The organism is Meiothermus sp. (assembly GCF_025056915.1).
Taxonomy (GTDB): domain Bacteria; phylum Deinococcota; class Deinococci; order Deinococcales; family Thermaceae; genus Meiothermus.
In genome coordinates this window covers 1-47258 of sequence record NZ_JANWVH010000013.1, presented here as the reverse complement: position 1 = coordinate 47258, position 47258 = coordinate 1, and the positions used below count along the sequence as shown (strand labels likewise).

Annotated in this window: 43 protein-coding genes and 2 tRNA genes; 26 read left to right on the top strand and 19 right to left on the bottom strand. The window is 62.7% G+C overall.

Annotated elements, in window-relative coordinates:
• The 8 genes from NZN28_RS03845 to NZN28_RS03810 form a co-directional block, all read left to right on the top strand.
• Positions 1 to 1107: PQQ-dependent sugar dehydrogenase (locus NZN28_RS03845; protein WP_295395451.1), on the top strand; the 1107-nt coding region annotated here is incomplete at its 5' end.
• Positions 1108 to 1495: 388 nt separating this feature from the next.
• A complete protein-coding gene (locus tag NZN28_RS03840) occupies positions 1496 to 2305 on the top strand; it encodes a carbohydrate ABC transporter permease (protein ID WP_295395450.1) in 810 nt (269 codons plus the stop codon).
• A 9-nt stretch (positions 2306 to 2314) separates the two neighbouring features.
• A complete protein-coding gene (locus NZN28_RS03835; protein ID WP_295395449.1) occupies positions 2315 to 3223 on the top strand; it encodes a carbohydrate ABC transporter permease in 909 nt (302 codons plus the stop codon).
• Positions 3224 to 3299: 76 nt separating this feature from the next.
• Positions 3300 to 4613, top strand: coding sequence for a sugar ABC transporter substrate-binding protein (locus NZN28_RS03830; RefSeq protein ID WP_295395448.1), 1314 nt, complete (start codon positions 3300 to 3302; stop codon positions 4611 to 4613).
• Positions 4614 to 4787: 174 nt separating this feature from the next.
• A complete protein-coding gene (locus NZN28_RS03825) occupies positions 4788 to 6308 on the top strand; it encodes a CRTAC1 family protein (protein WP_295395447.1) in 1521 nt (506 codons plus the stop codon).
• Complete coding sequence (locus NZN28_RS03820) at positions 6305 to 7039, top strand: hypothetical protein (RefSeq protein ID WP_295395446.1); 735 nt, start codon at positions 6305 to 6307, stop codon at positions 7037 to 7039. Before NZN28_RS03825 ends, NZN28_RS03820 begins: the two co-directional genes overlap by 4 nt.
• 10 nt (positions 7040 to 7049) lie before the next feature.
• Positions 7050 to 8393: an alpha-glucosidase/alpha-galactosidase gene (locus tag NZN28_RS03815; protein WP_295395445.1), complete on the top strand. Its 1344-nt coding sequence runs from the start codon at positions 7050 to 7052 to the stop codon at positions 8391 to 8393.
• A gap of 26 nt (positions 8394 to 8419) precedes the next feature.
• Complete coding sequence (locus NZN28_RS03810) at positions 8420 to 9457, top strand: LacI family DNA-binding transcriptional regulator (RefSeq protein ID WP_295395444.1); 1038 nt, start codon at positions 8420 to 8422, stop codon at positions 9455 to 9457.
• Between the two features lies 1 nt (position 9458).
• On the opposite strand, the gene NZN28_RS03805 is transcribed toward NZN28_RS03810, so the two are convergent.
• Positions 9459 to 11837: a glutamine--tRNA ligase/YqeY domain fusion protein gene (locus NZN28_RS03805; RefSeq protein ID WP_295395443.1), complete on the bottom strand. Its 2379-nt coding sequence runs from the start codon at positions 11835 to 11837 to the stop codon at positions 9459 to 9461.
• Positions 11838 to 12065: 228 nt separating this feature from the next.
• Here NZN28_RS03805 and NZN28_RS03800 point away from each other — a divergent pair, with 228 nt between their 5' ends.
• From NZN28_RS03800 to NZN28_RS03790, 3 genes are read left to right on the top strand one after another with little or no spacing between them, the layout of a single operon-like run.
• Positions 12066 to 13106 (top strand): oxidoreductase, encoded by a 1041-nt coding sequence (locus NZN28_RS03800; protein ID WP_295395442.1) that lies wholly within the window; start codon positions 12066 to 12068, stop codon positions 13104 to 13106.
• Entirely contained in the window at positions 13103 to 13594 is a 492-nt protein-coding gene (locus NZN28_RS03795; protein WP_295395441.1) for a heme-degrading domain-containing protein, read from the top strand. Before NZN28_RS03800 ends, NZN28_RS03795 begins: the two co-directional genes overlap by 4 nt.
• Positions 13595 to 13626: 32 nt before the next feature.
• The gene (locus tag NZN28_RS03790) at positions 13627 to 14793 is read left to right on the top strand and encodes an aminotransferase class V-fold PLP-dependent enzyme (protein WP_295395440.1); all 1167 of its coding nucleotides are present in this window, start codon (positions 13627 to 13629) and stop codon (positions 14791 to 14793) included.
• A gap of 399 nt (positions 14794 to 15192) precedes the next feature.
• Here the strand turns inward: NZN28_RS03790 and NZN28_RS03785 are convergent.
• Positions 15193 to 15283, bottom strand: a tRNA-Ser gene (locus NZN28_RS03785).
• A gap of 88 nt (positions 15284 to 15371) precedes the next feature.
• On the opposite strand from NZN28_RS03785, the gene NZN28_RS03780 reads away from it, so the two are divergent.
• Complete coding sequence (locus tag NZN28_RS03780) at positions 15372 to 16037, top strand: PIG-L deacetylase family protein (protein ID WP_295395439.1); 666 nt, start codon at positions 15372 to 15374, stop codon at positions 16035 to 16037.
• Here NZN28_RS03780 and NZN28_RS03775 read toward each other — a convergent pair.
• The 6 genes from NZN28_RS03775 to gatC form a co-directional block, all read right to left on the bottom strand.
• Positions 15940 to 17271: a chloride channel protein gene (locus tag NZN28_RS03775; protein ID WP_295395438.1), complete on the bottom strand. Its 1332-nt coding sequence runs from the start codon at positions 17269 to 17271 to the stop codon at positions 15940 to 15942. The two genes, NZN28_RS03780 and NZN28_RS03775, sit on opposite strands and share 98 nt — an antisense overlap.
• A 23-nt stretch (positions 17272 to 17294) precedes the next feature.
• The gene (locus NZN28_RS03770) at positions 17295 to 18344 is read right to left on the bottom strand and encodes an amidohydrolase family protein (RefSeq protein WP_295395453.1); all 1050 of its coding nucleotides are present in this window, start codon (positions 18342 to 18344) and stop codon (positions 17295 to 17297) included.
• Between the two features lie 162 nt (positions 18345 to 18506).
• Positions 18507 to 19340: a GNAT family N-acetyltransferase gene (locus NZN28_RS03765; protein WP_295395437.1), complete on the bottom strand. Its 834-nt coding sequence runs from the start codon at positions 19338 to 19340 to the stop codon at positions 18507 to 18509.
• A 12-nt stretch (positions 19341 to 19352) separates the two neighbouring features.
• Positions 19353 to 20471, bottom strand: a complete 1119-nt coding sequence (gene menC / locus NZN28_RS03760; protein WP_295395436.1) for an o-succinylbenzoate synthase — start codon at positions 20469 to 20471, stop codon at positions 19353 to 19355.
• A 274-nt stretch (positions 20472 to 20745) separates the two neighbouring features.
• Positions 20746 to 22023 carry a serine--tRNA ligase gene (serS, locus tag NZN28_RS03755; RefSeq protein WP_295395435.1) on the bottom strand — a complete coding sequence of 426 codons (1278 nt, stop codon included), beginning with the start codon at positions 22021 to 22023 and terminating at the stop codon, positions 20746 to 20748.
• 28 nt (positions 22024 to 22051) lie between these two features.
• Positions 22052 to 22339 (bottom strand): Asp-tRNA(Asn)/Glu-tRNA(Gln) amidotransferase subunit GatC, encoded by a 288-nt coding sequence (gene gatC, locus NZN28_RS03750; RefSeq protein ID WP_295395434.1) that lies wholly within the window; start codon positions 22337 to 22339, stop codon positions 22052 to 22054.
• A gap of 156 nt (positions 22340 to 22495) precedes the next feature.
• On the opposite strand from gatC, the gene NZN28_RS03745 reads away from it, so the two are divergent.
• Together NZN28_RS03745 and mnmD are read left to right on the top strand one after the other, a co-directional pair.
• Positions 22496 to 23920 (top strand): pyridoxal-dependent decarboxylase, encoded by a 1425-nt coding sequence (locus tag NZN28_RS03745; RefSeq protein WP_295395433.1) that lies wholly within the window; start codon positions 22496 to 22498, stop codon positions 23918 to 23920.
• A 22-nt stretch (positions 23921 to 23942) separates the two neighbouring features.
• Positions 23943 to 24590, top strand: a complete 648-nt coding sequence (gene mnmD, locus NZN28_RS03740) for a tRNA (5-methylaminomethyl-2-thiouridine)(34)-methyltransferase MnmD (RefSeq protein WP_295395432.1) — start codon at positions 23943 to 23945, stop codon at positions 24588 to 24590.
• Here the strand turns inward: mnmD and NZN28_RS03735 are convergent.
• The 6 genes from NZN28_RS03735 to NZN28_RS03710 all read right to left on the bottom strand — a co-directional run bounded on the left by NZN28_RS03735 (position 24587) and on the right by NZN28_RS03710 (position 32868).
• On the bottom strand, positions 24587 to 26155 hold the full coding sequence (locus NZN28_RS03735) for a cation:proton antiporter family protein (RefSeq protein WP_295395431.1): 1569 nt from the start codon (positions 26153 to 26155) through the stop codon (positions 24587 to 24589). The two genes, mnmD and NZN28_RS03735, sit on opposite strands and share 4 nt — an antisense overlap.
• Positions 26156 to 26170: 15 nt before the next feature.
• Positions 26171 to 26707, bottom strand: coding sequence for an amino acid ABC transporter permease (locus tag NZN28_RS03730; protein ID WP_295395430.1), 537 nt, complete (start codon positions 26705 to 26707; stop codon positions 26171 to 26173).
• Between the two features lie 325 nt (positions 26708 to 27032).
• Positions 27033 to 28346, bottom strand: a complete 1314-nt coding sequence (gene mnmE / locus NZN28_RS03725; RefSeq protein WP_295395429.1) for a tRNA uridine-5-carboxymethylaminomethyl(34) synthesis GTPase MnmE — start codon at positions 28344 to 28346, stop codon at positions 27033 to 27035.
• 6 nt (positions 28347 to 28352) lie between these two features.
• Positions 28353 to 29012 carry a nucleotidyltransferase domain-containing protein gene (locus tag NZN28_RS03720; RefSeq protein WP_295395428.1) on the bottom strand — a complete coding sequence of 220 codons (660 nt, stop codon included), beginning with the start codon at positions 29010 to 29012 and terminating at the stop codon, positions 28353 to 28355.
• A complete protein-coding gene (locus NZN28_RS03715) occupies positions 29012 to 31321 on the bottom strand; it encodes a DEAD/DEAH box helicase (RefSeq protein WP_295395427.1) in 2310 nt (769 codons plus the stop codon). Before NZN28_RS03715 ends, NZN28_RS03720 begins: the two co-directional genes overlap by 1 nt.
• A gap of 275 nt (positions 31322 to 31596) precedes the next feature.
• Complete coding sequence (locus tag NZN28_RS03710; RefSeq protein ID WP_295395426.1) at positions 31597 to 32868, bottom strand: MFS transporter; 1272 nt, start codon at positions 32866 to 32868, stop codon at positions 31597 to 31599.
• A gap of 355 nt (positions 32869 to 33223) precedes the next feature.
• Between NZN28_RS03710 and NZN28_RS03705 the strand changes: the two genes are divergently transcribed.
• The 5 genes from NZN28_RS03705 (at position 33224) to NZN28_RS03685 (ending at position 37096) form a co-directional block, all read left to right on the top strand.
• Positions 33224 to 33730, top strand: a complete 507-nt coding sequence (locus NZN28_RS03705) for a TlpA disulfide reductase family protein (RefSeq protein ID WP_295395425.1) — start codon at positions 33224 to 33226, stop codon at positions 33728 to 33730.
• A 253-nt stretch (positions 33731 to 33983) separates the two neighbouring features.
• Positions 33984 to 34658, top strand: a complete 675-nt coding sequence (locus tag NZN28_RS03700; RefSeq protein WP_295395424.1) for a DUF2461 domain-containing protein — start codon at positions 33984 to 33986, stop codon at positions 34656 to 34658.
• 2 nt (positions 34659 to 34660) lie between these two features.
• Positions 34661 to 35065 (top strand): M67 family metallopeptidase, encoded by a 405-nt coding sequence (locus NZN28_RS03695; RefSeq protein ID WP_295395423.1) that lies wholly within the window; start codon positions 34661 to 34663, stop codon positions 35063 to 35065.
• Positions 35066 to 35092: 27 nt separating this feature from the next.
• Positions 35093 to 35893, top strand: a complete 801-nt coding sequence (locus tag NZN28_RS03690; protein WP_295395422.1) for a molybdopterin-synthase adenylyltransferase MoeB — start codon at positions 35093 to 35095, stop codon at positions 35891 to 35893.
• A gap of 60 nt (positions 35894 to 35953) precedes the next feature.
• Positions 35954 to 37096: a citrate synthase/methylcitrate synthase gene (locus tag NZN28_RS03685; RefSeq protein ID WP_295395421.1), complete on the top strand. Its 1143-nt coding sequence runs from the start codon at positions 35954 to 35956 to the stop codon at positions 37094 to 37096.
• A 380-nt stretch (positions 37097 to 37476) separates the two neighbouring features.
• On the opposite strand, the gene NZN28_RS03680 is transcribed toward NZN28_RS03685, so the two are convergent.
• On the bottom strand, positions 37477 to 38295 hold the full coding sequence (locus tag NZN28_RS03680) for a serine/threonine-protein kinase (protein ID WP_295395452.1): 819 nt from the start codon (positions 38293 to 38295) through the stop codon (positions 37477 to 37479).
• A gap of 157 nt (positions 38296 to 38452) precedes the next feature.
• On the opposite strand from NZN28_RS03680, the gene NZN28_RS03675 reads away from it, so the two are divergent.
• The 4 genes from NZN28_RS03675 (at position 38453) to NZN28_RS03660 (ending at position 42138) form a co-directional block, all read left to right on the top strand.
• Positions 38453 to 39196, top strand: coding sequence for a patatin-like phospholipase family protein (locus NZN28_RS03675; RefSeq protein ID WP_295395420.1), 744 nt, complete (start codon positions 38453 to 38455; stop codon positions 39194 to 39196).
• 125 nt (positions 39197 to 39321) lie between these two features.
• Entirely contained in the window at positions 39322 to 40104 is a 783-nt protein-coding gene (lepB, locus tag NZN28_RS03670) for a signal peptidase I (RefSeq protein WP_295395419.1), read from the top strand.
• A 207-nt stretch (positions 40105 to 40311) separates the two neighbouring features.
• The gene (locus tag NZN28_RS03665) at positions 40312 to 40500 is read left to right on the top strand and encodes a hypothetical protein (RefSeq protein WP_295395418.1); all 189 of its coding nucleotides are present in this window, start codon (positions 40312 to 40314) and stop codon (positions 40498 to 40500) included.
• A 36-nt stretch (positions 40501 to 40536) separates the two neighbouring features.
• A complete protein-coding gene (locus NZN28_RS03660; RefSeq protein ID WP_295395417.1) occupies positions 40537 to 42138 on the top strand; it encodes a succinic semialdehyde dehydrogenase in 1602 nt (533 codons plus the stop codon).
• A gap of 124 nt (positions 42139 to 42262) precedes the next feature.
• Here NZN28_RS03660 and NZN28_RS03655 read toward each other — a convergent pair whose 3' ends face one another.
• The 3 genes from NZN28_RS03655 to NZN28_RS03645 form a co-directional block, all read right to left on the bottom strand.
• Entirely contained in the window at positions 42263 to 42904 is a 642-nt protein-coding gene (locus tag NZN28_RS03655; RefSeq protein WP_295395416.1) for an anti-sigma factor, read from the bottom strand.
• Complete coding sequence (locus NZN28_RS03650; RefSeq protein WP_295395415.1) at positions 42901 to 43455, bottom strand: sigma-70 family RNA polymerase sigma factor; 555 nt, start codon at positions 43453 to 43455, stop codon at positions 42901 to 42903. Before NZN28_RS03650 ends, NZN28_RS03655 begins: the two co-directional genes overlap by 4 nt.
• A 198-nt stretch (positions 43456 to 43653) precedes the next feature.
• Complete coding sequence (locus NZN28_RS03645; protein ID WP_295395414.1) at positions 43654 to 44073, bottom strand: OsmC family protein; 420 nt, start codon at positions 44071 to 44073, stop codon at positions 43654 to 43656.
• 342 nt (positions 44074 to 44415) lie between these two features.
• Here NZN28_RS03645 and NZN28_RS03640 point away from each other — a divergent pair, with 342 nt between their 5' ends.
• Positions 44416 to 45240 carry a metalloenzyme gene (locus NZN28_RS03640; protein WP_295395413.1) on the top strand — a complete coding sequence of 275 codons (825 nt, stop codon included), beginning with the start codon at positions 44416 to 44418 and terminating at the stop codon, positions 45238 to 45240.
• Positions 45241 to 45274: 34 nt separating this feature from the next.
• On the opposite strand, the gene NZN28_RS03635 is transcribed toward NZN28_RS03640, so the two are convergent.
• Positions 45275 to 45349 (bottom strand) — tRNA-Thr (locus NZN28_RS03635).
• Positions 45350 to 45651: 302 nt separating this feature from the next.
• Here NZN28_RS03635 and rph point away from each other — a divergent pair.
• Complete coding sequence (gene rph, locus NZN28_RS03630) at positions 45652 to 46371, top strand: ribonuclease PH (RefSeq protein WP_295395412.1); 720 nt, start codon at positions 45652 to 45654, stop codon at positions 46369 to 46371.
• 187 nt (positions 46372 to 46558) lie between these two features.
• The gene (gene rdgB, locus NZN28_RS03625; RefSeq protein WP_295395411.1) at positions 46559 to 47170 is read left to right on the top strand and encodes an RdgB/HAM1 family non-canonical purine NTP pyrophosphatase; all 612 of its coding nucleotides are present in this window, start codon (positions 46559 to 46561) and stop codon (positions 47168 to 47170) included.
• Positions 47171 to 47258 lie beyond the last annotated feature (88 nt).

The window sequence follows — 47258 nt, the reverse complement described above, 5'->3', positions numbered from 1 at the left end:
CGCATCCGGCTACCCCCCGGGTTTGCCATTCAGGTGTTTGCTGGAGGCTTTGAGGGGGCCCCCCGCATGATGACGGTGGGGCCGGATGGACACCTCTACCTGACCCTGATGTACGGGGGCCAGGTGGTGCGCCTGCCCGACCGCAACCGCGATGGCCGGGCCGATAGGGTCGAGGTGCTGGTGGGGGGCCTCGAGCTTCCGCACGGCCTGGAATGGCACCGGGGCTGGCTTTACGTGGCGGTCAGCAACGCAGTCATTCGCTTGCAGCCGAGGGGCAACGTCTGGCTGCGTGAAACGGTCATCGCCGAGATTCCGGGGCCTTCCGGGCACTTCACCCGCACCCTGCATTTCGGGCCGGATGGCAAGCTGTATGTGTCGGTGGGCTCCGAGACCAACTTTGGCCCCGAGCGCGACCCCCGCCGGGCGGCCATTTTGCGCTATAACCCCGACGGCAGCGTTCCGCACGACAACCCCTTTGTGCGCGACCCTGACCCCCGCCGCCGGACGGTCTGGGCCGAAGGGCTCAAGAACAGCGTGGACTTTACCTGGACTCCTCGAGGCTCGCTCTGGGCCACCCACAACGGCACCGACCACCTGGGCGACGACCTGCCCCCCGAAGAGGTGATTGTGGCGGTAGAGCCGGGGGGTTTTCACGGCTGGCCCTACTGCTACACGCCGGGCCTGGGCCTGAACCTGAAGGCCGAGCGTAGCGAGGTGCCCGACCCCCGCACCGAGGGCTTCGACTGCCGCAAGGCGGTTCCCGCGCTGTTTACGGCCCCGGCCCACTCGGCCCCGCTGGGCATGACCTGGGGTACGAAGAGCCACTTTCCGCTCGAGTACCGCAACAGTCTCTACATCGCCTACCACGGTTCGCTGGGGGTGCAGAACCCGGCCAAGTACCGCGACTGCAAAATTGAACGCTTCGTGATCCAGAACGATTTGCCGGTTCGCTCGGAAGTGTTTGCCACCGGTTGGCGGGAGACAGGCCAGATGTGCCGCGATGCCTGGGGCCGCCCGGTGGGGCTGGTGATTGGCTTGGATGGGGCGATGTATGTATCGGATGCTAAGGGAGGGCGAGTTTATCGCATCTGGTACAGGGATGGGTAAAACAGCGTGGAGCTTAATCGCGGCCTCCCACAAACACTGCCCTCGCAGCGGCCAGTGTTTTACCCCCAACAGCGGTGTGTGCTGTAGGGACTATTCGTGGTAACCGCTCAAAGATAGGTGAGGAGCGCTCTATGCTTTTCTTGAAGCCTGCGTGATGCGGTGTAGATGCATTTTTGGATCTGCTATTGACAAAAACAGTGAAACTGTATTAGTGTAACTAACACGAGTTAGTAACACGAGTTATCCCATGAGGTTATAGGGGGTAGGCATGACGTCAGATGACCCGAAAGAGGCAGTTCATACTTTGCCAAGGGGGTGGCGGGGTCGCACCCTGAGTCGAGAGGCCCTAACGGGTTTCTTGTTCATACTACCCGCTCTGATTGGATTCGTGCTGTTCTACCTTATTCCCGTGTTCCGTGCTGTGGAGATTAGCTTTACCGACTGGAACTTGTTGCGTCCGCCCAAAGGAGTAGGGCTGGAAAACTACGGCAGATTGATTGCCGATGAAAACTTCTGGCACTCTTTGCGGGTTACCGGACTCTACGTGCTGTACAACATTCCTATCCAAACGGCGTTGGGACTCTTTCTAGCGGTACTGATGGATCGGGTGGTGCGGGCACTGTGGCTACGGGCAGTGATTATTCTGCCGTACCTGCTCTCGAGCATTGTGGCAGGCATGATTTTTGTTTGGCTGACAAACCCCCAGTTGGGATATATCAACGCCTTCATACAGGGGCTGGGCGTTGAGAGGCAACCCTTTTTTGGCTCGCCCGATCAGGCCCTGGCTTCGGTGGCTGCTGTAAACATCTGGAAACACATGGGTCTTACGGCCTTGCTTTTTTATGCAGGCTTGCAGTCCATTCCCCGCTCACTCTATGAAGCCGCTTCAATTGATGGCTCGAGCGAATGGCATACCTTCTGGCACATCACCCTGCCGCTACTGCGACCGGTAATGGCTTTTGTGTTGGTTACCAGCGTTATTGGCTCATTTCAAGTCTACGACATGATTGCAGTAACCACAGGTGGGGGCCCGGTGGATGCCACTCGAGTCATTGTCTGGTATATCTCCGAAAATGCCTTTAATTTCCTGCGAATGGGCTATGCGTCGGCCATGTCGGTGGTGTTGTTCTTGATCCTGATTGCGTTCACCCTAGTGCAGATGCGCCTGTTGCGGGCCAATCAGTCCGACCTGGGATAGAGGTGCGCTATGGAACCTACTTTTTCCTCTACCAGAGAAGTGCGCAGATTTTCTTGGGGGCTCGCGCTGTCGTGGTTGCTGTTGGTGATAATGATCTTTGTCACCCTGTTTCCATTGTGGGTAGTACTCAAGACGGCCATTACCCCCGCCAAGGATCTTTTTGCTGAGTCCACCAGGCTTTTTCCCAGCACGCCGACCCTGATTAATTTTGAGCGCGTGCTTGGTTTCTTGAGCCTCGAGCAAAACCAGGCGGCAGGAGGCTCTGGAGCGGTAATCAACTTCGCGCACGCACTGCGCAACTCTCTGCTCTTTACGGCTTGTGTGGTGATATTCCAGACCTTCTTCAGCGCCCTGGCGGCCTATGCCTTTGCACGTCTGAAGTTTCCTGGCCGAGACCTGATCTTCTTCCTTTTTCTGTCGGCCACCATGATCCCGGGCGTGGTGTTGTTCATACCCAATTTCATCCTTATGCGCGATCTGGGCTGGCTCAACACATTCCAGGGAATGGTAGCGCCTTATGTCCTGATGGCGCCATTTGCGGTGTTCTTCCTGCGGCAGTTTTTCCTTTCGATGCCCAAAGAGCTCGAGGAGGCCGCCTACCTGGATGGGGCTTCGCCTTTTTACATCTTCTGGCGGCTGGTGCTGCCTATTAGCAAAACCCCTATTGCCACCCTGAGCATCCTCACCGCTATTGCTACCTGGAACGAGTTCTTCTGGCCCTACATCGTGGCCAGGGGAGATGAATGGCAGGTAATTACGGTGGCCCTCAAGGCCTTTCAATCGCAGTCACCCCAGGGTGGTGCGGACTGGACCGGAATTATGGCAGCAACGTCCCTTGCAATCATTCCAGTGATCATCCTGCTCTTGGTGCTGGGGCGTCAGGTGGTGGAGTCGCTGCAATTCAGTGGCGTGAAATGACGTAAAGGAGGTAGGAGAACAAGTCTAAAGAGAGATTGGCAAACCCGTCTTAGGCTTCTTTTTTTGGAGGAGAAACATGCAACAACTGGCTCAAAAAGTAGGGATGCTGGCCATTTCAGGTTTACTGGGTACCGCCCTAGCCCAGACCGAGGTCTCTTACTGGTTGTGGGATGCCAACCAGAAGCCCGCGTATGAAGCTTGTGCAGCCGAGTTCAACAAACAAAACCCCAACATCCGTGTAAAGATTGAGCAAAAAGGCTGGGATGACTACTGGACCAGCATCACCACGGGCTTCGTTGCGGGTACTGCTCCCGATGTCTTTACCAGCCATCTGGCCAAGTACCCTGAGTTTGCGCTCAACAACCAGATTGTTGACCTAACTCCTTACATCAAGCGGGATAATCTGGACACCAAAATCTACTATCCTGGCCTCTATGATTTATGGGGAAAAGACGGTAAGCAGTATGGTTTGCCCAAGGATTGGGACACCGTTGCCATTGTCTACAACAAGAAAATGTTGAGAGAGGCGGGGGTTACAGAAGCGCAAATCAAGAACTGGACTTGGAATCCCAAGGACGGTGGCACCTTCGGTCAGATTCTGGCCCGTCTAACCAAAGATAAGAACGGCAACAATGCCTTGAGCCCTCGCTTCGACCCGAAAAACGTGGTGCAGTACGGCTGGGTTAGCCCCAATGGGGGAGGGTACGGTCAGACCGAGTGGAGCTGGCTGGCAGTTGCCAATGGTTTCAAGTTCAACGATGGTCCCTGGTCGCGCAAGTACTACTACGATAGCCCCAAGCTGGCCGAGACCATCCAGTGGCTAGCCGACCTCGGGCTGAAGCGAGGTATTGCTGTGCCCTTCAAGGATCTGCCCACCAGCGGTGGTGTCGAACCGCTTTTTACCTCGGGGAAAGCAGCCATGATGCCCCAGGGCTCTTGGATGATCACCTACTTCCGCGACAACACCAAGTTTGAATACGGTTGGGCCCCTTTGCCCATAGGGCCGCTGGGACGCAAGAGCATGTTCAACGGTCTGGCAGACAACATCTGGGTGGGCAGTAAAAAGAAAGAAGAGGCCTGGCGGTGGGTCAGGTTCATGGGTTCTCCGGCCTGCCAGAACATTGTGGGGAGCTTTGGGGTGGTCTTCCCAGCCATCAAGTCCGGGGTGGATGCTGCCCTGAAGGCGCATGCCTCCAAAGGCATTGACGTGAGTGCCTTTACAACTGTGGCCAACACCCCTGGAGCCACTTTCTTGTTCCCCATCGCCGACAAGGCTTCCGAGGTCAGTAGCATCATGCAAGCTGCGATGGACTCTATCTTCTTGGGCAAGGTCACCGCAGTGGATGCCCTGCGCGAAGCCAATGCCAAGGTGAATGCCCTCTTTCGCTAGATTGCCTGGAGGGTGGGGAGGCATTTCTCCCCCCTAGCCTTATCCGCATGGGGTGTGGTGATGCGCGCAGCACTATCCAAGGTAGCCCTAGCCCTCCTTCTAGGGTCTTTGGATGCTGGCGCATCCCCACCGCATGCCCCTTCCGATGGCACGGTAGCGATAACGGTAGATTTTGTGAAACTTGAACAGGGTTTGTGCGGTACTGCTTTTGAAGCCCACGATTTGCCACACACTGCCCAGGGCCGCACATGGCCGGTGCGGGGTTTCGACGGCAATGGCGCAGGGGTGGGGCTAGGCGACCTCAATAACGATGGCCTCATCGAGATCGTGCTGGCTTCCCAGGTCGGCGAGGCCAGTGTTTTTTGGAACCAGGGTCAACTCCGCTTTGAACGGGAGGCTTTACCCACAGAAGGTACTAAGGCGGTAGCCTTGGTAGATGTGGATGCGGATGGCTGGCTGGACATCACTTTTACCCATAACAACTCTTATCCCAGTTACTGGCGCAATCAAAATGGGCGTTTTGTACAGCAACGTTTGGAAGGGGTGCGCCATCCGGCTTTCGTGTTTTTGTGGGATGACCTATTGGGGCGGGGTCGGTTGGATTTGGTCACCGCCTCGTATGATCCGATCCTCGAGGCCGAGAACCGCGACGGATTCTTGTTTGGCCGAGGGGCTGGGGTGTTTTTATATGAAGCAGGCCCACAGGGCTATACAGAACAACGTCTATACCCCAAGGCATTTGCCCTGGGGCTGGTGGCCTTCGATGCAGACCTGGACGGGCAGCGCGACTTGATTGTGGGCAACGACTTCGACCTGCCCGATATGGCCTGGCGCTGGGATGATGGAACCTGGCAGCAGTTTCAACCCTTCCGGCAGTTTAGCAAGCACCCCATGGGTTTTGCCCTGGGCGATATCCAAAACGACGGTGTGCCCGAGCTTTTTTCTACCGACATGAAACCGGATTTCCGCGACCTCAAGACCCTGGCTACCTGGATGCCCTTGCTGGAGCGGGGCTACAAAAAATTCCGTACGCAGGGCCCCCAGAAAACCGAGAACATGTTGCAGGTTCGGCAGGCCCAGGGCTTTCGCAATATGGCCTATGCGCTTGGTCTGGATGCTACCGGTTGGAGTTGGTCGGCCAAGTTTGGCGACCTGGACAGCGACGGCTGGCAAGACCTCTATGTGGTGAACGGCATGATGGATATCGAGCAGTTTCCTTATTTGCCGGGTGGCGAGCTGATCGAAGAAAACCGGGTCTTTCGCAACCAAAGAGGCCGGTTCGAGCATCAGCCGGACTGGAAACTGGGTTCGAAGCGCAGTGCTCGAGGCATGAGCATGGCAGACCTGGACAACGATGGCGACCTGGACATTGTGGTCAACAACCTGAGCAGCCCGGCCCAGCTCTTTGAAAACCGGCTCTGTGGCCACCCCACCCTGGAAGTCGAGCTTCGCTGGCCACAGAGCCAGAACACCCGCGCCATAGGGGCCGCGGTGATTTTGCACAGCAATGGCTGGCGGCAGTGGCGGCAAGTCACGGCGACTAGTGGCTATCTCTCGGGCGACGCACCCCGGCTGCATTTTGCCCTACCCCAGGAGGAGGGGTGGCTCGAGGTGGTCTGGCCCGATGGAAAACGCTCCTGGCAAGCGGCAAGGGCCGGCCAACTGCTGACCCTGATCCGAAGGGAGACCCCGTGAGTCCTACCCCCCCTAGAAGTCTTGCTGGACTGCTTAGCTTCCGGGTCTACCGCGAGCTATTGCTGCTTTTGGGGGCTTTGGGACTGGTGCTGGCCGGGGTAGGGGTATATGGAGCCGGCCTGCCCGTCTGGGGCGGGACGCTGGTTTTTTTGGGTGTGGTGGCCGTGCCGGTGGGGCTCAAGTGGTGGGACGACTTTAGGTGCTTGGGAGCTGCTGCCTTTGTGCTAAGCGCTTTGCTGATGCTCCAGGGTTTTCACTTTTTAGAGCACACCGTACAGATGGTGCAGTATTACCTGCTCAATCGTCCTCCCATCCTGTCCCAAGGGCTCATCTCCTCGCTCAATGTTGAATGGGTGCACTTCCTTTGGAATGTTTTTGTGCTGTCTATGGTGATTTTTTTGCTGCGGCGAGGGTTGCGCGGTTTCTGGGGTTGGGCGCTTTTAGGCTGGACTACGGCGCACACCCTCGAGCACGCCTACCTGCTACTACGCTACTTGCAACTCCAAGCTGAACTCGGTGCGCTGGGCCTCTCGGGCTTCCAAGTTGCCCAGGCCCTCCCGGGCATCCTGGGCCGCGACGGCTGGTTGGCAGAGAACAACCTCTGCACCGGCGTTCCGGGCCTTACGACGTTACCCCGAGTGGCCATCCACTTCCTTTGGAATTTGGGCGAGACCGGGTTGCTGGTGTTAGCGGCCCACACCCAACTGGCTCGCCTTATTCAACCCCGCTAAGGAGAATCCTATGCCCAAAATCACCTTCATAGGCGCAGGAAGCACGGTTTTTGCCAAGAACTTGATCGGCGATATCCTCTCTTTTCCCGAGCTTGCCGAGTCGGAACTGGTGCTGTATGACATTGATGCCGAAAGACTGGCCACTTCCGAGATCGTAGCCCGCAAAGTGGCCCAAGCGCTCTCAGCAAAACCCCGAATAGTGGTCACCACCGACCGAGAACGTGCTCTGGACGGCGCCCACTATGCCATTAACATGATTCAGGTTGGGGGATATAAGCCCGCCACAGTAATTGACTTCGAGATTCCCAAGAAATACGGCTTGCGCCAGACCATTGCTGACACTTTGGGCATTGGTGGCATTATGCGGGCGGTACGAACCATTCCTGTCCTTCTGGAGATGAGCCGGGACATGGAACGACTCTGTCCCGAGGTACTGCACCTCAACTATGTCAACCCCATGGCCATGATCATGTGGGCCTTGCAGAAAGCCAGCCCCATCCGCTCCATCGGGCTGTGTCATAGTGTGCAGCACACAGCCGGTGAAATTTGCCGCGACATTGGGGTGCCGGTGGAGGAAGTCAACTACCTGGTTGCGGGCATCAACCATATGGCCTATTTCTTGAGGCTCGAGCACCAGGGTCAAGACCTCTACCCCCGCTTGCGCACCTTTGCCGAGAGTGGCCAGACCCCATACCGCGACCATGGCGAGGTTCAACTCCCTGATCGGGTGCGCTATGAGATGTTCAAAAGGCTGGGCTATTTTGTCACCGAGAGCAGCGAGCACCACGCCGAGTACCTGCCCTACTTCATCAAGCGCGATCGCCCCGACCTGATCGAGCGATACGGGATTCCCCTGGACGAGTATGTTCGCAGGTGCGAGGCCCAGATTGCTGGCTGGGAGACCCAGCGTCAGGAGCTTCTGAGCGAGCGCGCACCACTCGAGGTTCGGCGCAGCGTGGAATATGGCTCGGGTATCATCCACTCCCTCGAGACCGGCCAGCCCAGGGTGGTCTATGGTAATGTGCTGAACCACGGCCTAATTGATAACCTGCCCCAGGGCTGCTGTGTGGAAGTGCCCTGCTTGGTAGACAAGAATGGCATTCAGCCCACCAAAATAGGGGTGCTTCCGCCTCAGCTAGCGGCCTTGATGCGAACCAATATCAACGTGCAAGAGCTCACCGTAGAGGCCATCCTGACCGGTAAGCGCGAACACCTCTATCATGCCGCCATGCTGGATCCGCACACGGCAGCCGAGCTCGACCTCGAGCAAATCTGGAAGCTGGTAGATGAACTGCTGGAGGCACACGGCGAGTTTATTCCCGTCAACCTGCGCAGTTACGCAGCTGCCTTCTAGAAAGGCCTTCTATAATCGAAAAAGGTATGGCTGACCATCGTCCCGTCACCAGTCAACAGGTTGCCAAACGGGCCGGGGTTTCCCGCACTACCGTCTCCTTTGTCCTTAACGACGTTCCGGGGGCCAACATTAGTGAGGAGACCCGGCAGAGAGTGCTACGAGCGGCTGCAGAGCTGGGCTACGTTCCCAACGCGGCGGCCCGCAGCCTGGTGAGTGGACGCACCCTGACGATTGGGCTGGTGGTGGCCTATGCCGAACATCTAAAAGTGGATGCCTTCATCCCGCAGCTTCTGTTCAGTATGAGCCAGCATAGCCACCTGCATGGATACCGGGTATTGCTGGAAACAGTTGAGGATGTCTCGCGTCCCGATGCTTATACCGACCTGGTAAGGGGCAAGCACATAGATGGGTTTATTGCGGTTAATGTTCGCTCAGATGACCGCCAGCTACCCGAGCTGATTCGCCGAAATTATCCCGTGGTTTTGCTGGGGTTTCCCGGCTGGGAGGGGTACTCGGTTGTTACCGATGGGATTGGCGCGGGTCGGCGGGCCACCGAGCACCTGATCTCCTTAGGGCATACCCGCATTGCCCACATTACCTTTTCGCCCGAGGCGTATGTGGCCACCCGGGATCGCCACTTGGGCTACCGGCAAGCCCTGGAGCAGGCTGGGATAGGCTACCGCTCGAGCCTGGTGCGATATGGCAACTACAGCGCAGCCAGTGGCTACCAGGCCATGAAAGAGCTGCTACGGCGCAAACCTTACCCTACGGCGCTGTTTGCCGGCAACGATACCATTGCCATGGGCGCAATGGCTGCCATCCACGAGCAAGGACTGCGTATTCCAGAGGATATCGCGGTGGTAGGTTACGACGACATTCCAACTGCACCCTACATGAACCCGCCCCTAACCACCATTCGGGTCTCGCCGGTTGAACAAGGCCGCATTGCCGTCGAGATGCTCTCGGCTCTTATCCGCGGCAACCCGCCGCCCGAGCGCCAGGTATTGCTTGAAACACCTTTGGTGATTCGCGAGTCGTGTGGGGCGAGCAAACACAAGAAGTAGCTCAGCCTAGCTTCCGACTTACCAGTTCCTGCACCAGTTGCGGCTTGGCCTGCCCCTGGGTCTCCCGCATCACCTGCCCCACAAAGAAGCCCAGCAGGCCGGTCTTGCCGCCACGGTAGGCCGCCACTTTGTCGGGGTTTTCGGCCAGGATTCGGTCCACGATGGCCTCCAGGGCCCCCTCGTCGCTGACCTGCCGCAAGCCCTTGCGCCGCACGATCTCCACCGGGTCTTCACCGCTGGCCTGGGCCTCGGCCAGCACATCCTTGGCGATGCGGGTGTTGATTTCGCCGGACTCCAACAGCTTCACCAGCCCGGCCAGCCCCTCCGGCCTGACCCCGGACGCACCGGCGCGAAGGGCAGGGGCCAGGTCGTTGACCACCCAGTGGGCCAGCGCCGCCGCCGGAGCAGACCGGGCGGCTTGCAGCAGGAACTCGGCCAGCCGGGGCTCGCGGGCCAGCACCCGCGCCTCGGCCTCGGGGACGCCCTGGGCCAAGAGGCTTTGCAGCCTGGACTCCTGCTCGGGGCTGAGGTTAGGGGAGGCGGTCGGCGAGGCCGGGCTTTCCGGCTTTTTCGCTCTGGATGCTTTGGGGCTGCCTGCTGCACGAGGTTCTTCGGTCTGCCGGGTGGATTGGCCCCAGGTGTCCTTCAGGGTGACGATGCGGTTGTAGACCAGCGCACCGGGTTTGGAGTCTATGGGGTCTTGCCAGAAGTAGCCGTTGCGCTCGAGCTGGTAGCGGGTGTCTGTGGGGTCGCCCAGCACGCTCTTCTCGATATAGCCGTGAACAACCTCCAGGCTTTTGGGGTTCACAAAACGCAAGAAGTCCTGGTCTTCCGGGGTTTCGTGCTCGTCCTCCTGCTCCTTGGCCTCGGCCTCGGGGTGGGGCACGGTAAAGAGCCGGTCGTACAGGCGGAACTCGGCGGGCACCGCGTCCTCTTCGCTCACCCAGTGAATCACCCCGGCGGCCTTGGCCTCCTCGGGCAGGAGGGTGCAGGCGAGCTCGGTCACGCGACCTTCCGGGTCGGTCTGGTAGGCGTCGCAGCGGATCACCCCGGCCATCTTGAGCCGCACGGTTCCGCCCGGGGTCAGGCGTTTGAAGCCTTTGGGGGGGGTGAGGGCAAAGTCGTCCTGCTCGATGTAGAGCGTTGGGGTCAGGCTCAGCAGACGGGTGGCTTCTTCGGGGCGAACCCGCTGGCCGCTGGGCAGGGGCACCAGGCCGTCGGGCGACTCCCGAATGACATCGTGGGGCCAGTAGGGGAGGGCGATGGGGCGGGGCTCGCTCAGGTTGGTGAGCACCACCCGGAGGGGGCGCAGCACGGCCATCACGCGGGGGGCGGTGGTGTTCAGGTCGTCGCGGATGGCGCCCTCCAAGAGCGCGATGTCCACCGTGCGGTTGGTGCGCGAGATGCCGACCTGAGCGGCAAACCGGCGGATGGCCTCGGGCCGCACCCCGCGCCGGCGCTGTCCGGCCAGGGTGGGCAGGCGGGGGTCGTCCCAGCCGCGCACAAAGCCCCCGTCGATCAGCTTCCTCAGCTTGCGCTTGGAGACCACGGTGTACTCCAGGCTCAGCCGGGCGAACTCGTACTGGTAGGGGCGGGGGGCGGCCGGCAGGCCGCACTTGCCGCGCAGGTTCTCCAGCAGCCAGTCGTAGATGGCCCGGTTGTCCACGAACTCGAGGCTGCACAGGCTGTGCGTGACCCCATCCAGGGCGTCGGTGGTGGCCTGGGCGAAGTCGTAGGAGGGGTAGATGCACCACTGTTTGCCGGTGCGGTAGTGCTCGGCGTGCACAATCCGGTAGAGCACCGGGTCGCGCAGCTTCATGTTGGGGCTGGAGAGGTCAATCTTGGCCCGGAGCACGTGTTCGCCGTTCCTGAACTCGCCCGCCCGCATCCGCCGGAAAAGCGCCAGGTTCTCCTCCACGCTCCGCTCGCGGTAGGGGCTGGGGGTGCCGGGTTTGTCCACCGTGCCGCGCAGCCGGGCCATCTCCTCGGGCGAGACGCTGTCCACGTAGGCCAGCCCCTTCAGGATGAGCTTCTCGGCCATCTGGTAAAGCGCTTCAAAGTAGTTTGAGGCGTAGCTTACCTCGGGCCCCCAGTCCCAGCCCAGCCAGCGCATGTCGGCAATCAGGGCCTGGGCGTACTCGGCTTTTTCGGCTTCGGGGTTGGTGTCGTCCATGCGCAGGCGGCACTCGCCGCCGTAGTCGTGGGCAATGCCGAAGTCTATGTAGCTCGCAATGGCATGGCCGAGGTGGGCATAGCCGTTGGGTTCGGGCGGAAAGCGGGTGACGATTTTCTGGTAGCGGCCTGCCTTCAGGTCTTCATCAATAATCTCGGTGATGAAGTTGGGGCTCACAAGACGGGGTTTGGTGGTTAGAGCGCTCATGCCAACAGGGAAAGGATACAATGTGCAAGGCCCAGATACACCTTTATCATATGCCATCCGCCTCAGGTTACGGCCCCATTGCCACCATTTTTGTCCCATCCGCGGGGTGGTTGCTACCCTCTTTTTTGGGAAGTGGGGAGGCAAAGTAAGATGATAAAAGCCCGACGTTGGGGTGGCGGCAAGTACCAGCAACCATAAGCTGAATGTTTGAAGCCCTCGAGCCAGAATATGACCCTACCTATTCACACCGCCCTGATTGGCTATGGAATGGCTGGAAGGGTTTTCCACGCACCGGTCATCCAGGCCGTACCGGGCTTGCGCCTGGTCACCATTCAAAGCAGCCAGCCGGAGCAGGTGCGCTCGGACTGGCCCGAAGTTTGGGTCAGCCAGACCTTTCGGGAGGTGGTTGAGAATCCACAAATCGACCTGGTGGTTATCGCTACGCCCAACCATACCCATTTTGAGCTGGCCCAAAGCGCTTTGCAGGCGGGAAAACACGTGGTGGTTGACAAGCCCTTTACCCTGACCGCGGCTGAGGCCCGCATTTTGCAGGAGGAGGCCAGGAGCCGCGGAAGGTTCCTGTCGGTTTTTCAAAACCGGCGATGGGATGGCGATTATCTGACCCTGAGAAAGCTGCTGTATCAGGGAACCCTGGGCGAGGCGATCTATTTCGAGTCCCGCTTTGACCGCTACCGGCCCGAGGTGCAGAATCGCTGGCGCGAACAGGCCGGGCCGGGGAGCGGCCTGTGGTACGATCTGGGCCCGCACCTGCTGGACCAGGCGCTCGAGCTCTTTGGTCGGCCCCTGGCGGTGTACGCCGACCTTGCCCGTCAACGTGAGCAGGCCCAAACCCCCGATTACGTGCACGTGCTGCTGCGCTACCCAAGGCTGCGGGTGGTCTTGCACGCCAGTGCGCTGGTGCCGGGGGGCAGTCCGCGTTTTATGGTTCACGGTACACTGGCCAGTTTTGTGTCCAGCGGACTCGACGGCCAGGAAGCCCTGCTGAAGCAGGGCCTGCGTCCGGGGGCGGCTGGCTGGGCGCCGGAACCCTGCGAGGGCTGGCTCTACCATCCCCATCGAGCCGCAGAGCGCGTGCCCATGGAGCCGGGCGATTATCGGCGTTACTACGAGGGGGTCCGCGATGCCATCCGGCAGGAGGGGCCCAACCCCGTGCCCCCGGAGCAGGCAGTGCGGCTGATGGAGGTGCTCGAGGCCGCCCTCAAGAGCGCTCAGGAAGGTCGGGAGATTCCCCTGGAGGTGAACGGATGAACCTTGAGCAAGACCTGGCCGGTATTGCGGAACAGGAAGCCCGCCTGCGCTTCGAGCATTTCGACGCCGAGGTGGCCTGGGAACTGGGGCAAAAACTCAGGCAGGCGGCAGATGCCCTGCACAGCGCGATTGCGATGGACATCGGTTTGTTTGGTCAGCCGCTGTTCTTCTACGCCATGCGCGGCACCAGCCCCGACAACGCCGACTGGGTCAGGCGTAAGCGCAACGTGGTCCAGCGCTTTCATCGAAGCTCTTATGCGGTGGGCCTGATGCTCAAGCAGAAGCAGAGCAGCCTCGAGGAGCGCGGCCTGGATGCCCGCGATTATGCAGCCCACGGCGGAGGTTTTCCCATCTTTGTGAAGGGGGTGGGGTGCATTGGCGCGGTCACGGTCTCGGGCCTGCCGCAGCGCGAGGATCACGAGCTGGTGGTCGAGGTGCTGGCCGACTACCTGGGGGTGCCCTACGAGGAGCTGGCCCTCGACCCATGAGCGGTGTGGGCTTCGTCCGCTTTGGTAGGGCAATGCTTCGGCACTGGCTGCTCGACCCGGCCATCACCTACCTCAACCACGGCACCGTGGGGGCAACGCCCACAAGCGTCCTGGCGGTGCAGCAGGCCCTGCGGGAGGAGATGGAGCGGCAGCCGGCCCGCTTTTTGTTGCGGGAGCTTTCGGCCCTGTCGGGGCAGTCTCCCCGGGCGGTGCCCCGGCTGCGCGAGGCCGCAGATGCGGTGGCCCGATTCGTGGGGGCTCGAGGCTCCGATCTGGTTTTTGTGGACAACGCCACCACCGGGGTGAACGCGGTGCTGTGCTCGCTGGATTTACGGCCAGGGGACGAAATTCTCATAACCAGCCTGGCCTACGGCGCGGTGGTGAACGCGGCCCGGTATTGGGCTGAGCGGGCCCGGGCGCGCTTGCTGACCGTAGAGCTCCCATTTCCGCTCAGGCATCCGGCGCAGATTGTCTCGGCGGTGGCCGAAGCCCTGACTCCCCGCACGCGCCTGGCCATCCTCGACCACATCACCTCGGAGACGGCGCTGGTGTTGCCCCTGGCCGAGATGGCGGCGGTTTGCCGGTCGGCGGGGGTGCCGGTGCTGGCCGATGGGGCGCACGCGCCCGGGGCCATCCCGCTGGACATCCCCAGCCTGGGCGTGGACTACTACACCGGCAACCTGCACAAGTGGGCGCTGGCCCCCAAAGGCTGCGGCATCCTGTGGGTGGCCCCCGAACGGCAGCCAGACCTGCACCCTCCGGTGATTTCCTGGGGCCTGGGGCAGGGCTTCACCCAGGAGTTCGACTGGGTGGGAACCAAAGACCCCACCCCCTATCTGGCAGCGCCGGCAGCCCTGGATTTAATGCGCGAATGGGGTCTGGAAGCCATGCAAACCTACAATCACCGCCTGGCCTGGGAAGCGGCCCAGGTGCTCTCGAGCCGTTGGGGAACCGACCTCCCGGCCCCGGAGGTCATGCTGGGGTGTATGGCAACCCTGCCGCTGCCCCTTTCGCGGGGGAAAACCCGCGAGGAGGCCGCCCGGTTGCAGTATGCCCTCCTCTACGAGCACCGCCTCGAGGCCCCCATTCTGTGCCGGGATGAGCGCTTGTGGGTGCGGGTCTCGGCCCAGGTGTACAACGAAATCGAAGACATCGAGCGGCTCGCCGAAGCGCTCGAGAGCGCTCTTCACATGTTATAAGCCGTTCGAGGTCGAGAAAGCCTGGTTCTGAACAGAACAGTGGCCGCGTGGAAACTCGAAAAGATGGGTCTCGGCCAGACGCAACGCAGACACTTGTCCCTTCTCGTTTTCGAGGGCCGGCACGTCTGTGAAGAGCGCGAGAGGCGCTGTGGTAGTGCCGGGTTCAGCCGCACGAGCAACGTTCAACAATGCACAGGGCAGGAGGGGGCGGCGGTCTTGACTCCGTGCTCCTTATCCCCATATCCCTGGGCCCTGCCTGGCCGCTTATACCGTTAGTAAGGTGTTTGTGGAAAGATGGTTCTGGGGCTTCTCCCCAGGGCCGCCCTTGCCAGGAGCCCTTTGCTCGAGGCGCACGGGCGCAGGCGCAAAAAAAAGCCATCCGCAAGGCGAATGGCTTTTTGGCGGAGTGGGAGGGATTCGAACCCTCGATACAGGAAACCCGTATACACGCTCTCCAGGCGTGCCCCTTCAACCACTCGGGCACCACTCCAGCACAAACTGAACCTGCCTGGGCAGGCAACGTTGAGTGTACAGGGCGCTCCTGGGAGCGTCAAGCGTCCGAGGGGTATACTTCGGGCGTGCGTCTACTTGCCATCTTTCCTCATCCGGACGACGAAATAGGCGTTTGTGGCACCCTGGCCAAGCACGTCGCGCGCGGCGACGCGGCAAAAATCCTCTGGCTCACGCGGGGCGAACTGGCCAGCCAGTTTGGCGACATGCCCCCCCAGGAGGTGGCCCGCATCCGCGAGGGGCACGGACACGCGGTGGCCGAGATGGTGGGCGCAGAGCCCCAGTTTCTCGATTTTCCGGACTCGAGCCTGACCGGGGGCCGCGAGGAAGCCCTGGCCATTGCCTGGGTGGTGGCGAGCTTCAAACCCGATGTGGTGCTGACCTGGAACCCCCACGACGTCCACCCCGACCACCGGGCCGCCTACTGGGCCACCCTCTCGGCGCTCAAGTTCTGCCGCATTCCCAAGCTGGTCGGCGAACCCCACCGCCAGCCGGTGCGCCTGCTGCACTACTACCGCAGCGATATTCCGAGGCCGGCGGTCTATGTGGACGTGGGCGAGGAGGGCCAGGCGGTGGCCGAGCGGGTGTTTGGCTTTTACCGCGACTTTTACCAGTGGGAGCTGAGCCTGGAGGCGTTCAGGGCGAATCGCTCGAGGCTGGGGGCCGAGGCTGGCGTAAAGTTTGCGGAGCGTTTTCAGGCAGAGGCTCCGCTGGCCCATCCTTTTCTTGGCTGAGCTCCCCCACCTCGAAGCTGCCCCGTGGGCTGGTGAAGGTGTAGGCGGCAAAAGCGGCAATCAGGGTCAGGGGCAGCAGGCTGTAGCCCCCAATCTCGCCTGCCAAGACCACCGCAGCAAAGGGTGCGCGGGCAATACCGGCCAGAAGCGAAGCCACCCCCACCAGGGCGGCGGTCTCGGGTGGGGGCGCAATGGAAGGGAAAACCTGGCCCAGCAGCTGGGCCAGAATGAGCCCACTCAGGCCGCCCAGGGTCAGGGCCGGGGTGAGCTGCCCCCCATAAGCCCGCACCCCCCCGCCCAAAATCAGCAGGGCCAGCTGCACCAGAAAGAGCGTGCCCAAAAAGGGCAGGGTCAGGATCGGCGAGGTGCCGAGCTGAACCCAGGGCAGCCCGCTGCCGATGGCCTCCGGCATGAGGAGCAAGACCCCCGCCAGCACCAGCCCAAAAAGGGCATGGCGCACCCCGAAGGTGAGGCGCCGTAAGAAGCGTTGCAAAAACCGCTCGGCCTCGAGCCAGAGGGTGCCCACCCCGGCACACACCAGACCGATGGCCAGCCCAAACAGGAGCTGGGGCCACTCCAGAGGCCCCGGTGAGAGCTCGAGCAGCGGCCCGTAGCCGTGAAAAAGCCCGTAAACCGTGAAGCCGGCCAGCGCGCCAATCAGGGCGGGGGCCAGGGCGCCGACCTCCAAAGCCAGCCCCCGGTAGACAATCTCGCTGGCCAGAAGCGCCCCGGCCATGGGCGCATGGAAGGCCGAGGCAAACCCGGCGGCCATCCCGGCAAAGGGCAGAAACCGGCTCGACTCCCCCAGTGGAATCCGCCGCCCCATCACGCTGCCCACCCACAAGCCCAGGGCAGCCATGGGCCCCTCGCGGCCCAGGGGAGAGCCGGCGCCCAGCTGCACCAGCGAACCGACAATGCCCCGAAAATACTCGCTGGCCCGTACCGGACGCCCCGCCCGGTAGGCCGCCAGCAGCCAGCCCAGCCCCCGGCCCGAGCCCAGGTAGCTCGAGGCCGCAAACACCAGCGGTAACAGCAGTGCCAGCCACCCGAAGGCCGGCCCGCGAAAAACCTGCGAAAGCCCCCCCTCGCCCGGCAGGCCCGGCGGCAGGTAGCCCAAGGTCTCGCCCAGCAGATAGCGCTCCACTACCCTCAGTAAGAACACAAACCCGGCGGCAAAAACCCCGGTCAGGGCCCCCACGAAAGCGCTGTAGAGGATGAGCGCACCAATCTGCATAAAAATCCCGGCACTGAGGCCGACTACCAGGATTGTACTTGGGAAACCGGCGTTCCGCGGGTGATGCGGGGCGTTTCCAGCCCCAGCACCCGGTAGCCGCTACGGGTCGCGGCCCGTACCAGCACCCGGGGGTCTACCCGCCCCCACAAAAAGAGCGCCTCGTTGCGCACGTCGAGGTCGGGGCTGCTGCTTTGGGAGTCGGTGCCTAAGGCGGGCTCGAGGCGGTGCTTGAGATACCAGTCCCAGGGCATCTGGCCGCAGGCTAAGGCCTCGTTGCTGCGCGGACAGGCCACCACCAGGGTGCCCGACTGGGCCAGCATCTCTACCTCTTCCTCGTCCACCTGCACCCCGTGCACCACCGTCAGGTGCGGCCCCAGCACCCCGAGTTCGGCCAGGTAGCGCACCGGGGTCAGGCCGGGCAGCGCCTGGTAGGGCGGAAAGCCATACCGCTCAGGGAGGGCCTGCAAGGGGCCGCGGCCCTGGGTCATCAGTTCGGTTTCTTCGGGGCTTTCGGCCACGTGCATCTGCAGGGGGAAGCCCTCGAGCCGGGCGATCTCCACCAGCTTTTTCAGCAGGGCCGGGCTCACGTTGTAGGGTGTGTGGGGTGAAATTCCCACCCTGAGCTGGCTGTTTCGCCCCCGCCACTCGGACAACCGGCGGGCCACCCAGCTGGCTATCCCTTCGGCCTCGGTGGGGTTGCGGTTGATAACCTCCAGGTAGACCACCCCGGGCAGGGCGCAGTGTTCCAGCAGCCACTCCACCACCTCGGGCTGGTAGGCGATGTCCCCAAAACCCCCCACCCCCAGCGCCCGAAGCGCCTCGAGGCCCTGCTGGGTAGCCTCCGGGGTGCGCTTCATGCGGTGGTCAATCACGTGCTGGATGAACTCGGTGTACGGGCCGCGAAAGTAGGGCACGGTGGAGAGGTCGAGGTGGGTGTGGGCGTTCACCACCGGCGGCGTGAGGGCCTTGCCCTTGTGCACGATGGGGGCCTCGGGGTAGCGCTGCCGCAACTCGTCGAGGGGGCCGCTCGCGGCGATGTGCTGGCCCACCACCACCAGGCCGCCCTTGAGCATGGGCGTTCCGAAGCCTAGGTAGACCACCTCGGCGGTCCAGATTTCAGGGGCGAGTATCAGGGCTTCCTCCCATGTGCCCAGCGCCAAAGGCTCGAACAAGCCGATGGCTCACAGTCCGGGGTTTGAGGTATTTTCAACATCTCCTAAAGGCCAGGCCGATTTTTATCTTCGCTCCAGAACGTACCGGTTGGGGCTCCGCACGAAGTCGGTGGCCTGATAGCCCCGCGCGAAGTAGTGCTCAAAAACCTCGCGGCTGTGCGCCCGCCAGCGCAGGGCTAAAGCCGGGTTGGTTTGCAGGATCTGGCCCCAGTCTTCGGGAATCTCTACCAGGATGCGGGGTTCGCTCAGGTCGGGCTGGAACCCCAGGGGCTCTTGCCCTTCGACCAGGTTGGCCTGCGGCAGGCCCTCGGTGCGGGGGGCTGGGGGTGGGGCGTAGATGCGGTTGTAGACCCGGGCCGAGCGCAGCTCCCAGACAGCATAGGCCCGGTCCGAGGGAGCGCCCGCATTGATGCCCCCCATATTCCCGTAGCAGTTGGGAATGTAACGATGGAAGGTGGCGCCCAGCTTACGCAGGTTGAAGTGGGCGTTGAGGCTTCGCAGAGGGTCGAAGGTCCAGACCACCCGCTCGTAGCCACGGCTCAAGGCCCAGTCGCGCTGGAAGCGCTTGAGCAGAAGGCCCACCTGGCTGCCCTGGTAGGCGGGCAGCACCCCGGTCATGTGCGAGTGGTGGTCGGTGGGGCGGTTGGTGGGGAAGCCAAAGATAAACCCAACCAGCTCCGGGGCAAAGCCCCCCGCCCCCTGAGCCTTTTCCCCCAGGGAGAAAGGGGCTGTGGCTTCGACCCGGTACGCGCCCGCCAGCAAGGCCCCCTCGTGGACCAGGGCCATCAGGGTTCCGGTGCGGATGGTGTCGCTGGGGTCGTTCCAGATGGCCTGCTCGAGCCGGGGGATTTCGGCAATCTCCTCGGGCTCGTGGAGTTCGCGGATGAGCACCTGCATACGCAGCGGTTTTTATCCCTGCACCGCGTGGGTTACGTAGGCCGATTTCTCCGTCAGTTTCTGGACGAGGTCGCGCTTCAGGTTCACGCCCAGACCAGGCCCCTGGGGTACGGGCATCAGACCGTTCTGGGCCTCGAGGGCCTCCTCGATGATGTCCTCCTGCCAGTAGCGGCTGGCGCTGCTGGTATCCCCCGGCTTGATGAACATGGGCAGGGTGGCCACGTGGATGTTGGCGGCCCGGCCAATGCCCGCCTCCAGCATCCCCCCCATCCAGACCGGCAGCCCGTAGCTCTGGGTGATGTCGTGCACCTTGCGGCTGGCCAGAATGCCCCCGACCCGGCCCGGCTTGAGGTTAATAACCCGTCCGGCCCCTATCTCCAAGGCCTTGCGGGCGTCCTCGGGCGAGGTGATGGACTCGTCTAGGCAAATGGCGGTGGAGATGGCGGCTTGCAGCTTGGCGTGGTCCAGGATGTCGTCGAAGGCCAGGGGCTGCTCGATGTAGTCGAGGCTGGCGGCGTCGAGGGCTTTGAAGGTGGCGATGTGGTTGAGGCTATAGGCGGAATTGGCGTCCACGGTGAGGTTGGCCTCGGGGTAGGCTTCCCGCACGGCTAAGGCCAGTTTGACGTCCCAGCCGGGCTTGATTTTGAGCTTGATGCGCCGGTAGCCATTGGAAAGCCCCTGGCCCACCTTTTCCAGGGTGGCCTCTATGCTCGGCTCGATGCCCAGGCTGATGCCTACCGGAATTTCGGTGCGAACCCCCCCCAGCACCTTCCAGAGGGGCTGGCCCAGGCTTTTGCACCACAAATCCCAGAAGGCCATCTCGAGCGCAGCCTTGGTCATCTTGTTGCCCCGGAAACCGGCAATCTCGCCCCAGAGCTGCTCGGGGTTGGCCAGGTCTTTGCCCAGCACCTGCGGAATGAGCAGCTCCTCCAAAAGCGCCCAGGCCCCCGGAATGGTCTCCTCGCGGTAGTGCGGGGTGTACTCCATGACGGTTTCGGCATAGCCCTCGAGGCCCTCGCCGTACAGGGTCAGGAGAATCAGGTGGCGCATGGTCTGCACCCCGAAGGAGGTCTCGAAGCGAAACTTGAGGGGCAGCGAGATCAGGCGGAGTTCGGCGGCTTCGATTTTCATGCTTCACATGCTACCGTGCAGGGCGTTGAAACCCCAAATGGGCCCTGAGCTTGCCGCAACGGGCGAGCTTCAAGGCGCTAGCGTGGGCAGTAATCGCCGTCCTTGCCCAAACACTCCACAAACCGTAGCGGGGGGAAGCAGGAAGTAGAGGGCTGGCGCTGGAGACCCACCCCCGGCTCATGAGCTTCAAACTTTCACCCACCAAACCAGAGCGCGAGCGGCGGCACGCATCTCTGGGCCATCCTGAGGCGCCCGGTTTGCCCTGGCGACCCCTTCAAGCGCCGGGGGTAGGCTCGAGCCGCTCCTTGCCGAAATAAGGCTGCACAGCTTTGGGCACATTCACCGTGCCGTCTTCGTTCTGATGGTTTTCCAGCAGCATGACCAGGATGCGGGGGGTGGCTAAGGCAGTGTTGTTCAGGGTGTAAGCGTAGCGCACCTTGCCGTGTTCGTCCCGGTAGCGCAGGCTGGCCCGCCGGGCCTGCCAGTCCAATAGGGCCGAGCAGGAGTGGGTCTCGCGGTAGCGGTTTTCGCTGGGAACCCAGGTCTCTAAGTCAACCTGGCGGTACTTGCCCAGGCCCATATCGCCGGTGGATACCTCGAGCACCCGGTAGGGCAGCTCGAGGGCTTGCAGAATGCCTTCTGAGATGGAGAGCATGGTCTCGAACCAGCGGTTCGATTCGTCCAGGTCGGCCCGGCAAAGCACGTACTGCTCTACCTTGTTGAACTGGTGCACGCGCATCAGGCCGCGCACATCCTTGCCTGCCGAGCCGGCCTCGCTGCGAAAACAGGGGGAAAGGGCGCAGTAGGTTTTGGGCAGCTCGCTCTCGGGTAGAATCTCGCCGGCGTGCAGGTAGTTGAGCAGCACCTCGGCAGTGCCGGCCAGGAAGGCGTCCTCGCCGTCTACCGAGTACACCTGGTCGCGGGCTGTGGGGAACTGCCCATGCCCATAGAGCACCTCTTCCTTGGTCAGGCTGGGCACGCTCAGGGGGGTAAAGCCAGCCTTGATCATCTGGTCGAGGGCAAAGCGCAGCAGCGCTTGCTCGTAGACCATCAGGTCGCCCTTCAGGATGTAGGAGCGCGAGCCCGAGACCTTGGCGGCCCGCTCAAAATCGCCCCAGCCGTTTTTCTCGATGAGGGCCACATGGTCGAGGGGCTCGAAGAGGAAAATACGGGGATTGCCGTGGACGCGGGTTTCGACATTAAACGAGTCGTCGGGGCCAATGGGCGCCCCCTCCCAGGGAATGGTGGGCGTCAGGTAGAGCAGGTTTTTGAGCCGGGCCTCGAGCGCCCGCAGCTCGGGCTCGAGCAAAGAGAGCTGCCGACCAATCTCCTTGCCCCGCTCGACCAAGGCCGTGCGTTCTTCAGGCTTGGCTTTAGCGGCGGCCTTGGCGTTGGCGTTGCGCTCGGCCTGGAGTTGTTCGGTTTTTCGCTTCAGTTCCTGGACCTGGGCGTCCAGGGCCAAAAGCTCGTCGAGGTCGAGGGTTCCGGCTTTCTTTTCGATGGCCTCGCGGACGATTTGGGGGTTTTCGCGAATAAACTTGATGTCTAGCATAACCACGCCTTGGCTCGAGGGTCGGCGGTTACTCGATGACCCTGGGTACTCTAAACTGCCCCTCTTCCTGCTCGAGGGCCACCGAGAGGGCTTCCGACTGGCTCAGGGAAGGCTCGATTTGGTCGGCCCGCAGGCGGTTGGTGATTTCCACGGGGCGGGCCATCTCGGGTAGGCCTTCGGTATCGAGTTCGCCCAGCTTCTCAAAAAAGGCCACAATCGAGCGCAGCTCGCCCTCCAGCTTGGCCTCCTCCTCCGGGGTGAGCGCCAGCCGCGAGAGCCTGCCCAGATTTTTGACCAGTTCTGGAGTAATCTCCATACGCGCCATTCTAACCCTCTCCGCAGGGGAAGCCAAAAGAATGACCGGCTGAAAGACCCGCCGCGATTCGCCAAAAGTTTTGAACCGGGAGCGCCGTTCTAGCTGGCCGGAACCCTGTCACCCTTTCAATCCCCGTCTTTGGGGTAGGCTACTTTTATGTCGCCGGAAGAGTTCAAGCGTCTGGGCTACGAGCTGATTGACTTCATTGCGGAGTACCGCGCGGGCCTCGAGGCCCTGCCGGTGATGGCGCAGGTGCCGCCGGGGGCCATCAAGGCCCGGTTTGACCCCGCACCGCCCCAACAGGGGATGGGGCTGGCTGGCATCCAGGACGAGCTGAAGGCTTTGTTGCCGGGCCTTACCCACTGGCAAAGCCCGCACTTTTTCGCCTGGTTCCCCTCCAATGCCCCGCTCTCCTCGGTGCTGGCCGACCTGGTGGCCACCGGCCTGGGCCAGACCGGCATCACCTGGCAGGCCAGCCCGGCCCTGACCGAGGTCGAGGAGGTGATGACCGACTGGCTGCGCCAGATGTTTGGCCTGCCCGAGCAGTTCCAGGGGGTGATTCAGGACACCGCCTCGAGCGGGACCCTGGTGGCACTGCTCACCGCTCGGGAGTGGGCCACAGGCCAGTCCCAAGACCGGGGGGGGCTTCAGGCCGAGGCCCGGCCCCTCACGGTGTACGTCTCCGACCAGGCCCACAGCTCGGTGCCCAAAGCCGCGCTGCTGGCCGGTTTTGGCCGCGAAAACCTGCGCCTGATTGAAACCGATGAAGCCCACGCCATGCGGCCCGATGCCCTCGAGGCCGCCCTGAAGCGCGATCTGGCCGAAGGCCGCAAGCCCTGCGCGGTGGTGGCCGCGGTGGGCACTACCGCCACCACGGCCCTCGACCCGGTGCGGAAAACTGCCGAGCTATGCCGCCAATATGGCCTCTGGCTGCACGTGGACGCGGCCATGGCCGGTTCGGCCATGATTCTGCCGGAGTGCCGCTGGATGTGGGACGGCATCGAGCAGGCCGACTCCATCGCCATCAACCCCCACAAGTGGCTGGGGGTGGCCTTCGACTGTTCGCTTTACTACGTGCGCGAGCCCGAGCACCTGATCCGGGCCATGTCCACCAACCCCTCCTACCTGCACTCGGCAGCCGATGGGCAGGTCAGGAACTACAAAGACTGGGGCATCCCGCTGGGGCGGCGTTTTCGGGCCCTCAAAATCTGGTTTGCCCTGCGCGAGCAAGGGGTGGAAGGGCTTCAGGCCCGGCTGCGGCGCGACCTGGCCAATGCCCGGTGGCTCGAGGCCCAGGTAAAGGCCACCCCCGGCTGGGAACTCTTAGCCCCTGTGCCCCTGCAGACGCTGTGTGTGCGCTACAACCCGGGGGGCCTGAGCCCAGCGCAACTTGACCAGCACACCCAGGACTGGGTGGCCCGCCTGAACCGCTCGGGCCAGGCTTTCCTGACCCCGGCGCTGCTCAAGGGCCGCTGGATGGCCCGGGTCTCCATTGGGGCCGAGGCCACCGAACGCGTCCATGTGGAGGCCCTGTGGGCCCGCATGCAAGAGGAAGCCCAGAGGGTGGAAATTGGCACCTGACTGCTCCCCTCTATATCGGCCTGTGCAAACCGAGGACGGCTCACTGACGCTGGTGCATCCGGTGTTTGGCGAAGCCTACAGCTCCCGGCACGGAGCCTGGATGCAGGCCAACGAGCTGTACCTAAAACAAACCCAGACCCACCGACATTCCTCGCCGCACGTTCTGGAAATCGGCTTTGGGCTGGGGGTGAATTTCCGGGCCGCGCTGGACAATTGTGTGCAACGCGGGGTGCCCCTGGCGTATCTGAGCTATGAGTTTTTGCCGGTCTCGAGGGAGGTTCTGACCTCAGTGGAGGTGCCCCTCGGCCCCCAGTCCCAGCCGGTATGGGCGGCGCTACTCACCCACTGGCCCCCCCGTCCGCGTTTGCCTCTGGTTTTGGAAGGGTTTTGGGGCCGCCTCGAGGTTCGCCGTGAAGACGTGACGGCAGCGGAATTTCCGGCCCGCTGGGCCAGCGCGGTCTACCTCGACCCCTTCAGCCCGGAGGTCAACCCCGAGCCCTGGCAGGAGCCGGTGCTGCGGCGGCTGTTTGAGGCCGTGCAGCCGGGGGGCTACCTGGCCACGTACTCGGTGGCGGGCCAGGTTCGGCGCGGACTGGAAGCTGCCGGGTTCAGCGTGAAGAAGGTGCCGGGGGTGGGCAAAAAGGCCTGGACCCAGGCCCGGCGGCCCTAGCGCGTGGGGGCTTCGGTGGGTTCGGACTCCTGAACCAGGTTGAGGCCCAGGGCCCGCTCGGCCAGGCGCTCCCCGGCCTCGGCAAAGGGATGGGAGATAAGGGTGGCCCCGGCGGCTTTCAGGATGGGGTCTTCCTCGCGGTGGTAGCTGGTGGCGCCGATGGTGCCCTCAAAGCGCCGTTGTTTGAGACCCTGGATGGCCCGTACTTTGGCCTCGAGGTCGGGCAGGGTGAGCAGCACCCCGCGCAGGCCGCTCAGGTCCAGCCGCTCCCACAGCTCGGGGTCTTCGGCGTCGCCATAGCGCACGTGGCGTTTCTTGGCCCGGTGGGCTTCCAGCTTGCCTTCGTCGGCATCCAGGCCCAGCACCCGAAACCCCTGGCCCTCGAGCATCTTGTAAGCGGCCCCCCCGGTGCGCCCCATCCCCACCACCAGCCACTCGGCCCCGCCCAGGCTGGTAGGCTCATCGTCGGCGTGGCGGCCCTTTCGCTCAAAGCGCAGTAAAAAGCCCTCGTAGCGCTGGAACAAACTGTGCACCGAACGATTGAGGGGGGCTGCCAGGGCCAGTGAGACCGCCACCACCAGGCCCACCAGCTGGCTCGAGGACTCCGGCAGCAGCCCGCCCTCCACAGCGGCCACACTGGTAATCAGGGCAAACTCGCTGTAACTCGTGAGGGATACGCTGGTCACAAAGGCGGTGCGGGCCCGCAGGCCAAAGGCGATGAAGAGCGCGAAGAACAGCACGGCCTTGAGCGGTAAAAGCAGCACAAAGCCCAGGGCCAGCGGCAGGCTCGAGGCCGCAGGCAGGCCCATCAGCCCAATCTGGAGGAAGAATGCCACCAAAAAAGCCTCTTTCAGCCCCCACAGGGTGCGCGACAGCTCGGAGGTTTGGGGATGTCCGGCCAGAGCCGCCCCTATCAGCAGTGCACCCAGCTCGGGCGAGACGCCCAGGCTCCCCGCCAGCGTGGCCCCTCCCAGGGCCAGCCCCAGGCCATACAGCAGCAGGAGTTCGTCGTGGCCGCTCCGCTCCAGAACCCAGCCCACCACGGGGCGCAGCAGGGGCAAAGCCAGCAACAGCAAGGCCCAGGGGGTGGGGTTCTTCACCCCGGCGTACGCCAGCAGTCCCACCGCCACCAGGTCTTGCAGAATCAGGATGCCCACCGCCACCCGTCCGTGAAAGGTGGAGAGCTCCCGCCGGTCGTCCAGCAATTTCACCGCCAGGACGGTGCTCGAGAAGGCCAGTCCGATGCCCACGAAAAAGGCCGCGTGGCTGCCCAGGCCCATCCCCAGGGTAATCAGGCCCAGCAGCAGGGCGAACAGCACCAGGTGGATTCCGCCCACGCCCAGCACCTCGAGGCGCACCAGGCTGCTAAAGCGCAGCTTCAGTCCCACCGTGAACAGAAGCAGCAATACGCCCGCATCGGCAATTTCGCCAAGCAAGGCGCTGTTTTTGTAGCCAATGGCCCAGAGCACAAAGCCGGCCCCCAGATAGCCCACCAGGGGGGGCAGTCCAAAGCGGCTCGCCAGCAACCCCAGCGCATAGGCAGCCCCGACCCAAGCCAGCTCCATAACCCCATCATAGGTCTAACGCCGGGACTTCTTCCCTGCAAATACCCCAAAAGGCGGCTGGCCCAGCCGTCGGGCCAGGCGAGGCATGGTCAGCAGGTCGTTGTTTTTGAGCCAGAGCGCATCCAGCAGGGCCTGGGTTAGCTGGCCGGCATTGGCGTAGCGTCGCAGCGGTACGCGAAGGGCCTGGCCCTGTGCGGCAATCAGCACCAACTGCAGGCCCCCGCCCAGAATGTCCCGCAGGCCATCCACGGCCTCAAAGCGCGTGAGGGGGTGCTCTTCCCAGCGTCCAAAGCTTTGGATTCGAAGGGCTTCGGGGGTGACCTCGAGGCCGCTCAGCCAGCCCTCGTCCACCCCCAGAAAAACCATGTAAACCCCCAGCACCCCAAACAGGATCACCGACCAGCGCGGCTCCACGCCCTGAAACCAGGCCGCCACACAAAGGGCCCCCAGCGCGAGGCCCATGATTATCAGCCCCACTGCCACCAGATAGGTCTGAACGCTACGCCTGGAGGAGATTTTCTGAACACCCGACATGGGCGCAAGTGTACGCACGGAGCCGCTTGCATACAAGGGCCGAGCGCACCGTGATGGGTCGCTGGTCGAATGATGGTTCCCCTGAACAACCCGGATAACGGCCCAGGGGTCATCCAAGCGAACGCCAAGACCTCGGTCGTTCCGAGGCGGTGGTGGGCAAGGAACCTGGTACGGCGTAAGGCCAGCGAACGTTGGGGACCATAAGGCATCAGATTCCTCGCTGCGCTCGGAATGACGATTTTGACCAGTTTTTTTGTGCTTTTTGTGGCACCGGTCTGGGTATGGCTCAGGTGAGGGGGCAGTGCCGTGGTCGGGTTGCTTGCTACAGGCCAATGGCACGCTTTCACTTGCCCACACAAAAGTTGCGGAACACCCGCTCAATCACCTCTTCCGACACATCCTTGCCCAGGATTTCGGCCAGTGCGTCCAGGGCCATCTCGATGGACACCCCGGCCAGGTCTTCGGGGGCCCCCTGGGCTTCTTGCAGATGCGCTTCGGCGCGGCGCAGGGCTTCCACGTGCCGCTCGTTGCTGACCCAGATTTCCCCCTCGGGGGCCTCGCCCAGAAGCCGTTGGTGGATGTGCTGGCGCAAGGCTTCCAGGCCCAGCCCGGTCTGGCTGCTGACCTCTAGATACTCGGCACTGGACCATGCGGCCGGCAGGTCGGCTTTGGTGGCCACCTTCAAAGTGCGCTCCCAGGGCAGAGCGGGGGGCGGGGGCAAGGGCTGGCTCTGGTCGGCCAGATACAGGATCAGGTCGGCCTCCTGGGCAATTTGCAGGGCCCGCTCCACGCCGCTTTGTTCGACCACATCCTCGGTTTCCCGCAGGCCCGCAGTGTCTATGGCCACCAGCGGCACCCCGGCAATCTCCAGGGGGGCTTCCAGGTAGTCGCGGGTGGTGCCGGGGATGGGGGTCACGATGGCCCGCTCGTAGCCCAACAGCGCGTTGAGCAGGCTGGACTTGCCGGCATTGGGCGCCCCCACCAAGGCGATGCGGGCCCCTTTCTGGGCGATGCGCCCGGCGGGCGCGGTGGCGAGCAGGTGCTGGATTTCCCGCAAAGCGGGTTCCAGGGTTTCGTGAATGCGGGCGGGTTCGACGCCTTCCTCGGGGTAGTCGAGCCAGGCCTGGATGTGGGCCAGCAGGGAGAAAAGCTGTTCGGAAAGGGCCGCTATCCGGCGCGACAACCCTGCACTCAGGCCCCGCAAGGCCTGCCGCCGGGCCGCCTCCGACTCGGACTCCACCAAACTCAGCACGGCCTCGGCCTGGGCCAGGTCCATTTTGCCGTTCAGGTAGGCCCGCAGGGTGAACTCGCCGGGCTGGGCCGGGCGGGCCCCCAGTTCGAACAGGGTCTGCAAAACCCGGCGCAGCACAGCCGGGGAACCGTGGGTGTGCAGCTCGGCGCTGTCCTGGCCGGTGTAGGAATGCGGCCCCCGAAAGACGAGCAGAAGGGCCTCGTCCAGGATTTCCTGGGTGCGGGGGTCGCGAATTTTTCCGTAGGTAAAGCGCCCTCCCCGAAGCCTGGAGGGGCTTTTGCCCTGCCAGAGCCTCGAGACCAGCTCCAGGCTGCCGTTGCCGGAGACCCTCACAATCCCCACCGCGCCCTTGCCGGGGGGGGTGGCGATGGCGGCGATCACGTCGTTCAGCGAAGGCAGGCCCACGAGGTTCTAGTTTATGCGCGGAAGAACCCAGTCAATGAGGGTCAGGGCGGTTTTGCTGCGGGTCAGAGGGTCGGCGCTGAAAAGAGCGTTCATCAGCTCGAAATGGGGGAGGGGAGCCTCGAGCTTGCTGAGATGGGCCAACACCGCCCCGGCAGGGGGCATGGGCTTCTGGTTGGCAGCCCACAGGCCCTCCAGGATGTTCCAGCTCAGGGTGCTGGCCAGGTAGCCCATTTTGAGTTGCGCCTGCTCGTCCAGCGCCGTCTGGAGCTTGCGCCGGGCGCTTTCCAGCCGGTAGGCCAGGGCTTTTCGCTCGGCCTCGGGCATCTGGTACGACTGGTAGAGTTGCTCGGCCTCGCTCTGCAACTCGGCCAGCTTGCCCTCGGGGTCATACAGGATTTTGCCATCGAGGTGGCTATAGAGCTCCATGGGGTGGCTTCGCAGCTTGTCCCGGGCCTGCACCAGGTTGCGAAAGTGCAGTTCAACCCGATACCCCTGGCGCACCTCGCTGCGAAACTTGCGTTCGTTGACCCCGCTCAAAAGCACCCAGAAGTCCACGTCGGAGCCGGGGGTGGCATCGCCCCGGGCGCGGGAGCCCGTGAGCAGAACCCCCATCACCTTGGGGTCGGACTTGAGCATTTCCACTACTTGAGCAATCAGGTTGTTCATCAGTTGGGCTTTCCAGACTTGTAGCGATTGCTGAGCGCTTCGGCCAGCATCCGGGCGGTGGGCTTGTCGAGAAACTGGTTGCCGTTGCCGCACTTGGGCGACAGGATGCAGCGCGGACAGCCTGTTTCACAAGGGCAGCTTTGCAGCAGGTCGCGGGCGGCGGCCACCCAGCGCGGGAACTGCCGCGCAGCCGCTCGAGCATACCCTACCCCACCGGGGTAGCCGTCGTAGATGAAGATGGTTGGCCCGCTGCCGGACGGGAGGGGCCTGGGATAAAAAGGATACGAGACGCCCCCGATGTCCTGCCGCTCGGCCAGCACCAACAGCGGCAACAGGCCAATCAGGGTGTGCTCGAGGGCGTGGATGGCCGAAGGAACCTGGGCCTCGGCCAGGAGGCTCGGGTCGGGCGAGCTGGCTTCGATAGGGTTTCCCGTTTCCAGGGTCGGAAGCACCGCCAGGCCTTCGCAGGGGTGGAACCAGATGGCCTCGGTCTGGAAGGTGAGTTCGGGCATCAAGAGCGCCACCTCCTCCAGCACCGTCTCGCTCACGAAACGCTTTTTCACATAGCCCGTGACCCGCTCCCGCAGCAGCACCGGCCCTACCCAGATGCCGCTCAGGATTTCCTCCCCCTGCAAGACCTCGATCTCGGTCTCGGCCCGGGGCTGGGTGTAGTAGTCCTCGAGGCCCGGCAACAGCACAATCTCGCGCTTTTCAGGGTCCAGGTTGCGCACCAGATAACTCTCGCCCTGGTGAAGGTACACTGCGCCGGGGTGGGCCTCCCAGTAGGCTTGCCGTTCGTCCAGGGTGCCCAGCAGCTGGCCGGTGTTGTCGCGCAAGCTGAAGCCCTGGCCCAGCCCGCGCAGAACTACGTCCCGGTGCGGGGAGCGCTTGGGCGAGTAAAGCCGCCCGTATCTCTCCACCAGTGGGGGCTTTATATTCAGCCAGGGCTTGTACAGAGGGTCCAGGGTCGGTTTTGCGGGCCCCTCTGCCGCTGGCAGTGCAATGGGCAGCTCACGCGCCGCGCAGTGGGCATGCGCCGGGTACAGCACCGGATTATCCGGGTCGGCCATGGCCGATTCGGGCGGGCCGGCCAGCAACAGCTCGGGGTGCTGCTCGAAGTAGGCGTCCAGGGGGTCTTCGCGCGGTATCCACAGCACCAGCGCCCGCCGATTCGAGCGCCCGGCCCGCCCGGCCCGTTGCCAGAAGGAGCTCACCGAGCCCGGATAGCCCAGCAGAATCACGGCATCCAGGCCGCCGATATCCACGCCCAGCTCGAGCGCGCTGGTGCTCACCAAAACCCGCACCGTCCCCTCTTGCAAGGCCTGCTCCAGCCTTCGTCGCTCCGCCGCCGTGTAGCCAGCCCGATAGGGCCGAACCTGCTCGTTGGCGGCGTAGCGGGCGACCAGCTCGGCGGTGCGGCGGGCGTTGGTAAAGATCAGGGTTCGCAGGCCCTGTTCGGCCAGGTGGCGGGCCAGCAGGGCGGCCTCGAGGTTGGGGCTGCGGCGCAGTTTGCCCTCCTTATCGAGGGCCTTGGGGGTCCAGACCCCAAACTCCCGTTCGGCCCGCGAAGGGTTGGCCCTGACCGCATGAAAGTTCAGCCCCGTCAGGTTCGCGGCGTGCTCCGCTGGATTGGCGATGGTGGCGCTGGCCGCGATTACCTGGGGGCTGGCCCCATAGTGCCAGGCCAGCCGCAAGAGCCGCTGCAGGATGAGCGCCACGTGGGTGCCGAACACGCCGCGGTAGGCGTGGAGCTCGTCCACCACAATGTAGTGCAACCGGGACAAAAACCCGGCCCAGTCGCTGTGGTGGGGCAGCAGACCGAAGTGCAGCATGTCGGGGTTGGTGAGCAGTGCCCGGCCTTTTTCTCTGGCTTTTTTGCGCTCGGCGCCAGAGGTATCACCGTCGTAGGTGTAGATTCGTTCCTCTACCCCGAACGCTCTGGCCATCTGCCGCAGGCGACTTAGCTGGTCGTGGGCCAGGGCCTTGGTGGGGTAGAGCAACAGGGTGGTTTGGCCCTCGAGCGCCGCCTTGAGCACCGGCACCTGGAAGACCAGGCTCTTGCCCGAAGCCGTGGAGGTGGCCAGCACCACGTGACGGCCTCGCTCCAGGTGTTCAAATGCTTCGACCTGGTAGCTATAGGGCTTTAGGCCCAGGGTCAGCAGAACACCAGAAAAAACCCCTTGATAATCAACCCGTGCAGGGGGTTGCGCGGGGAGTAGCCGCACGAAACCGAGCTGGCCCGCATAGCCTTCAGTGTCGCGGAGCCACTCGGAATAGGAGTTGTAGGGCAAGAGTTCGAGGGGTAACACCTGGGTTCTCGGGGTTCAAGGGTGGTTGAGACTTGCTGCGGGCCAAACAGATGGCCCTGGTTAGATGGCTTTGACAGGGGTTGCACCTCAGGCCCACATGGTCGGAAGTATAGCGGAACGGGGGTCGTCCCAAGTAGGTCTGGTGTGCTGGTCTTTCATGGTTTCCACAAGTCCCTGGCCCAGCCAGAACCGCTGTTTGGTGCAACCATATGGGATATTTGGAGCAAGCGCTCGTGGGAATCGCCCTGGGCCTCTGGCATTGAGCCTGGGGCGCTTCAGCTATAGCTTCCGGGCCTCTGCTCCCGCACCTGGGCCATCGCATAAATGGGCAGCAGCACCAGCAAGGCACCAAAAAATCCCAGCATCCGCAGGTCGAATGCTTCGACAATCAGCCCTCCCAGGAGAGGAAGGGTCATGCCCGCTGCATTGGACCACAGCTCGAGCACCCCGATGGCCTGCCCGCGTCGGGTGGCGGGGGTGACATCCGTCACCACGGTGTTGGAACCCAGAAACGCCCCCGACCAGCCCAGACCCACCAGAAAGGTTCCGGTGGTAATGACCCAGTAGCCCCCGCCCAACCCAACCAAAAGCGCCCCCAGTCCCGCCACCACCAGCCCGGCCCCAATCACCGGCTTGCGCCCAATCCGGTCGGTCAGCCGGCCAATAGGCCAGGAAAAGGCAAACATCCCCAGCACGTGCAGCGCCACCGAAAAGGAAATCTGCGAAAGGCTACAGTCCAGCGCCTTGAGGGCCAGGGCGGTCATGGCCATCATCATGACCATCTGCCCCTGCACCGCCACGGCTGAGAGGAGGGCCGCTCCCCGCACGCGGGAAAGGTCGCCCGGCTCGAGCATCGGGGCAGTGGAGCCGGCCCCGTCCAAAGCCCAGGCCGGGTAATACCTCTCCAGCTCGAGGGCCATCTGCTTCGGGTCGGGACGGATGCTTCGCACCAGCAAAAAACAGGGCAGGATGAGCACCGGAACCAGCAACCAGGCCAGCGCAATCTCGTTAATGCCCAGTAGTTTGCCCAACCATTCGGCCAAAGCAACCAGAAGCGGCGAGATACCCGCGCCAAACAGCGAGCCCATCGCCACCAGGCTGATACCCTCGCCCCGCCGGCTGGGCGGGTACATATCGGCGGCTGCAACCCGCATCTGCTGCACAGCCCCCACCCCACTGCCAAATATCAGGGCCCCCACACAAAACAGGGCAAAGGAGCCCAGAAGCGTAGCCATGCCAATTACCAGGGCCCCCACCAGGGCCAGCCACAGCCCCAGATACATCCCGGCCTTGCGCCCACGTCGGTCGGTCAAGCGGCCCACAAAATAGGCTGTCAACATGCGGGAAAACCCCATGATGCTGGTCGCCACCCCGGCAAAGGCCGCATTGCCCAGCAACATGACCACCTGAATTGCCCCAAAGGTGGGCACCAACTGCATACCAGCCCCATTGATGGCCTGGGTGATGGCCAGCAGCAGGGTGTTTTTCTTGACCAGGGGGGGAATCGGAACCTCGGGTAGGGCTTGAGAACCGGGCTGTGCGGACACAAGGGCAGTATACGCTGGTGGGCCGGGAGCCACCCATGGGCGTTCATCAACCATCGTCGGCGCTGGACGAGAATGGCATCTTGAACGCAAAAACTGGTTAGAGGTGAAGCAAGCCCGCTGGGGCCCCGCCGTACCCACTGTGGACCCGCTTGGCTTCCTACCAGGTTCCACTCGGAAGGTGCATCCTCGAATGGTTTTTGGTTTGCCGATTTGACAATCCCCTCGACGCTTTCATGGTCAAACCTCATCGAATCGGCTACACCCCAGCGAAAGGTAGGGGTCGGTGAAGGCCCAGGTCTGAACAGCGGTATGTGCGAACATTTGGAGCGGGCGAACCCTGCTAAACTTTAGCAGGATGGAAGGTACGCCCAAAAAACTATCCCCCGCCGTGCAGCTTGGTTTTGTAGGGCTTATTTTGGTGGGATTGCTGGTCATGGCCCTGCTTTCTTCGCCGCCCCAGAGGGCCGGAGATTTGCCACAGGCCCGGCTAATCCGGCTCGATGGCGGCAGTGCTGTGCTGCAAAGCGGCAAGCCTACCGTGCTCACGGTCTGGGCTACCTGGTGCAGCTACTGCCAGCGGCAGTTGCCCGAGTTCGAGGAGGTGGCCCGGCGGCGTTCCGATGTGCAGTTTGCGTTTGTAAACGATGGCGAGCCTGCGCAGTTGGTGCGGCAGTTTCACGATACCAGGGGTTTCTCCAGCGCAGTGGTGTATCAGGATGCCCTTCGCACGGTTTCCAGTTCGTTGCGGGTGAACGGCTACCCCTCTAACTTTTTCTATAACTCGAGGGGCAAGCTGGTTGGGGAAGTGCGCGGCTACATGAGCCCGGAGCAGCTTCAGGCGGCGCTGGCACAGCTCGACTAGAGCCCCGGCTTGGCTCCCTCGAGGTAGCCGATGAAGTGGAGGTGCGTCTGGCAAAGGGGCTCTCCCTGGGTATCGTTGCACTCCCTCATCGGGCACAAGGCAGCGGCTCCCCAACCTCAACGGACATGGGAACCGGCGTCGTATTTGGTGGTTCAAGAGCGGCCAGCCTTCGTTACCCAAAGCCCTGGGGCTGAATCGGGAACGACGAACAATTCTGGATTGAGGCGGGCGGTAGTTTGAGAGGGTGCCCCGTGTGCTTCCCAGCAAAGGCGCTTACTTCGAGGCCGGACTGTTTGAGTTCCTGATAGAACTGCGCTACAACAACCATCGGGCCTGGTTCCAGGCCAACAAACCCCGCTACGAGGCCCTGGTTCGCCAGCCGTTTTTACGCTTCATCGAGGACCTGGCCCCCCGCCTGGAGCGGATCAGCCCGGACTATATCGCCAGCCCCCGCAGCCTTTTCCGCATCCACCGCGATACCCGTTATAGCGCCCACAAAGCGCCCTACAAGACCCATGCCGCCGCGCAGTTTCGCCACCGCCTGGGCCAGGATGTTCATCTGCCGGGGTTTTATATTCACCTCGAGCCCGACAACTGCTTTCTGGGGGCCGGAATATGGATGCCCGAGCCTGAAAACCTCCGCCGCATTCGGGCGGCCATTGCCCGCCAAGACCCACGCTGGCTGCAACTGCGAGGCAGGTTTGAACTGGATGGGGAGGGCAAACTAATCCGTCCACCCAGGGGATACAGCGCTGACCATCCCTTGATTGAAGACCTCAAGCAGCGCAGTTTTACGGTTTCATACCGCCTTGCGGAAGAGGAGGTGCTTTCCGGGCAGCTGCTCGACAGGGTGGAGAAGGTGTTTCGCAAGCTGCTGCCCTTCAACCGGTTTTTGAGCGAGGTGCTCTTGCTGGAGGCGAGCGACTAGCCATGCTACGGCTTCCGCAGAGCTGCCTCGAGCAAACCCTGAGCCACCTCCGGGCCGCGCTGCCCCGCGAAGGGGTGGGGCTTTGGGTAGGCCAGCGGGGCTGGGTCAAACAGGTCTGGCCGCTGGAAAATGTGCACCCTGCGCCGCATGAGCGCTACCAGGCCGATGGCCAGGCCCTGGTTGAGGTGCTGCGGCGCATCGAAAAGGAGGGCCTCGAGCTCGTCGCCATCTACCATTCGCACCCCAGGGGCCCCGCCCGGCCCAGCGAAACCGATCGCTCGCAAGCCTTCTGGCGGGTTCCTTACGTGATTTTCGACATGCAGACCGGTGAGGTGCGGGCCTACCGGCTGCCCGAGGGCGATCAAGTGGTCATTCAGCACGAGGACGCGGTAGGATGCGAGCCTTGAGCCGATTGGGTAGGCTTAAGAACGCCTATGTGGACGAAGGAAGAGCTGGATCGTTACGCCCGCCACATTGTGCTGCCGGGGGTGGGCGGGGCCGGTCAGGCCCGGCTCAAGCAGGGTTCGGCCCTGGTGGTGGGGGCGGGCGGCCTGGGTTCGCCGGTCTTGATGTACCTGGCCGCAGCCGGCGTGGGCCGACTGGGACTTGTCGAAATGGACGTGGTGAGCCTCTCCAACCTGCAGCGGCAGGTGTTGTTCGGTACCGAGGCCCTCGGGCAGCCCAAGGCCGATGCGGCCAAAGCCCGGTTGAACAGCCTCAACCCTCACGTACAGGTGGAGGCCTACCATTGCAAGCTGGACTCGCACAACGCCCTCTCAATCCTGGCCGCCTACGACCTGGTCATAGATTGCAGCGACAACCTCCCGACCCGCTACCTGGTCAACGATGCCTGTGTATTGCTGAACAAGCCCCTGGTGTACGGCGCTATACACCAGTTTGAAGGACAGCTTTCGGTTTTTCATGACCGGGACGGCCCCTGCTACCGTTGTTTGTACCCGCAGCCCCCCCGACCCGGAACCGTTCCGAGCTGCGCCGAAGCCGGGGTTTTTGGGGTGCTGCCGGGGGTGATCGGCAGCCTGATGGCCACCGAGGCGCTCAAGCTTTTGCTGGGGCAGGGCGAAACCCTCTCCGGCAGGCTCCTGGTCTACAACGGGCTAGAAGCCCACTTCCGTACCATCCGGTTCCCTCGCCGCGCCGACTGCCCGGTTTGTGGCGACCAACCGAGTGTAACTACACTGCAAGATTATGAGCTGTTCTGCGGTATTTCGGTGTAGGAACGCGATACAATACACAGGCTGAAGCCGTCATCGGCTCGAACAGTTCAAGGAGAAATCATGAGTGCAACTGTGACGATTGCCCGGGGTCTGGAAGATGTAATTTTCACCGAAAGCAGCCTGTGCTTCATTGATGGAGACCAGGGCCGCCTGTACTACGGCGGCTACAAAATCCAGGACCTCGCCGAGTACGCGACCTTCGAGGAAGTGACCTACCTACTGCTGCACGGCCACTTACCCAACCGGGCCGAGCTAAAAGAGTTCAGCGCCAGGCTGGCCTCCCTGCGGGCGCTGCCGCCTTCGATCATCAAACAGATCCGGCAGTTCCCCCGCAATGCCCACCCCATGTCCATGCTGCGAACTGCGGTCAGCGAGCTGGGCATGGCCGACGAGACCGAAAGCGATGTTTCCCCCGAAGCGCTCTACGAGAAATCGCTCTCACTGATTGCCAAGTTTGCCACCATCGTGGCCGCGACCAAGCGCCACCGCGAAGGGCAGAAAATTCTTTCGCCGCGCAAGGGTTTGTCCCATGCGGCCAACTTCCTTTACATGTCCAACGGCAAGGTGCCCAGCAAGGAGGAGACCAAGCTGATGGACGTGGCCCTGATTCTGCAAGCCGAGCACGGTTTCAATGCCTCTACCTTCACCGCCATCGCTGCTTACTCCACCCAGGCCGACATCTACAGCGCCATTGTGGCCGCCATTGGCGCGCTCAAGGGCCCGCGTCACGGTGGGGCCAACGAAGCGGTGATGAAAATGATTGCCGAGGTCGGCTCGCCGGAGAAGGTCAGTTCGTGGTTGGCCGACCTGCAAGCTAAAAAAGGCCGGGTGATGGGGATGGGCCACCGGGTCTACAAGTCCTACGACCCCAGGGCGGGGGTGCTCGACAAGTACGCGGGCGAAGTGGCTGCCAAACACGGGCACAGCAAGGAATACGCCATTCTGAAAGAAATCGAACGGCAGGCCGGCGCCATCTACAACCCCAAGGGCATCTATCCCAATGTGGACTTCTACTCGGGGGTGGTTTACTCCGACCTAGGCTATCCCCTCGAGTTCTTCACCCCAATCTTTGCGGTGGCCCGCATCTCGGGCTGGTGTGCCCACATCCTCGAGTACACCCGAATTGACAACCGCCTGCTGCGCCCAGACTCGCACTACACGGGAAAACTGGACCTGCCCTACAAGCCGCTGTCCAAGCGCTAGCGCGAAACCGGCCCGGCTGGCGGTCAACTAATACAGCGTGCTCTTCACGAACCTGGCCGCCCACGAAAACGGGATTCGGACGGGCCTTTGACGGTTGTTACGCACCCCAGCGTGGCTCGAGCCCGGCGCACGCTGGGGTTTTGAGTTCCCCGTCGGCCATCTGTCCGGGACAAAGCTTTCCCGAAGTCGAGGGGCTCTTGCTGTGCGAAAAACGCTCTATCGCGCCCCTCACAGACGTGGCCGCCCACGAAAACGAGAAGGGACAAGTGTCTGCGTTGCGTCTGGGCCTAGGTGCATGTTTTCGAGTTTCCAGGCGGCCACCGTTCTGTTCAGAACCAGGCTATCTCGAACTCGATGGCTCTTAATATGCGAAGAGCGCTCTAGGTGGCCCGTAAAAGCCCCATGGCCTCAAAATCGCGCAGGGCCTCGACGGCATTGGCATACCGCCTGGTCAGGTCTTTGGCTATGAGTCGGTCGAGGTAGGCCTGTAGCTCTGCGGTAACCATCAGGCCGCTCTCGGGAGCGGCGACCAGGGGCGGGGGGGGCAGATTCAGGTGGGCGTTCATGACCTCTACGGGCTCACCTACAAACGGCAGCTCACCCGCAATGGCCCAGTAGAGCAGGATGCCTGCCGAGTACATATCCGAGGCCGGGGTGGGTGACTGCCCCCTGATCTGCTCGGGGGCAATATAGGCGATGGTTCCCAGACGAACCCTCTGGCTAAAACGCTCGCTTTGCGGGCCGGACAGGTCGAAATCCACCAGACGTGCCTCGCCGGTACCGTCCACGACCAGATTGTCTGGCTTGACGTCGCGGTGCACCAGGCTCTGGCTGTGCATGTGGGCGAGGGCCTCGAGCAGGTGCCTGAACACCCCAAGAACCTTTTTGGGGTGGTCCTTGCGCCATTCGGAAAGACGGCTGCCGGGGGCATAAGCCAGCAAAACCGCCGGGTTTTCGGTGCCGTCGTGGGGTACGCTCAGCCGGGCGAGCACCGGGTTGATGTGGGGGTGTTTGAGCTGCCCCCCCACCTTCCACTCGCGGTCGGCCCGCCCCTCAAAGCCCTTGGGGAACACCTTGAGCGCATAGGGGGTGCCGTGCACATCAAAGGCCAGGTAGACCGTTGCCAAAGCTCCACGGGCAATGGGTCGGATGACCTTGTATCGGCCCTCCAGAGTGATGCCGGCCAGCCCCACATGCATCACTATACCGATTTTCAACCGATAACCTGGGCAAAATAGCGCTATCCCTTGCCGAGCAGGGTCAAGGGCTGGCAGAGTCCGAGCGCATGGGGGCCGGGCCTTGATGGGGCTGTGGCATGGTTAGAATTGGGCTGGCTTTTTGACGGGAGGTTGCAGGGTGCGCGGTCTGGTGTTGTCGGGGGGTGGGGCCAGGGGACTGGCCCACATTGGCGTGCTGGAGGTGCTCGAGGCCCAGGGTTTTGATGCCGAGGTGGTGGCCGGAACCAGCATGGGCGGGGTGATCGGGGCCTTATACGCCTCAGGGAAAAGGCCCGCCGAAATTCTCGAGATTTCCCGTTCGACCCCCTGGTTGCGCCTGCTCGACCTGGTGCCCCGGCCCGGCCTGATCTCGCAGCGCGGTCTGCGCGACTTTTTGGCCCGGCACCTGCCCCCCCGCTTTGAGCAACTCTCGAAGAAGCTGGTGGTCACGGCGGTGGATCTCGAGGCCGGCAAGCTGGCTTATTTTTCCGAAGGCGACCTGCCGGGGGCGGTGCTGGCCTCGGTGGCCTACCCAGGGCTGGTGGCGCCGGTTCTGTACGAAGGCCGAACCTACGTGGATGGGGGGGTGCTCGACAACCTGCCGGTGGATGCCGCCCGGTTCATGCGGGCCAAATACGTGCTGGCCGTAGATGTGACCCCCGAAATGCGACTGCCGGGGGTTCCCCGTTCTGCCATCGGCCAGGTGCGTCGGGCCATAGACATTATGCAAAACCACCTGACCGCAGCAAGGCGCTCGCTCTACCCCCCCGAACTCTACATACGCCCCGAACTGCCCGGGGTTGGAATCGAGCAGTTCGGCCGCCTGGAGGAGATTGTCGAGGCGGGCCGCAGGGCAGCCTCACAGGCCCAGTTAAGGTTTTAGGTGAATTGCCCGACTCATGCGCTCCTACTTGGCAAGCGCCATAATCCGGGGAGCGCCCGGGCTTGAGGCCGTGGTGCGATATGCTATGGGCCGGGCTTCGGCCAAGACCAAGGGGACTCTTTACGATGCGCAACTTTTTTGACTACCTGTTCAAGGAATGGTTTCGCCAGGTGGGCGAGGCCCTCTTGTTGGCTTTCCTGTTCACCACCTTCGTCTTTACCACCGTGGGTGTGGTGGGCAGTTCGATGAATCCCACCTTGCTCAACGGGGAGCGGGTGTTCGTGCCCAAATACGAGACCTGGCTGGTTCGGCTCGGCCTGCTGCAGTGGCAGCGGGGTGAGGTGGCCATCGTTAAGCCGCCCGAGGGGACGCCCAATGCGGTGGCCGAGTTTCCGGTGCTGGGTTTTCAATTCCGGGCCTTTTTCATCAAGCGCATCATCGGCCTGCCGGGGGACGAAATCAGTTTGCGCGAGGGCGTGGTTTACATCAACGGCAAACCCCTCAATGAACTCCACATCACGGCTTCCCTGACCCCCTACCCCGACAGTTACCCGGTGGTTTGCTATGCCAACCAGAAGCTTACCGCCCTCATTACCCAGCAGCAGGTGCGCTTTTCCCCCGAAGAGCTGCCCGAGTATCTCAAACCCACCCTGGAAATGCTCGTGCCGCCCAGCGCCGACGATTTGCAGCGGAGCAACAGCGGGGAGCATTGCTTTACCGGCTCGCTGAAGCTCAAACCTGGCTATTACTTTGTTATGGGCGATAACCGAACCTTTGGCGGCTCGGAGGATTCGCGCACCTTTGGGCCGGTTCCCACGGCCTCGATTGCGGGTCGGGCCAATGCGGTCTGGTGGCCCCTGAACCGCATTCGAACCTTACCGGTTCCCGAAGGTTTCAAGGGGCTCTAATTCCATCTGATACGAGACTTATTGAAGGCTTCTGATTCGCAGACCATCAAGTTTGCATTTGGACTCGGAACGGTTGTTCGTTGGTGCGGGTTTTTGGAGGGGGCTGGTAGATCCCCCAGGTGGCTCGAGGTGGGCCAGACCGAACGGGCCCTGCACTGAAAGTACCTGGAGCCTGCCCTGGCCCAGAAACAGCTAAGCCAGGCCCTCATGGCCCACCCCGACGACCCCTATGCTCCCAAGGCTGCTTTGCTGTTGGGTCAGACCGATCCGGGTGAGGATAGCCTCGAGGTGGTGCAGTGGGTCTACGAGTTCACCCTGAACCCAGAATGGGCGGAGCGCTTGCGAAGGTTTTTAGCCCGCCGGCGGGGTTCAGGCAATGGAGCGTCCCTCACTTGACGGCCTTTTCACTTCGGAGCACCATAAACTCTGAACATGATTGAAACCGGACGCCTCCGTGTGATTAACCCGCCCCGCGAGGCCCCGCAATTTACGCCCGAACTGCTGGAGCAACTGGCAGGGCGGGTCGCGTTGTTTGGGGAGCGGGCCTGCCAAACCATTTACGCCCCTTTCGACGGGGGGGTGCTGGGGGTCATTCCGATTTGCACCCCCGAGGATGTCCAGCAAGCAGTCCAGCGGGCCAGAACGGCCCAGGCTGCATGGGCAAAAGTGGATTGCAAAGCTCGAGCGCGCATCATGCTGCGCTTTCACGACCTGTTGCTGCAACGGCAGGTCGAAATCCTGGACCTGACCCAGTACGAGACCGGCAAGGCCCGTCGCGATGCCCAGGAGGAGCTCCTGGACTCGGCCATCGTGGCGCAGTTCTACGCCACCCGCAGCCCTGGCTGGCTGCGGCCCCGGCGAACTGGCGGGACTTTTGTGGGCCTGACCCAGACCTGGGAATACCGCCACCCGGTGGGGGTGGTGGGGGTCATCTCGCCCTGGAACTATCCGCTGGTCATGGCGGTGAGTGAGCCGATTCCGGCCCTGATGGCCGGCAACGCGGTGGTGCTGAAGCCCGACCCCCAGACCACCTTCACCGCGCTGTGGGTTCAGGCCCAGATGGAAGAGGCGGGTCTGCCACCCGGGCTGTTTCAGATTGTGACCGGCGAGGCGGAAGTGGGGGCGGCGTTGGTGAGCTCCGCCGACTTCATCGCCCTGACCGGCAGCACCCCCACCGGGCGGAAGGTGGCCCGGCAGGCCGGGGAGCGGCTGATTGGGGTAAGCCTCGAGCTCGGCGGCAAAAACCCTATGCTGGTGCTGGAAGATGCCAACCTCGAGGCCGCCGTGGACGGGGCCATTCACGGGGCCTTTGCCAACGCGGGACAGCTTTGTGTCTCGTTCGAGCGCATCTTTGTTCACGAAAAGGTCTTCGAAGCCTTCACCCAGCGTTTTGTGGAAAAAACCCGGGCCCTGCGGCTGGGGGCCACCCTCGACCACCGCTCGCAGATGGGCTCCCTGACCGTGCAGCGGCAGTTCGACACCGTGCTGGCACATGTACAGGACGCGGTATCCAAAGGGGCCAGGGTGCTTTCGGGCGGGCGGCCCCGGCCCGACCTGGGGCCCCTCTTTTTCGAGCCGACCATTCTGACCGACGTAACCCCCGAGATGCGCGTTTACGCAGAGGAAACCTTTGGCCCGGTGGTGAGTTTGTACAAGTTCAGCGACCTCGAGCAGGTGCTCACCCTCATCAACCACAGCGAGTACGGCCTCAATGCCAGTGTCTGGACTCGAGACCGCCGCAAAGGCCGCGAGGTGGCCGCCCGCATCCAGGCCGGAACGGTCAACATCAACGAGAGCTACGCCGCTGCCTGGGCCTCGATGGATGCGACCATGGGGGGCTTCAAGGCCTCGGGGCTGGGGCGGCGGCACGGTAAGGAAGGGCTCTACCGCTTTACCGAGGTGCAGACCATTGCCATCGAGCGTTTTATTCCCGTCACCGGCCCGAGCTGGCTTCCAAGAGGCTGGTATGGGCGCATCGTGACCGCAGCGCTGCGGGCTTTCAAATGGCTGACGCGGCTGTGGTATCGGGTATAAAGCGATTCCCACGAGAGCTTGTTCCTAGTGCTTGCTCCAAATGCCCTAGTGCTTGCACCGGTAGTGCTTGCACCGGTACGGCGGTCATTGCGGTGCCGGGTATTCGTGGAAAGCGCAATCAAGGCTATGAGGTGGGCACCCGGCCCAGGGGCTCGGTAGGCTGGGGGCTGCCGCCGGGGGGCTCGAGGCTCACCCCCATAAAGTCGAACCCTTCGTAGTCGGTCTCGAAGACCCGCCCCGAAAAAACCCCCAGCGAAACCGGGTCTGCGCCGCTTTTGCGGCCCCAGGCCTGGTAGACCTTGCCCGCAGGAGGGGGCTCCTTCAATACCATTAAGCAAGGCCCCTCCTCCCGCCACAGCATGGTGCCAAAGGCCCGGCCTTCGCTGTTCTTGATGGGTCGCCATTTCACCTCGGGGTCGGCCAGCCAGCGGGCCAGCAAGGCCTGTTCCTGGGCGAGGGCCTGGTACTGGCGGTATAACCCCACGCTCCAGCCCCCCAACCAGAGCCCCAGCAGCACCAGCACGGCAGCCGCCCAGGGCAGGTAATTGCGCTTTGGGAAGGTTCTTCGTTGAATCCGGGCCCAAACGCCTGGCGGTGGAGCTACCGGCGGCAGGCCCTCGGGAAGACGCAGCAACACCGCCTGGAGCTCCGAGAGTTTCTGGCGCAGTGCGGGGGAGGTTTGCAAGGCGTGCTCGAGCTGGGCCTTCTCTTCACCCTCCAGCAGCCCCAGCGCATAGTCGGGCAGCAACTCGCGGGGGTCTTTCATGCTTCCTCCGAGACCTGCGGCCCGCCGAGGTACGCGCGCAGCTTGAGCAGGGCCCGGCGCAAACGGGTCTTGACCGTGCCCAGCGGCAGCTGGTGGCGTTCGGCCAGCTCGCTGTGGCTGTAGCCATCGAAAAAAGCCTCCTCGAGCAGCACCCGGTCGGTGGGCTCGAGCCGCGCTAAAGCCCGCCGGACCAGAATCCGGTCGGTGGGGTCGTCCTCCCGCCACAGTCCCAACTCCTGCTCCGGGCTGTGCAGGTCGTGGCTCTCCAGCTTTTGGGGTCTGGCTTTGCGGCTGCGCAGCCGGGAAAGGGCCAGATTTCGTCCAATGGTGAACAGGAAGGCCGTCACGCTCCCGCGCTCGGTCTGGTAGCGGGCGGCCTCCCGGTGGAACTGAACAAAGCTGTCTTGCAAGATTTCTTCGGCCTCCTCACGGCTCTGGAGCATCCGCAGGAGCAGCGCGTACAGCGAGGGGCTATAGCGGCGGTATAGCTCTTCCAGGGCACGCTCATCTCCTCTGGCGAGGCGCGACATCAGGGCAATGTCTGGCTCCACGCCTCTATTCAACACTACGCCGGGCGCTGGCGCTATAGATGTTCAAGCAGAATGAATGCTCAAGTGAGAGCGCCTCCCACGAATGCCCGGTGCCGGGGTCTTTGCTGTGCCACGGACATTTCGCCGCACCGGGTGAGGCGCAGGGGTGGGAGGCGCCATGAGGATTTCCGGTTCCGTACCAACCCTGCCGACCGCCGCTCAGGCCAACCGTGCGTCCAGGGTTATTTCGGGAACTGCCGCCAGGGCCTTGGAGATGGGGCACTTGGCTTTGGCCTCCTGGGCCAGCTCCAGGAACTTCTCGGCGCTGATACCGGGCACCCTGGCCACCAGGTGAAGCTCAATCTTGGTGATGGTGGGGCCTTCGCCCAGGTGTACCCTGGCGGTGGCGCTGAGTTCCTCGGGTGGGGTGTTGTGGTTGGTGAGCAGGGCCGAAAGAAACATGGCATAGCAGCCCGCATGGGCTGCCCCAATCAGCTCCTCGGGGTTGGTGCCGGCAGCATCGGCGAACCTCGAGGCCCAGGTATAAGGGCCTTCGTACACCCCGCTTTCCAGCTTCAGGTGGCCCTGGCCCTCTTTCAAAGTGCCCTTCCAAACTGCGCTTGCTGAACGTATTGGCATACCTGACTCCTTTCCCGTAACATCATTGGCCTCTCGAAGCGAGATGGTTGTGTCGTATGTTGCATATTGGGGGTAGGGGCCGGCCCAGGCATGGCCCGTTGAGTTTTGGCCTACCTGCTCAGAGCGGCAACGCATAAAACCTGCTCCAAAGTGCAAGCCCACGCAGAATCGAACCCATGATCCACGAGTCTTGCGACCTACCCGCGAGGGCGTAGGCCTCGTTGGAACAACAGGGGCATCTTCCGATCCGGTGACCTTTGTACCGCCATCATCGCCGTTCTCGCTCACCATTTGCCTTGTCGCCGGTTTGACCTTTGGCGGTAAAGGTCGCACAATGCCCTGGTGCTGGCCTTTTTGTTCGTGGACGGGTGGGGGCTTTCGGACGACCCCCGCAGTCCACTCCAGCGCCTGGATTTGCCCACCCTACGCGGTTTGAGCGGTGGGTTCAGCCACCAGCCCTTTAGTCAGCCCCATCTGGCCTATCGTGTTCTGGATGCCCGGCAGGGGGTGGAAGGTTTGCCCCAGTCGGGCACCGGCCAGACGGCTTTGCTAACCGGAGTTAAAGCGGCCCGGATGCTGGGCCACCATCAGGGGCCTCACCCCTTGCGCCGGCTGCAAACGCTGCTGGAAGAGCACAGCATTCAGGTCTGGGCAGCCCGGCGGGGCTTAAGGGTGTGGCATGCCAACGGGTACCGGGGTGAATACCTGGAACGGGTGACACAGAGCCGTCGCAACTTGCTTTCGTCTTTCGCCTATGCGGCTAGGGTGGCCGGGTTGGAGCTGCTTCAAATGAACCATCCCAAGGCCCTTTTGCCCGCGTTCTGGCCTGAACCCGAGGCTGCCGGCCAGCGCTTTGCCGAGCTGGCCCAGGCACATCACCTGACCATCCTGGAGAACTGGGCGCTGGACTACACTGCCCACCGCCAGCCAGAGAAGTTAGACGAGCGATTTGTGGAGCTGGATCGGTTCGTTTATGGCTTCCTGAATGCGGGATCTGAACTCACCCTGGTGCTCACAGCTGACCACGGCAACGCCGAAGAGCCCTGGCACCCCCTGCACACCCTCAACCCGGTACCGCTTATCCTTCACGGCCCTCTGGCCAGCCATGTTCCCGAGATGAACAGCCTGACCGACCTGGCACCGTGGCTCCAGAAGCAGTTGGGTTAGCCAGCCAAAGGTTTGCGATTTTGGGGAGGCTGGTTGGAGCCGGTGGTCGGATTTGAACCGACGACCGCTCGATTACGAATCGAGTGCTCTACCGCTGAGCTACACCGGCACGCCGAGAGATTATAGCGGCTTTGGGCAAAGTGCACAACTCCCATACCTGTTCGATGGCGGTTATCCTTCTTCGATTTTCGCACCCCACCGTGAGGGAGGGTGGTTGGAAATCACCAAAGGGCGTTTGGGTCGAACGTGTTGGCAATGGGTATCGCCGGAGGGTTCGGTGCCCAATGACCAGCGCCTGCCCTGCCCAGATCGTGAAACCAGAGCAGGGACGGGGTATGAAGGGGACTTGGAGCGTCTGCTGGCGCTGGCTCCGGCTGGCAAATATCCCTTCTCGGTGGTAAAGTCTCGCAGATGAAGCGCAAAGACGGGCGACAGGCCCACGAACTGCGCCCACTGGCCATACGGGTGGGCTACGTGCATTATGCCGAGGGGTCGGCGCTGGTGGAGTTGGGCAACACTCGAGTGCTGGTCAATGTCTCCCTGACCGAAGGCGTGCCCCGGCATGTCTCGGGGCGCGAAGGGTGGTTGATGGCCGAGTACAACCTGCTTCCCCGCTCCACAAGAGAACGCAAGGAGCGCGAGCGCCAGAAGATATCGGGTCGGACAGCGGAGATTCAGCGCTTCCTGGGTCGGGCCTTCCGGGCTGCCCTGGATTTGAGCCTTTTGCCCAACAAGACGGTGGTGATTGATGCCGATGTACTCCAGGCCGATGGGGGAACCCGTGTGGCCTCTCTCTTAGGGGGCTATGCCGCTTTGCACGTGGCCATGGACCGGCTGGTGAACCAGGGCAAGCTGGACGAGTGGCCCCTGACCGAGTTTGCCGCGGTGAGCGTGGGGTGGATGGGCGAGAACACCCTGCTGCTAGACCTGACCCAGATTGAAGACGAGAACGCCTGGGCCGACCTGACGGTGGTGGCAACCCAATCAGGCGACATCATCGAACTGCATGGAGCGGGGGAGGGCCGCCCGGTGCCCAAAGCCATCTATCAGGCCATGTTGGAACTGGGCTTGGCCCAGATTCCCGAGATGGTACGACGGGTACACGGGCAGCTGGTACATCGAAGTGGATAAGAAGCCGGAACCCACTGCCGGACGCCAGCCTGGAGCTAGAAGACTCCTATAACCCGCCCCCAGGTGTAGATATGCTTGGGTGAAACTTTTTCAGCGAGAGGTGTAGGGTTATCTTGCCGACTCAGCGGCCTATCAGGCAAGGGTCTTGTGCTTTTGAAGCCCTAACTTTTGGATAAGATAGTTTGTGATGCGTCTGCTGATTGCTACCTCCAACCCAGGTAAGTACCGCGAGATTAAAGAAGGACTTGCGCCCCTGGGCTGGACGCTTTTTTCCTTACTCGACTACCCATTCAAGATGCCTCCGGAGGAGGGTTCTACCTTTGAAGACAACGCTGTGCTGAAAGCGGCGTTTGCCGCCAAGCACAGCGGTTTGCCCACCCTGGCCGACGATTCGGGCCTCGAGGTCGCTGCCCTAGGGGGCGAGCCCGGCGTGTACTCGGCCCGCTACGGCAACAAGAAAACCGACATCGAGCGCAATGTGTATTTGCTCGAGCGCCTCAAAGGCATTCCCAGGGGCGAGCGAAAAGCCAAATTTGTGGCCGTTTTGGTGATCGCCTACCCGGATGGCTACATGGAACTCTACCGGGGTGAGACCGAAGGGGAGATCCTCGAAGCACCCCGGGGGGAGTGGGGCTTCGGCTACGACCCCCTGTTTTTCCTGCCCGAGGTGGGCAAAACCTTTGCCGAGATGACCCTCGAGCAAAAAGCTGCTTACTCCCATAGGGGTAAAGCCCTGCGGAGGTTGGTTGAGGCCCACAAGTCTGGGTTGCTTCACAAAGAACAGCCTCTTCAAGAGTAAACCCTACTTGAACCCCCTTACTTTTGCACATGCCTGCTTCTAGGTTAGTGAAGCTCGGTGAGATCCCAGCCAAGTGAGGTCAAAAGCT

Coding starts and splice junctions, on each gene's coding strand:
- NZN28_RS03690 (WP_295395422.1), top strand. CDS start 35,093: ATGTGGACGAAGGAAGAGCTGGATCGTTACGCCCGCCACATTGTGCTG.
- serS (WP_295395435.1), bottom strand. CDS start 22,023: ATGCTAGACATCAAGTTTATTCGCGAAAACCCCCAAATCGTCCGCGAG.
- NZN28_RS03800 (WP_295395442.1), top strand. CDS start 12,066: ATGACCCTACCTATTCACACCGCCCTGATTGGCTATGGAATGGCTGGA.
- NZN28_RS03665 (WP_295395418.1), top strand. CDS start 40,312: ATGGCCCACCCCGACGACCCCTATGCTCCCAAGGCTGCTTTGCTGTTG.
- NZN28_RS03805 (WP_295395443.1), bottom strand. CDS start 11,837: ATGAGCGCTCTAACCACCAAACCCCGTCTTGTGAGCCCCAACTTCATC.
- menC (WP_295395436.1), bottom strand. CDS start 20,471: ATGAAAATCGAAGCCGCCGAACTCCGCCTGATCTCGCTGCCCCTCAAG.
- rdgB (WP_295395411.1), top strand. CDS start 46,559: ATGCGTCTGCTGATTGCTACCTCCAACCCAGGTAAGTACCGCGAGATT.
- NZN28_RS03695 (WP_295395423.1), top strand. CDS start 34,661: ATGCTACGGCTTCCGCAGAGCTGCCTCGAGCAAACCCTGAGCCACCTC.
- NZN28_RS03815 (WP_295395445.1), top strand. CDS start 7,050: ATGCCCAAAATCACCTTCATAGGCGCAGGAAGCACGGTTTTTGCCAAG.
- NZN28_RS03830 (WP_295395448.1), top strand. CDS start 3,300: ATGCAACAACTGGCTCAAAAAGTAGGGATGCTGGCCATTTCAGGTTTA.
- rph (WP_295395412.1), top strand. CDS start 45,652: ATGAAGCGCAAAGACGGGCGACAGGCCCACGAACTGCGCCCACTGGCC.
- lepB (WP_295395419.1), top strand. CDS start 39,322: ATGCGCAACTTTTTTGACTACCTGTTCAAGGAATGGTTTCGCCAGGTG.
- NZN28_RS03685 (WP_295395421.1), top strand. CDS start 35,954: ATGAGTGCAACTGTGACGATTGCCCGGGGTCTGGAAGATGTAATTTTC.
- NZN28_RS03765 (WP_295395437.1), bottom strand. CDS start 19,340: ATGCAGGTGCTCATCCGCGAACTCCACGAGCCCGAGGAGATTGCCGAA.
- NZN28_RS03705 (WP_295395425.1), top strand. CDS start 33,224: ATGGAAGGTACGCCCAAAAAACTATCCCCCGCCGTGCAGCTTGGTTTT.
- gatC (WP_295395434.1), bottom strand. CDS start 22,339: ATGGAGATTACTCCAGAACTGGTCAAAAATCTGGGCAGGCTCTCGCGG.
- NZN28_RS03795 (WP_295395441.1), top strand. CDS start 13,103: ATGAACCTTGAGCAAGACCTGGCCGGTATTGCGGAACAGGAAGCCCGC.
- NZN28_RS03835 (WP_295395449.1), top strand. CDS start 2,315: ATGGAACCTACTTTTTCCTCTACCAGAGAAGTGCGCAGATTTTCTTGG.
- NZN28_RS03770 (WP_295395453.1), bottom strand. CDS start 18,344: ATGCTCAAGGGCGGCCTGGTGGTGGTGGGCCAGCACATCGCCGCGAGC.
- NZN28_RS03745 (WP_295395433.1), top strand. CDS start 22,496: ATGTCGCCGGAAGAGTTCAAGCGTCTGGGCTACGAGCTGATTGACTTC.
- NZN28_RS03810 (WP_295395444.1), top strand. CDS start 8,420: ATGGCTGACCATCGTCCCGTCACCAGTCAACAGGTTGCCAAACGGGCC.
- NZN28_RS03660 (WP_295395417.1), top strand. CDS start 40,537: ATGATTGAAACCGGACGCCTCCGTGTGATTAACCCGCCCCGCGAGGCC.
- NZN28_RS03720 (WP_295395428.1), bottom strand. CDS start 29,012: ATGAACAACCTGATTGCTCAAGTAGTGGAAATGCTCAAGTCCGACCCC.
- NZN28_RS03645 (WP_295395414.1), bottom strand. CDS start 44,073: ATGCCAATACGTTCAGCAAGCGCAGTTTGGAAGGGCACTTTGAAAGAG.
- NZN28_RS03680 (WP_295395452.1), bottom strand. CDS start 38,295: ATGCATGTGGGGCTGGCCGGCATCACTCTGGAGGGCCGATACAAGGTC.
- NZN28_RS03655 (WP_295395416.1), bottom strand. CDS start 42,904: ATGAAAGACCCCCGCGAGTTGCTGCCCGACTATGCGCTGGGGCTGCTG.
- NZN28_RS03790 (WP_295395440.1), top strand. CDS start 13,627: ATGCTTCGGCACTGGCTGCTCGACCCGGCCATCACCTACCTCAACCAC.
- NZN28_RS03775 (WP_295395438.1), bottom strand. CDS start 17,271: ATGCAGATTGGTGCGCTCATCCTCTACAGCGCTTTCGTGGGGGCCCTG.
- NZN28_RS03735 (WP_295395431.1), bottom strand. CDS start 26,155: ATGGAGCTGGCTTGGGTCGGGGCTGCCTATGCGCTGGGGTTGCTGGCG.